This window comes from Pseudomonas sp. FYR_7 (assembly GCF_043106155.1).
Taxonomy (GTDB): Bacteria; Pseudomonadota; Gammaproteobacteria; order Pseudomonadales; family Pseudomonadaceae; genus Aquipseudomonas; species Aquipseudomonas parafulva_B.
Genome location: NZ_JBICMI010000069.1, coordinates 1 through 57671 on the forward strand (window position 1 = coordinate 1; position 57671 = coordinate 57671).

The 57671-nt window shown below is 60.5% G+C and carries 53 protein-coding genes and 2 pseudogenes (1 of these 55 running past the window's edge); 29 read left to right on the top strand and 26 right to left on the bottom strand.

Going from position 1 to position 57671, the window contains the following annotated elements:
* Positions 1–325, top strand: a pseudogene (locus ACF8R3_RS16645) (hypothetical protein); the annotation flags it as partial.
* 57 nt (positions 326–382) lie between these two features.
* Here ACF8R3_RS16645 and ACF8R3_RS16650 read toward each other — a convergent pair.
* The gene (locus tag ACF8R3_RS16650; RefSeq protein WP_392515923.1) at positions 383–1603 is read right to left on the bottom strand and encodes a CaiB/BaiF CoA transferase family protein; all 1221 of its coding nucleotides are present in this window, start codon (positions 1601–1603) and stop codon (positions 383–385) included.
* 13 nt (positions 1604–1616) lie between these two features.
* Entirely contained in the window at positions 1617–2798 is a 1182-nt protein-coding gene (locus ACF8R3_RS16655; RefSeq protein ID WP_058603709.1) for an acyl-CoA dehydrogenase, read from the bottom strand.
* A 157-nt stretch (positions 2799–2955) separates the two neighbouring features.
* Here ACF8R3_RS16655 and ACF8R3_RS16660 point away from each other — a divergent pair, with 157 nt between their 5' ends.
* From ACF8R3_RS16660 to ACF8R3_RS16730, 15 genes are all read left to right on the top strand, one after another.
* The gene (locus tag ACF8R3_RS16660) at positions 2956–3861 is read left to right on the top strand and encodes a LysR family transcriptional regulator (protein ID WP_392515909.1); all 906 of its coding nucleotides are present in this window, start codon (positions 2956–2958) and stop codon (positions 3859–3861) included.
* Positions 3862–4276: 415 nt separating this feature from the next.
* A complete protein-coding gene (locus tag ACF8R3_RS16665; protein WP_078477794.1) occupies positions 4277–5398 on the top strand; it encodes a Re/Si-specific NAD(P)(+) transhydrogenase subunit alpha in 1122 nt (373 codons plus the stop codon).
* A gap of 12 nt (positions 5399–5410) precedes the next feature.
* Positions 5411–5731 carry an NAD(P) transhydrogenase subunit alpha gene (locus ACF8R3_RS16670; protein WP_023532697.1) on the top strand — a complete coding sequence of 107 codons (321 nt, stop codon included), beginning with the start codon at positions 5411–5413 and terminating at the stop codon, positions 5729–5731.
* A complete protein-coding gene (locus ACF8R3_RS16675; protein ID WP_027913213.1) occupies positions 5728–7164 on the top strand; it encodes an NAD(P)(+) transhydrogenase (Re/Si-specific) subunit beta in 1437 nt (478 codons plus the stop codon). The genes ACF8R3_RS16670 and ACF8R3_RS16675 overlap by 4 nt, the downstream gene beginning before the upstream one ends.
* Positions 7165–7348: 184 nt before the next feature.
* On the top strand, positions 7349–8842 hold the full coding sequence (locus tag ACF8R3_RS16680) for an acetyl-CoA hydrolase/transferase family protein (RefSeq protein ID WP_058603706.1): 1494 nt from the start codon (positions 7349–7351) through the stop codon (positions 8840–8842).
* Between the two features lie 337 nt (positions 8843–9179).
* Positions 9180–9395 carry a DUF1127 domain-containing protein gene (locus ACF8R3_RS16685; RefSeq protein ID WP_027913215.1) on the top strand — a complete coding sequence of 72 codons (216 nt, stop codon included), beginning with the start codon at positions 9180–9182 and terminating at the stop codon, positions 9393–9395.
* 283 nt (positions 9396–9678) lie between these two features.
* A complete protein-coding gene (locus ACF8R3_RS16690; RefSeq protein ID WP_058638695.1) occupies positions 9679–9996 on the top strand; it encodes a DUF2388 domain-containing protein in 318 nt (105 codons plus the stop codon).
* A gap of 29 nt (positions 9997–10025) precedes the next feature.
* Positions 10026–10319, top strand: coding sequence for a DUF2388 domain-containing protein (locus ACF8R3_RS16695; protein ID WP_058638696.1), 294 nt, complete (start codon positions 10026–10028; stop codon positions 10317–10319).
* 36 nt (positions 10320–10355) lie between these two features.
* On the top strand, positions 10356–10676 hold the full coding sequence (locus ACF8R3_RS16700) for a DUF2388 domain-containing protein (RefSeq protein WP_058603703.1): 321 nt from the start codon (positions 10356–10358) through the stop codon (positions 10674–10676).
* Positions 10673–12628: a DUF4105 domain-containing protein gene (locus ACF8R3_RS16705; RefSeq protein WP_392515910.1), complete on the top strand. Its 1956-nt coding sequence runs from the start codon at positions 10673–10675 to the stop codon at positions 12626–12628. Before ACF8R3_RS16700 ends, ACF8R3_RS16705 begins: the two co-directional genes overlap by 4 nt.
* Positions 12629–12918: 290 nt before the next feature.
* Positions 12919–14226, top strand: a complete 1308-nt coding sequence (locus tag ACF8R3_RS16710; protein ID WP_392515911.1) for a CitMHS family transporter — start codon at positions 12919–12921, stop codon at positions 14224–14226.
* A 70-nt stretch (positions 14227–14296) separates the two neighbouring features.
* Positions 14297–15067: a TerC family protein gene (locus ACF8R3_RS16715; RefSeq protein ID WP_027913220.1), complete on the top strand. Its 771-nt coding sequence runs from the start codon at positions 14297–14299 to the stop codon at positions 15065–15067.
* Between the two features lie 207 nt (positions 15068–15274).
* Positions 15275–16933, top strand: a complete 1659-nt coding sequence (locus tag ACF8R3_RS16720; RefSeq protein WP_058638700.1) for a Na/Pi cotransporter family protein — start codon at positions 15275–15277, stop codon at positions 16931–16933.
* Between the two features lie 30 nt (positions 16934–16963).
* Positions 16964–18370 carry a pitrilysin family protein gene (locus ACF8R3_RS16725; RefSeq protein WP_326384173.1) on the top strand — a complete coding sequence of 469 codons (1407 nt, stop codon included), beginning with the start codon at positions 16964–16966 and terminating at the stop codon, positions 18368–18370.
* 76 nt (positions 18371–18446) lie between these two features.
* The gene (locus tag ACF8R3_RS16730; RefSeq protein WP_392475037.1) at positions 18447–19469 is read left to right on the top strand and encodes a DUF5924 family protein; all 1023 of its coding nucleotides are present in this window, start codon (positions 18447–18449) and stop codon (positions 19467–19469) included.
* 31 nt (positions 19470–19500) lie between these two features.
* Here ACF8R3_RS16730 and ACF8R3_RS16735 read toward each other — a convergent pair whose 3' ends face one another.
* From ACF8R3_RS16735 to ACF8R3_RS16760, 6 genes are all read right to left on the bottom strand, one after another.
* Positions 19501–20730: a nucleoside recognition domain-containing protein gene (locus ACF8R3_RS16735; RefSeq protein ID WP_023532681.1), complete on the bottom strand. Its 1230-nt coding sequence runs from the start codon at positions 20728–20730 to the stop codon at positions 19501–19503.
* 134 nt (positions 20731–20864) lie between these two features.
* Positions 20865–22193, bottom strand: coding sequence for a glutamate/aspartate:proton symporter GltP (gltP, locus tag ACF8R3_RS16740; RefSeq protein WP_058603696.1), 1329 nt, complete (start codon positions 22191–22193; stop codon positions 20865–20867).
* Between the two features lie 729 nt (positions 22194–22922).
* Entirely contained in the window at positions 22923–23393 is a 471-nt protein-coding gene (locus ACF8R3_RS16745; RefSeq protein ID WP_326384174.1) for an inhibitor of vertebrate lysozyme family protein, read from the bottom strand.
* Complete coding sequence (locus ACF8R3_RS16750) at positions 23390–23551, bottom strand: DUF1328 domain-containing protein (RefSeq protein ID WP_023532363.1); 162 nt, start codon at positions 23549–23551, stop codon at positions 23390–23392. Before ACF8R3_RS16750 ends, ACF8R3_RS16745 begins: the two co-directional genes overlap by 4 nt.
* A 33-nt stretch (positions 23552–23584) precedes the next feature.
* Entirely contained in the window at positions 23585–23875 is a 291-nt protein-coding gene (locus ACF8R3_RS16755; protein WP_058603694.1) for a hypothetical protein, read from the bottom strand.
* Positions 23876–24048: 173 nt separating this feature from the next.
* Positions 24049–24870, bottom strand: coding sequence for a BON domain-containing protein (locus tag ACF8R3_RS16760; RefSeq protein WP_196141329.1), 822 nt, complete (start codon positions 24868–24870; stop codon positions 24049–24051).
* Positions 24871–25082: 212 nt separating this feature from the next.
* Between ACF8R3_RS16760 and algB the strand changes: the two genes are divergently transcribed.
* Complete coding sequence (algB, locus tag ACF8R3_RS16765) at positions 25083–26429, top strand: sigma-54-dependent response regulator transcription factor AlgB (protein WP_023532715.1); 1347 nt, start codon at positions 25083–25085, stop codon at positions 26427–26429.
* Between the two features lie 11 nt (positions 26430–26440).
* Complete coding sequence (locus tag ACF8R3_RS16770) at positions 26441–28207, top strand: KinB sensor domain-containing domain (protein ID WP_058638795.1); 1767 nt, start codon at positions 26441–26443, stop codon at positions 28205–28207.
* Positions 28208–28222: 15 nt separating this feature from the next.
* Here the strand turns inward: ACF8R3_RS16770 and ACF8R3_RS16775 are convergent, their stop codons facing one another.
* The 7 genes from ACF8R3_RS16775 to ACF8R3_RS16805 form a co-directional block, all read right to left on the bottom strand.
* On the bottom strand, positions 28223–29827 hold the full coding sequence (locus ACF8R3_RS16775) for an EAL domain-containing protein (RefSeq protein ID WP_058603692.1): 1605 nt from the start codon (positions 29825–29827) through the stop codon (positions 28223–28225).
* A gap of 105 nt (positions 29828–29932) precedes the next feature.
* On the bottom strand, positions 29933–30721 hold the full coding sequence (locus tag ACF8R3_RS16780; protein ID WP_058638706.1) for an N-acetylmuramoyl-L-alanine amidase: 789 nt from the start codon (positions 30719–30721) through the stop codon (positions 29933–29935).
* A gap of 75 nt (positions 30722–30796) precedes the next feature.
* Complete coding sequence (locus tag ACF8R3_RS16785) at positions 30797–32671, bottom strand: GGDEF domain-containing protein (protein ID WP_058638707.1); 1875 nt, start codon at positions 32669–32671, stop codon at positions 30797–30799.
* A gap of 95 nt (positions 32672–32766) precedes the next feature.
* Entirely contained in the window at positions 32767–33621 is an 855-nt protein-coding gene (locus ACF8R3_RS16790) for an endonuclease/exonuclease/phosphatase family protein (RefSeq protein WP_023532864.1), read from the bottom strand.
* An 11-nt stretch (positions 33622–33632) separates the two neighbouring features.
* Entirely contained in the window at positions 33633–34265 is a 633-nt protein-coding gene (gene dsbA / locus ACF8R3_RS16795; RefSeq protein ID WP_058638708.1) for a thiol:disulfide interchange protein DsbA, read from the bottom strand.
* A 151-nt stretch (positions 34266–34416) separates the two neighbouring features.
* Complete coding sequence (locus ACF8R3_RS16800; RefSeq protein WP_023532830.1) at positions 34417–35034, bottom strand: cytochrome c; 618 nt, start codon at positions 35032–35034, stop codon at positions 34417–34419.
* A gap of 31 nt (positions 35035–35065) precedes the next feature.
* Positions 35066–35338: a cytochrome c5 family protein gene (locus ACF8R3_RS16805; protein ID WP_078477785.1), complete on the bottom strand. Its 273-nt coding sequence runs from the start codon at positions 35336–35338 to the stop codon at positions 35066–35068.
* A gap of 228 nt (positions 35339–35566) precedes the next feature.
* Here ACF8R3_RS16805 and yihA point away from each other — a divergent pair, with 228 nt between their 5' ends.
* The gene (gene yihA, locus ACF8R3_RS16810; protein WP_058638709.1) at positions 35567–36199 is read left to right on the top strand and encodes a ribosome biogenesis GTP-binding protein YihA/YsxC; all 633 of its coding nucleotides are present in this window, start codon (positions 35567–35569) and stop codon (positions 36197–36199) included.
* Positions 36200–36498: 299 nt separating this feature from the next.
* Here yihA and polA read toward each other — a convergent pair whose 3' ends face one another.
* On the bottom strand, positions 36499–39246 hold the full coding sequence (polA, locus tag ACF8R3_RS16815; RefSeq protein WP_058638710.1) for a DNA polymerase I: 2748 nt from the start codon (positions 39244–39246) through the stop codon (positions 36499–36501).
* 75 nt (positions 39247–39321) lie between these two features.
* Here polA and ACF8R3_RS16820 point away from each other — a divergent pair, with 75 nt between their 5' ends.
* Both ACF8R3_RS16820 and ACF8R3_RS16825 read left to right on the top strand, forming a co-directional pair.
* On the top strand, positions 39322–39609 hold the full coding sequence (locus tag ACF8R3_RS16820; protein ID WP_027913237.1) for a DUF2782 domain-containing protein: 288 nt from the start codon (positions 39322–39324) through the stop codon (positions 39607–39609).
* Between the two features lie 68 nt (positions 39610–39677).
* On the top strand, positions 39678–40628 hold the full coding sequence (locus ACF8R3_RS16825; protein WP_392515912.1) for a homoserine kinase: 951 nt from the start codon (positions 39678–39680) through the stop codon (positions 40626–40628).
* 92 nt (positions 40629–40720) lie between these two features.
* Here the strand turns inward: ACF8R3_RS16825 and ACF8R3_RS16830 are convergent, their stop codons facing one another.
* Complete coding sequence (locus ACF8R3_RS16830; RefSeq protein WP_230379073.1) at positions 40721–41674, bottom strand: zinc ABC transporter substrate-binding protein; 954 nt, start codon at positions 41672–41674, stop codon at positions 40721–40723.
* Between the two features lie 18 nt (positions 41675–41692).
* On the opposite strand from ACF8R3_RS16830, the gene zur reads away from it, so the two are divergent.
* From zur to ACF8R3_RS16850, 4 genes are all read left to right on the top strand, one after another.
* Complete coding sequence (gene zur, locus ACF8R3_RS16835) at positions 41693–42178, top strand: zinc uptake transcriptional repressor Zur (RefSeq protein WP_058603684.1); 486 nt, start codon at positions 41693–41695, stop codon at positions 42176–42178.
* Positions 42175–42948: a zinc ABC transporter ATP-binding protein ZnuC gene (znuC, locus tag ACF8R3_RS16840; protein ID WP_078477781.1), complete on the top strand. Its 774-nt coding sequence runs from the start codon at positions 42175–42177 to the stop codon at positions 42946–42948. The genes zur and znuC overlap by 4 nt, the downstream gene beginning before the upstream one ends.
* Positions 42941–43723, top strand: a complete 783-nt coding sequence (znuB, locus tag ACF8R3_RS16845; RefSeq protein ID WP_058638713.1) for a zinc ABC transporter permease subunit ZnuB — start codon at positions 42941–42943, stop codon at positions 43721–43723. Before znuC ends, znuB begins: the two co-directional genes overlap by 8 nt.
* A 125-nt stretch (positions 43724–43848) precedes the next feature.
* A complete protein-coding gene (locus ACF8R3_RS16850; RefSeq protein WP_392515913.1) occupies positions 43849–44556 on the top strand; it encodes a PA5502 family lipoprotein in 708 nt (235 codons plus the stop codon).
* A 45-nt stretch (positions 44557–44601) separates the two neighbouring features.
* On the opposite strand, the gene katE is transcribed toward ACF8R3_RS16850, so the two are convergent.
* Positions 44602–46737, bottom strand: a complete 2136-nt coding sequence (gene katE / locus ACF8R3_RS16855) for a catalase HPII (RefSeq protein WP_027913244.1) — start codon at positions 46735–46737, stop codon at positions 44602–44604.
* Positions 46738–46959: 222 nt separating this feature from the next.
* Here katE and ACF8R3_RS16860 point away from each other — a divergent pair, with 222 nt between their 5' ends.
* The 3 genes from ACF8R3_RS16860 to ACF8R3_RS16870 all read left to right on the top strand — a co-directional run bounded on the left by ACF8R3_RS16860 (position 46960) and on the right by ACF8R3_RS16870 (position 49474).
* The gene (locus ACF8R3_RS16860; protein ID WP_100850549.1) at positions 46960–47967 is read left to right on the top strand and encodes a methionine ABC transporter ATP-binding protein; all 1008 of its coding nucleotides are present in this window, start codon (positions 46960–46962) and stop codon (positions 47965–47967) included.
* Positions 47967–48638, top strand: coding sequence for a methionine ABC transporter permease (locus ACF8R3_RS16865; protein WP_058603678.1), 672 nt, complete (start codon positions 47967–47969; stop codon positions 48636–48638). The genes ACF8R3_RS16860 and ACF8R3_RS16865 overlap by 1 nt, the downstream gene beginning before the upstream one ends.
* A gap of 65 nt (positions 48639–48703) precedes the next feature.
* A complete protein-coding gene (locus ACF8R3_RS16870; RefSeq protein WP_058638717.1) occupies positions 48704–49474 on the top strand; it encodes a MetQ/NlpA family ABC transporter substrate-binding protein in 771 nt (256 codons plus the stop codon).
* A 127-nt stretch (positions 49475–49601) separates the two neighbouring features.
* On the opposite strand, the gene ACF8R3_RS16875 is transcribed toward ACF8R3_RS16870, so the two are convergent.
* Positions 49602–50234, bottom strand: a complete 633-nt coding sequence (locus tag ACF8R3_RS16875; protein WP_196141319.1) for an SCO family protein — start codon at positions 50232–50234, stop codon at positions 49602–49604.
* Positions 50235–50589: 355 nt separating this feature from the next.
* Between ACF8R3_RS16875 and ACF8R3_RS16880 the strand changes: the two genes are divergently transcribed.
* On the top strand, positions 50590–51231 hold the full coding sequence (locus ACF8R3_RS16880) for a hypothetical protein (protein ID WP_058638719.1): 642 nt from the start codon (positions 50590–50592) through the stop codon (positions 51229–51231).
* A 53-nt stretch (positions 51232–51284) separates the two neighbouring features.
* Here ACF8R3_RS16880 and ACF8R3_RS16885 read toward each other — a convergent pair whose 3' ends face one another.
* The 7 genes and pseudogenes from ACF8R3_RS16885 to ACF8R3_RS16915 form a co-directional block, all read right to left on the bottom strand.
* A complete protein-coding gene (locus ACF8R3_RS16885; RefSeq protein ID WP_182138456.1) occupies positions 51285–52817 on the bottom strand; it encodes a SulP family inorganic anion transporter in 1533 nt (510 codons plus the stop codon).
* A 190-nt stretch (positions 52818–53007) separates the two neighbouring features.
* A complete protein-coding gene (locus ACF8R3_RS16890; RefSeq protein ID WP_058603673.1) occupies positions 53008–53727 on the bottom strand; it encodes a carbonic anhydrase in 720 nt (239 codons plus the stop codon).
* Between the two features lie 392 nt (positions 53728–54119).
* Positions 54120–54578, bottom strand: a complete 459-nt coding sequence (locus ACF8R3_RS16895; RefSeq protein WP_182138457.1) for a hypothetical protein — start codon at positions 54576–54578, stop codon at positions 54120–54122.
* 203 nt (positions 54579–54781) lie between these two features.
* Positions 54782–55438: a hypothetical protein gene (locus ACF8R3_RS16900; protein WP_392515914.1), complete on the bottom strand. Its 657-nt coding sequence runs from the start codon at positions 55436–55438 to the stop codon at positions 54782–54784.
* Between the two features lie 474 nt (positions 55439–55912).
* Positions 55913–56749: pseudogene (locus ACF8R3_RS16905) on the bottom strand (PA0069 family radical SAM protein); the annotation flags it as partial.
* An 84-nt stretch (positions 56750–56833) separates the two neighbouring features.
* Positions 56834–57076 carry a hypothetical protein gene (locus tag ACF8R3_RS16910; protein WP_125854559.1) on the bottom strand — a complete coding sequence of 81 codons (243 nt, stop codon included), beginning with the start codon at positions 57074–57076 and terminating at the stop codon, positions 56834–56836.
* Between the two features lie 242 nt (positions 57077–57318).
* Positions 57319–57671: the 3' portion of a recombinase family protein gene (locus tag ACF8R3_RS16915; protein ID WP_177010147.1), read on the bottom strand. The gene runs 193 nt beyond the window's last position; the window shows 353 of its 546 coding nt (coding positions 194–546); the start codon falls outside the window, past its right edge; it ends in the stop codon at positions 57319–57321.

The window sequence follows — 57671 nt, forward strand, 5'->3', positions numbered from 1 at the left end:
GTGCTTCGTCTCAGCCGAGGCGCGCATTCTACGCTTTCCTCATTGCCTGTCAAGCGTTTATTTTGAAGTTTATTTCGAGAAACTCGTTCAACTTCAAACACTTGACTCGCTTCGATCTCTCGTAGCGGGAGGCGAATTCTACAGCGTTTCAACACGCTGTCAACCTTCTTCTCAACCGCTGCCGATCTGTTCGATCGCAACCCTTACAGCACCACCCGAACTAGCTAACTCATTGAATCTCAAGGGGTTTCGCGTTCCGATGTCGCTGGAAGTGGGGCGCATTATAAGGGGATTCGAAACCGCGTCAACCTTTAATTTGATATAAATCAAAAGCAAAGCGGGGGGCTGCCGCCCCCCGCTTATCTATAGATGCAATGACCCGCTAGATCACCCCAGCCACCCGCAGTCGCTCCACTTCGGAATCCGGCACGCTTAGCAGCGCCTTCAATACGCTCTCCGTGTGCTCACCTAATAAAGGTGGCGCATGCCTGTACTCAACAGGCGTCTGCGACAAGCGAATCGGCGAAGCGACCTGGGGCACTGTCCCCGCCAGCGGATGCGCCATGGTCACCGCCAGTTCTCGCGCCACTACCTGGGGATCACTAAACACCTGCGCCAGGTCGTTGACGGGCCCGCACGGCACACCTACTGCTTCCAGATCACTCACCCACTGCGCCGTCGTTCTGAACACCGTCACCTGGCGGATCAAAGGCACTAGTTCGCCTCTATTGGCCACGCGCGCCATATTGGTAGCGAACCGCGGATCATCCGCCCACTGAGCATTTCCAGCCACCTCTGCAAACTTGCGAAACTGGCCATCGTTGCCCACGGTGAGAATGAAATCGCCATCGGCCGTGGGAAAGTCCTGATAAGGCACGATATTCGGATGCGCATTGCCGAGTCGCCGCGGCGGCGCGCCCGTTGTCAGGTAATTCATCGCCTGATTGGCCAGGCACGCCACCTGGACATCCAGCAGGGCCATGTCGATGTGCTGACCTTCACCACGCTGCTCCCGATGAGACAGTGCCGCCAGAATCGCCACCGTCGAATACAGCCCGGTAAGAATGTCCGTCAGCGCCACCCCAACCTTCACAGGCCCCGCACCCACCTCACCCTCCGGCAGCCCTGTCAGGCTCATGAGCCCCCCAAGCCCCTGAATCATGAAGTCATAGCCCGCACGCTGCGCGTAGGGACCTGTCTGCCCGAACCCGGTGATCGAACAGTAGATGAGCTTCGGATTGACAGCCTTCAGGCTGGGATAATCCAACCCATAGCCCGCCAAGCCACCTACCTTGAAGTTTTCAATGACGATATCGCTCTTGGCAGCCAACTCGCGAATCAGTCGCTGGCCATCGGCCTGGGTAAAGTCGATCGTGATCGAACGCTTGTTGCGGTTGGCCGCCAAATAATAGGCCGCCTCGCCGGTACTGCCACCCTCGCTGTCCTTGAGATAAGGCGGCCCCCACGCCCGCGTGTCATCCCCCTTACCTGGGCGCTCGACCTTGATTACATCGGCACCCAGGTCCGCAAGGATCTGACCAGCCCATGGCCCCGCCAGTACCCGTGACAGATCCAGCACGCGTAGATGCGAAAGCGCTCCCATGACCGCCTCCTTATCAATAGAAAGCCTGGATACCCGTCTGCGCACGCCCCAGTATCAGAGCATGCACGTCATGGGTGCCTTCGTAGGTATTCACCACCTCAAGGTTCACCAGATGACGCGCCACGCCGAATTCGTCCGAGATGCCATTACCGCCCAACATGTCACGCGCCATGCGGGCGATGTCCAGCGCCTTGCCACATGAGTTGCGCTTCATGATCGACGTGATCTCGACAGCAGCCGTGCCCTCATCCTTCATGCGCCCCAAGCGCAAGCAGCCTTGCAGCGCCAAGGTGATCTCGGTCTGCATGTCGGCCAGCTTCTTCTGAATCAGCTGGTTGGCCGCCAGCGGCCGGCCAAACTGCTGCCGGTCCAGGGTGTACTGCCGCGCTGTGTGCCAGCAGGCCTCGGCAGCGCCTAGCGCTCCCCAGGAAATCCCGTAGCGCGCAGAGTTCAGGCAAGTAAAAGGCCCCTTGAGCCCGCGCACCTCAGGGAACATGTTCTCCTCGGGCACAAACACGTTGTCCATCACAATCTCACCCGTCACGGAGGCGCGCAGCCCGACCTTGCCATGAATGGCCGGTGCACTCAGGCCCTCCCAGCCCTTTTCCAAAACGAAACCGCGGATGTCACCTGCATCATCCTTGCCCCATACCACGAACACATCAGCGATAGGACTGTTGGTGATCCACATCTTGCTACCGGTCAAGCGATAGCCGCCCTCGACTTTCCGGGCACGCGTGACCATCGACCCCGGGTCCGACCCATGGTTGGGCTCAGTAAGGCCAAAGCAACCAATCCACTCGCCACTGGCCAGCTTGGGCAAGTACTTCTGCTTCTGTGCTTCGGAGCCAAATTCATTGATCGGCACCATCACCAGCGACGACTGCACGCTCATCATCGAGCGATACCCCGAGTCGATGCGCTCTACCTCGCGAGCAATGAGCCCGTAACACACGTAGTTCAGACCGCTCCCACCGTACTGCTCCGGAATCGTGGCGCCCAGCAGCCCCACTTCACCCATCTCACGAAAGATCGCTGTATCTGTCTTCTCATGACGGAACGCTTCAAGCACACGCGGAGCCAGCTTGTCCTGGGCGAACTGATAGGCACTGTCTCGAACCATGCGCTCCTCTTCAGTGAGCTGTTGATCCAGCAAGAGGGGGTCGATCCAGCTAAAGCTTGCTTTGGCGGCCATGAGTGCATTTCTCCCAGAACGGTGGATGACGTATGCCGTGATCCTAGGCCGGGCAAACGGCGAGGACAAACGACGTTTGTGCACCCAGGAGTGCTATTTTCTCACTCATAAATAAGTGAAAACCCAAAAATCGATCATCCACGAGTGAGGGATAGGCATGCGTCGGAAGATACCCAGCACTACCGCCCTGGTTTGCTTCGAGGCTGCCGCACGCCACGAAAGCTTCACCAAGGCTGCCCAGGAACTGTCGCTGACCCAAGGCGCTGTGTGCAGGCAGATCGGCAGCCTTGAGGGCTTTTTGAACGTCGAGTTGTTCCGCCGCTCACACCGGGGCGTGAAGCTAACCGAGGCAGGGCTGTCCTACAGCCGGCAAGTGGCGGCGCAACTCGATGCGGTAGAGCGCGATACGCTGTCGGTGATGCGTCAGCAGGGCGCCAGCGTGATCGAGCTTGCAGTGGTGCCCACGTTCGGCACTCAATGGTTGCTGCCGCGCTTGATGGATTTCCAGCAGCGCCAACCCGATGTCACGGTCAACCTGACCAATCGCACAAGGCCTTTCCTATTTGCCGATACCAGCTTCGATGCCGCCATCTACTTTGGTGACGGTGATTGGTCAGGCACTCGGTCGCACAGGCTGATGGGTGAAAATCCTGTCCCTGTCTGCAGCCCCGCATTGCTCGGTGGCAGGCAAACCCTCCAGGCTCACGACATTGCACAACTCCCCCTGCTGCAGCAAAGCACCCGGCCCTATGCGTGGCGCCAGTGGTTCAGTAGCGTCGGCATTTCTGTAGCAACCGACATGACCGGCCCCCGCCTTGAGCTTTTTTCAATGCTCGCACAAGCGGCCATGCACGCAATGGGGGTCGCGCTCATTCCACCCTTTCTGATTCAACGCGAGCTCGGCGAGGGTAGGTTGGTGGTCGCTAACAGGCATGTTCTACGTAGCGACAGGGCCTACTATCTGATGATTCCGGAGCGCAGGGTCGAATCGACCACGCTGGATGCATTTCGTGAATGGCTAGTGGCGCAGGCGACGAACTTCGCGGACACCAAAGAAAGCTGACCCCGTAGTCAATTATAATTTACACCTACAGATATAATTATCTGTCGCATTTAAATAACCATATTGCAATGCTTCTGACGGTGATAAAGTGCTCCCGCGTTCTTTAATCAGGACTCTGTTTGCGACATTCGCCTGCCTACACACGAAAAATTCAGATTTTCCGCTGAAAATCGTCATAACCTGGCGAATAAAGATGCTTGAGCGCTTGTGACAGATTAGCTGCGACATATGGTCACATGGTGACTTGTAGTTATTGTTTGGTTTCGCTCCAAATTCTATTGAAGCCCGTTCGGTTCGTCTGCAAAATGCTGTGCCCGCCCAGGATTGGGCGGTAAGGCCCTTAGCCGCTCCGGCGCACCCTACGAAGTGCGCTGGCCTCAAAAATATAAAAAAGGTCATCGCAGGAGAAATAGTCGTGCACATTGGTGTTCCGCTCGAGACGCAGGCCGGCGAGACAAGGGTCGCCGCGACGCCTGAAACCATCAAGAAACTGATAGGTCAGGGTCATCAGGTTACGGTCCAGCAAGGCGCTGGGGTCAATGCCAGCATTCCGGACAGCGCCTATGAAGCTGTCGGTGCCCGCCTGGGCTCGGCGGCTGAAGCCTATGGCGCGCAGTTGGTGCTCAAGGTAGTCGCGCCAACCGATGATGAGCTGGCGCTGATGAGCAGCGGCAGCCTTCTGGTCGGCATGCTCAACCCGTTCAACAACGACGTTATCGCCAAAATGGCCGCGCGCGGCCTCACGGCTTTTGCGCTGGAGGCCGCGCCCCGAACTTCCCGGGCACAAAGCCTGGACGTGCTTTCGTCCCAAGCCAACATCGCCGGCTACAAGGCTGTATTGCTGGCCGCGCATCATTATCCGCGCTTCATGCCGATGCTGATGACAGCCGCCGGCACGGTGAAGGCCGCGCGCGTCTTGATCCTGGGGGCAGGGGTGGCGGGGCTGCAAGCCATTGCGACGGCCAAGCGTCTTGGCGCCGTCATCGAGGCATCGGACGTGCGCCCTGCGGTGAAGGAGCAGATCGAATCGCTCGGTGCCAAGTTCATCGATGTACCGTACGAGACCGATGAGGAGCGCGACTGCGCCCAAGGCGTCGGCGGCTACGCAAGGCCCATGCCGGCAAGCTGGATGCAGCGCCAGGCTCAGGCCGTACACGAGCGCGCTCGGCAAGCAGACATCGTCATTACCACCGCACTGATCCCGGGCCGCAAGGCGCCTACCCTGTTGAGCGCCGACACGGTTGCCCAGATGAAATCAGGTTCGGTGGTCATCGACCTGGCAGCGGCCCAAGGCGGCAACTGTCCATTGACCGTGGCCGACGAGGTCGTGCATGCCCATGGTGTCACCATCGTAGGCCCAACGAACCTACCAGCCCTGGTCGCAGCGGACGCTTCGGCCCTTTACGCACGCAACCTGCTGGACTTCACGAAACTGCTGTTCGACAAGGACGGCGCCCTGACCATCAACCTCGAAGACGACATTGTCGCGGCCTGCCTGATGTGCCGCGACGGTCAAATCGTCCGCAAGAACGGCTGAGGAGCACGACAAATGGAAGACATGCTGATTTCCCATGGCATTTATAACCTCATCATTTTCGTGCTGGCCATTTATGTGGGTTATCACGTGGTCTGGAACGTTACACCGGCCTTGCACACCCCGCTGATGGCAGTCACCAACGCAATATCGGCCATCGTTATCGTGGGTGCCATGCTCGCCGCTGCGCTGACGGTCACACCTGCCGGAAAGGTGATGGGCACGCTCGCCGTGGCCCTGGCTGCAGTCAACGTATTTGGCGGGTTCCTGGTCACCCGCCGCATGCTTGAAATGTTCAAGAAAAAGGTCAAGAACGAGGGGCAGAAGTCAGCATGAGCATGAATCTGGTAACGCTTCTGTATCTGGTCGCCTCGGTGTGTTTCATCCAGGCGCTCAAGGGCCTGTCCCATCCCACTACATCCCGGCGTGGCAACCTGTTCGGCATGATCGGCATGGGTATCGCGATCCTCACCACGGTCGGCCTCATCTATAAGCTCGGCGCTGAGCTGGCCACGGCCGGTATCGGCTATGTGATCGTCGGGTTGTTGGTGGGCGGCACTGCGGGCTCAGTGATGGCCAAACGGGTCGAGATGACCAAGATGCCTGAGCTGGTCGCCTTCATGCACAGCATGATCGGCCTTGCTGCGGTATTCATCGCCATTGCCGCGGTGCTCGAGCCCCAGTCGATGGGCATCGTCGCCGCCATCAGCGATCCGATCCCTACGGGCAACCGCCTGGAGCTGTTCCTGGGGGCAGCCATTGGTGCCATTACTTTCTCGGGCTCGGTGATCGCCTTCGGCAAGCTGTCGGGCAAATACAAGTTCCGCCTGTTCCAGGGTGCGCCGGTACAGTTTGCCGGTCAGCACAAGCTCAACCTCATTCTCGGCCTGACCACCATCGCGCTGGGACTGCTGTTCACCTTCACCGGCCACTACAGCGCCTTCACCCTCATGCTGGTTCTGGCGTTCATCATGGGCGTGCTGATCATCATCCCGATCGGCGGGGCGGACATGCCGGTAGTGGTGTCGATGCTCAACAGCTACTCGGGCTGGGCGGCGGCAGGGATCGGCTTCTCGCTGAACAACTCCATGTTGATCATCGCCGGTTCGCTGGTAGGCTCGTCCGGGGCGATTCTGTCCTACATCATGTGCAAGGCCATGAACCGCTCGTTCTTCAATGTCATCCTGGGCGGCTTTGGTGGTGATGCCGAAGCTGGCGCTGCCCAAGGGTCCACGGAGCAGCGCCCGGTGAAATCCGGTTCGGCCGACGATGCGACCTTCCTGCTCAGCAACGCCGACAGCGTGATCATCGTTCCCGGCTATGGCCTGGCCGTAGCCCGCGCCCAGCACGCACTCAAGGAACTGACCGAGAAGCTCACGCACAACGGCGTTACCGTCAAATACGCCATTCACCCGGTGGCAGGACGCATGCCCGGGCACATGAACGTGCTGTTGGCAGAAGCCGAAGTACCCTACGATCAAGTGTTCGAGATGGAAGACATCAATGCCGAGTTCGGCCAGGCCGACGTAGTCCTGGTATTGGGCGCAAACGACGTGGTCAACCCGGCCGCCAAGAATGACCCCAAGTCACCCATTGCCGGCATGCCGATTCTCGAAGCCTTCAAAGCCAAGACCATCATCGTCAACAAGCGCTCCATGGCCAGCGGCTACGCCGGCCTGGACAACGAGCTGTTCTACCTCGACAAGACCATGATGGTATTCGGCGATGCCAAGAAGGTCATCGAAGACATGGTCAAGGCCGTGGAGTGAGGCAGGTTCGGTTCTGACCCTGTGAACAAGAAGCCCTGGTCGGTAACGGCCAGGGCTTTTTAAATTATTGATCCGGATCAACGGCCATGAAGCGGCGAGGGTAATACGACCATGGTCGCGGGACGGCACCGGTCTAAATCACTAGACTGCGCTGCAGTAGCTTAGTAGCCCGAGATAACAATCCATGTACCGTGATCGCATCCGCTTGTCCTCCCTGCATAGCAAGGTAATGAGTGCGGCCGACGCCGCTGGCCTGATCGAGGACGGCATGACCGTCGGCATGAGCGGCTTCACCCGCGCCGGTGAAGCCAAGGCCGTCCCCCACGCGCTGGCCGAACGCGCCAAACAGTCGCCACTGCAAATCAGCCTGATGACCGGCGCGAGCCTTGGCAACGACCTGGACAAACAGCTGACCGAAGCCGGTGTACTGGCCCGCCGCATGCCATTCCAGGTGGACAGTACGCTGCGCAAGGCCATCAACGATGGCAAGGTCATGTTCATCGACCAGCACCTGTCGGAGACCGTCGAGCAACTGCGCAACCAGCAACTGAAGCTGCCCGACATCGCCGTGATCGAAGCGGTGGCCATCACCGAGCAGGGGCATATTGTGCCGACCACCTCGGTTGGCAACTCGGCAAGCTTTGCGATCTTTGCCAAGAAAGTGATCGTCGAGATCAATTTGTCGCACAACCCGAATCTTGAAGGGCTGCACGACATCTATATACCTACGTACCGTCCTACTCGTACGCCCATCCCATTGGTTAAGGTCGACGACCGCATCGGCAGTACCGCCATTGCCATCGACCCTGCCAAGATCGTGGGCATCGTCATCAGTGACCAGCCCGATTCGCCCTCGACAGTGCTGCCACCCGATGACGAAACCCAAGGCATTGCCGACCACCTGATCAGCTTCCTGAAGAAAGAGGTGGAAGCAGGGCGCATGACCAACCGGTTGGGCCCCTTGCAGGCGGGGATCGGCAGCATTGCCAACGCCGTGATGTGCGGGCTCATCGACTCGCCGTTCGAAGACCTGACCATGTACTCCGAGGTGCTGCAGGACTCCACCTTCGACTTGATCGATGCGGGCAAGCTGCGCTTCGCCTCCGGCAGCTCCATCACCCTGTCCAGTCGCCGCAACGCCGACGTGTTCGGCAACCTGGAAAAGTACAAGGACAAGCTGGTGCTGCGCCCGCAGGAAATCTCCAACCACCCCGAAGTGGTTCGGCGCCTTGGCATCATCGGTATCAACACTGCCCTGGAATTCGACCTCTATGGCAACGTCAACTCCACGCATGTCTGCGGCACCCGAATGATGAACGGCATTGGGGGTTCCGGCGACTTCGCCCGTAATGCACACCTGGCCGTATTCGTGACCAAGTCGATTGCCAAGGGCGGCGCCATCTCGAGTGTGGTCCCTATGGTCAGCCATGTGGACCATACCGAGCATGACGTGGACATTCTGGTCACCGAGCAAGGTCTGGCCGACTTGCGCGGCCTGGCTCCTCGGGAACGCGCCAGGGCGATCATCGACAACTGCGTGCACCCGGACTATCGCGCGGCCTTGAACGACTACTTCGAGCGCGCTTGCCTGCGGGGCGGGCACACGCCGCACATCTTGCGTGAAGCGCTGGCATGGCATGAAAACCTCGAAGAAACAGGTCGCATGCTTGCCCTGTAACACGCTCTGAAGTACGCACAAACCTCAAAGGGTCGCTTAGCGACCCTTTTTTGCGTGCTCAACGAAACAGATACCAGCAAGACTCTATAAAACTGTACTACTGTACTGGTTTTTACACTCAAGCCTGTCAACGAGCCAAGCAAATTGTATAAACTTGCACCATATTTGTGCGCACCAGTACAGTTAAGTCACTTTCGAGTGCAACAGTAGCGTTACACAGTTAACTGGCTTGCCGTCTTTACCTGCAACTGTATCTACTGTTATGGACAAGAGGGGAGGATCATTGGCATCAGTTAAATCACTATCTAATGCCGCCATAAGCGGAAGGATGATCATCATGGAACGTACCCTCAGTTCCGGTCTGGTTTTTGAAAGCACCGCCAAGCAATCCAACGCTTCGTTCCCCCTGCGCGTAGCTTCCACTCTGCTGCTTTGGCAGCGTCGTATGGCCAGCCGTCGTCAACTGGCTCGCCTGGATGCACGCCTGCTGGCAGACGCCGGTATCAGCGAATCGCAGCGCTACGAAGAGTTGAGCAAGCCTTTCTGGCGCTAATCGCCTGGGCCAGCCTGACTGGCAGCGTTAATCTCAAAAACCCGTCGCAGGGCCCTGCGACGGGTTTTTTGCTTCTGCTTTAAAGAAAATTCGCACGAACGGTACAGTTCCTTCAATTTATTTATCAGGCATAACAGTTGAGCGGCGCTCTATCATTAACATCTTGATACAGCACAGCGTGATACGCTTCGCTTAACTGTCTGGTAGAACCGACTGTCATACCCAAGGCAAGGGCCTTGCCCACGTTCCCAGCTGGATTTCCTTACACCAGGAGCTAACGTTCATGACCCGTAATTACCTCATTGGCGCTGCGCTGATGCTTGGCCTGGCTGGTACAGCCAGTGCCAGCAGTTTCGTCGTCACCACCGACACCGTGGTACGAGGCGTCGCTGCCTCTACCAACGCCACCTCCGATGCGTCTTCATCTTTGCGCGACAACAAAATCGTGCAAGCAGCCCGCGACGACGCCGCCAGCTTCGTCGCCAGCCAGGGCAGCATCCGAGGCGCCAAACTCGAAAGCGCGCTGGTTCACATCCGTGCCCAGGCACCTGCCTTGCACGCCAGCGACGAGCAGCTGGCTCAAGCCATCCTGGCTCTCTGAGTCAGCAGGCCGCCCCCAGCTGATCGCTCATGCGTTTTCTGCTATTACCCCTGCTCTGGATCGCAGGCATAGCCACGGCTCACGCGCTGGACACCACTACCCAAGGCCTGGTGATCTCGGGTTACGTCACGACCCAGGTCACCACTGCACCTTTTGATCGCAAGCTCATAAGCGCAGCGCGCGACGATGCGGCAGTGTTCGTTGCCACCGACGGTCGTGTGCGCGGCGCACGGCTTGAGGCAGCCCTTGAAGCCATTCGCGTGCATAAACCCGCGCGCTCTGCCAGCGACCTGGAACTGGCGCGAGCAATCCTCGTCGAATGAGTATCCTTTTCCTCCCAGTATTTTCGGAGATGCTCCATGCGTAAACCGCTGATTGCCGCTACTCTCGGCATGTTTCTGCTGGCCGACCTGGCCCAGGCCCAGACCTTGGTGGCCACCAGCAACATCATCGTGCGCGCCTTTGGCCGTTCGATCGACTTCACGTCAGATACCACGACATCCATTCGCGATTCCAAAGTGGTACGTGAAGCTCACGACGATGCAGCCAGCTTCGTAGCCAGTAACGGCGATATCCGTGGCGCGCAACTGGAAGCGGCGTTCACGACGTTGCGCGAGCGTGTACCGCAGGCACGCGATGCCAGTGACCAGGTATTGGCCGAAGCTATTCTCGCGCTGTGAAGTTACTGCGTGCCGGGTGGTTCGGCGGCCTTCTGACACTGCTTGGCACGCCCGCGCTCGCAGACTTGCACCTTGACCTGCAAACCGCCGACCTGACCCCGCAGCAGGTCAGCGCCAGCCAGGCGCTGCTCAACCAAGCGATGGCTAGCCTGCCACCCTCGTTCAAACAGCGGCTTGATCGCACCGTCAGCGTCAGTTGGAGCGACCAGATGCCGCCTGACGCCTACGGCCAGGCATCACTGGTATCCAGCTTGATGCTCAATCGGCGCCTACTGCCAAGCCTTTCCGACGGCACCGCGACCACCGAGCTGACGCATCGGCCCCATGGCACTGTGCGCAACGAACTGTTGGCGACCGTGGTGCACGAGCTCACTCATATCTACGACCGCGCCCGGTTATGGCCGGGGCAACAGCATGCCGTGCTCACTCGATGCAACCGCCTGCAAGGCACTGTCGGGAACATCGGCCTGCCCGGAGAGTGTCGCGGCCAGGCGGGGCGACGGTTCACGCTCAGCGATGACCCACGTCTGTTGGACCTCGCCGGCTGGCCCCAGTACGTAGGCCGGCGCGGCGAACGCGAACAGCATAACGGCCAGTTCGTGCGCAGCCCCGACCGCTACGAGCTGAGCAGCCCGAAGGAATACGTCGCGGTCAATATGGAGTACTTCCTTCTCGACCCTAGCTATGGCTGTCGCCGCCCCGCGCTCAATCGGTACCTGACACAACATTTTGGCTGGAGCCCACCCCAAGACGCCTGCGCCAAAGGCCTGCCGTTCATCAATGCCGGTAGCGACTTCGCGCGCCAACCCCTGGGTGAAGTCGACCCCGAGCGGGTGTACGAGGTGGATTACCTGCTGGCCGAGGCCAACCAGAACCTGGTCAGCCGCTGGGGGCACAGCATGCTGCGCTTGGTCATCTGCAAACCCGGCCGGCCACGAGGCCCGGACTGCCGCCTGGATCTCGATCAAAGCCTAGTGCTCTCGTACCGCGCTTTCGTCAACGACGTCCAGTTGTCCAGTTGGGATGGGCTGGTCGGCGTCTACCCCTCGCGGTTGTTCGTGCTGCCGCTGGGGCAGGTGATCGATGAATACACCAAGACCGAACTGCGCAGCCTGGCCTCGGTGCCGCTCAAGCTCAATCGAGAGGAGATCGAGAACCTGGTCCGCCAGGCCGCCGAGATGCACTGGAGCTACGACGGCAACTACTGGTTCCTGTCCAATAACTGCGCGGTGGAATCGCTGAAGCTGCTGCGCAGCGGTACCGCCAACCCAAAACTCAACGACCTCGACAGCATCATGCCCAATGGCCTGCTGGCCGTGCTCGACGGGCGTGGGCTGGCTGACACCAGCGTGCTGGACGATCCGCGAGAGGCACTGCGCCTGGGCTACCGCTTCGACTCGTACCGCGACCGTTATCAGGCCATGTTCGACGTCCTGAAGAAGCAGCTGCCGGTGAAGCAGACCAAGGTGGAGGATTGGTTGGCCCTGGACGCCGAACAACGCAAGCCCTGGTTCGACCAGGCTGACCTGCGCACCAGTGCAGCCTTGCTGCTTCTGGAACAGGCGGGCCTGCGACGGCAACTGCTATTGGCCCAGGACGAGGTCAAGCAACGCTACCTCAATGCCGCAGCGCTCAAGGATGGCAGCGTCGACAAGGCCGATGCCACCCTCAAGCAGATGCTCGCCAACAGCGGTTTCCTGAGCCGCCCGGCTGAACTGCTCGATACCACCGGCTACGGGCTGCCGCAGCAAGCAGAGCGGGTTCACCTGGAAAAGGTCAGCAGCGAACGCCAGGCGCAGCTGCTGCGCTTGAGTACCAACCTGGACAAGGAGGTGAGGGCGCTACTGGAGCCTTCCCGTGCGAGCCAGATAGCGGCAGTCGAAGCCAACGTGAAGCACATTGGAGAGCATCTTCGCGCATTGCACAAGGCAGCGGGTGGGCTGCAGCTGTAGCGGCCACCACAGCCCACTCACGCGCCTTCCCTACCTTTTGTCACCCTTGTTCGAGCGAAAGCTGGCTGAAAGCTTGCGCGCATAGGATAGCCCCATTGCCGGCACAGACCGGTCAGCCAGGGCGAGGTACGTGCCCCGCCCGGCGCATCCAACAACAACAATGGTGATACCGATGCCTTTCCGTGCCCGACTTCTCTCAGTCTTGTTCGACCCACTCCACGCACAGCGTCCTGCACGCTGACCCGCCCGAACCGTCTTCTTTTTCGTCGCGCCTCGCCTGGAGTATTGCCATGCTGACCTTCCTCGGCTTCGCCATGGTCGTCACGTTCATGTACCTGATCATGACCAAGCGCCTGTCGGCCTTGATCGCGCTGATCCTTGTGCCCATTCTGTACGCCATCTTCGGCGGTTTCGCCAGCAAGATCGGCCCCATGATGCTCGAGGGCATCAGCAAGCTGGCGCCCACCGGCGTCATGCTGATGTTCGCCATTCTCTACTTTGCCCTGATGATCGACTCCGGCCTTTTCGACCCTGCGGTGCGAAAGATCCTCAAGCTGGTCAAGGGCGACCCGCTCAAAGTGTCGGTAGGTACCGCCGTGCTGGCCCTGGTGGTATCGCTGGACGGTGACGGCGCCACCACCTACATGATCTGCTGTGCGGCCATGCTGCCCATGTACAGCCGCCTGGGCATGAGCCCGCGCATCATGGCGGGGCTCATCATTCTTGCCGGCGGGGTCATGAACATGACGCCATGGGGCGGGCCCACAGCGCGGGCGGCCAGCGCCTTGCACGTGGACCCTTCCGATATCTTCGTGCCCATGATCCCAGCGATGCTGTTCGGCGTAGTGGCAATTCTGGCCATTGCCTACCTGTACGGCAAACGCGAACGTGCCCGCTTGGGCGAGCTGCACCTGCCAACCGACGATGTCGATCACAGCGACATCAGCGTCTCGCAATATCCAGAGGCACGCCGGCCTAAGCTGCTGTACTTCAATGGCGCACTGACCGCTGCATTGATGGCAGCCCTCATCGCCGGCCTGCTGCCGCTGCCAGTGCTGTTCATGATCGCCTTCAGCATCGCCATGATCGTCAACTACCCATGCCTGCAACAACAGAAAGACCGTATTGCAGCCCACGCCGGCAGCGTGCTGGCGGTCACCGGTCTGATCTTCGCCGCAGGCATCTTCACCGGCATCCTATCAGGCACCGGCATGGTCGATGCCATGTCCAAAAGCCTGCTGGCCGTCATTCCCGAAGCCCTGGGCCCGTACCTGGCGGTGATCACGGCGATCGTGAGCATGCCCTTTACCTTCTTCATGTCCAACGACGCCTTCTACTACGGTGTCCTGCCGGTGCTGGCCGAAGCGGCAAGCCACTATGGCATCAGCCCGGTCGAAATGGCCCGTGCATCCATCGTCGGGCAGCCGGTACACCTGCTGAGCCCGCTGGTACCCTCGACTTACCTGCTGGTCGCCCTGGCCGGCATCGAATTCGGGGATCACCAACGCTTCACGCTCAAGTGGGCAGTGCTGGTGTGCCTGTGCATAATGTTCGCCGCGCTGATGATGGGCATTTTCCCGCTGTTCAGCAGTCTCTGATAACAGACCTCTCTCCACCGCAATGCGCCTCGATGCAGGCGCATTGCCTATACCGCTCAAAGGAAAACACATGGAATGGCTGACCAGCCCGGAAATCTGGGTTGCCTTTTTCACCCTGACCGCGCTTGAAATCGTTCTGGGCATCGACAACATCATCATGATCTCGATCCTGGTCAGCCGCATGCCCAAGCACATGCAGCCGCGTACCCGGATCTTCGGCCTGGCCCTGGCCATGGTGACCCGCATCATGCTGCTGCTGTCCATCACCTGGGTAATGCGCCTGACGGACGATCTGTTCGTGGTCCTGGGGCAGGGCATATCCGGACGTGACCTGATCCTGTTCTTTGGCGGCCTGTTCCTGCTCTGGAAAAGCTCGCAGGAGATCTACCATGGCCTGGAAGGCGAAGAAGAAAACGCCGATGAACCCAAGGGCTCTGGCGGCAAGTTCCTTTACACCATCATCCAGATCGCGATCATCGACATTGTTTTCTCGCTCGATTCGGTGATTACCGCTGTCGGGATGGTGTCGCACGTGCCGGTGATGATCGCCGCAATCATCGTCGCCGTGCTGGTCATGATGGCGTGCGCCGGCACCATTGCCGACTTCATCGACAAGCACCCTTCGTTGAAGATGCTCGCGTTGTCGTTCCTGATCGTGGTAGGTACCGTGCTGATCGCCGAAGCATTCGATGTGCATGTCCCTAAAGGCTACGTTTACTTCGCCATGGCCTTCTCCCTGGCGGTCGAAGCCATCAATATCCGCATGCGTACGTCGTTGGCACGCAAAGCCGGCAAGGAACACGAGGCCGTGAAACTGCGCAAGGATGTGCCGGGTCAATAACCACGCGCGTCACGAAATATAGGGCCCTGCGGGGCCCTTTGCGCATCCCGCAGCCCTGGCCGCGGATGTTTCAAAATCATGACAGCCATGCGAAGCTGGCGGCAGCGGCATATTAGAACTAAAGCTTGAACAGGCCTGTGCAAATAGCACTGCGCCCACGTCTTTTCGACTGGCCAGCTTGGCCGGTGCAATCAGGGGGCTCTCGTCATGCTGACCCTACTCAACCTGCTTTCGGCAGTCACATTGCTGGTGTGGGGCACGCACATCGTGCGAACCGGCATTTTGCGGGTATTCGGTTCGGACCTGCGACGCATCATCGGCCAGAACATGGACAAACGTCCGCTGGCCTTCATCGCGGGCATTCTCGTCACTGCAATGGTGCAGAGCAGCAACGCAACCGCAATGCTGGTCACCTCATTCGTGGGCCAGGGCCTTATGGCCATGACCCCGGCGCTGGCCATCATGTTAGGGGCTGACGTGGGCACCGCGCTCATGGCCCGTGTACTGACCTTCGACTTGTCCTGGCTTTCGCCCCTGCTGATTTTCCTGGGGGTGATCTTCTTCCTTTCACGCAAGCAGACCCGTGCTGGCCAACTTGGCCGCGTCGGCATCGGCCTGGGCCTGATCATCCTGGCGCTGGAACTGATCGTCCAGGCAGCTGCCCCCATCACCCATGCCCAGGGCGTAAAGGTGCTTTTCGCCTCCCTGACCGGCGACATTCTGCTCGATGCCCTGGTCGGTGCATTGTTCGCCATGGTGTCGTATTCGAGCCTGGCCGCCGTCCTGCTCACCGCCACACTGGCAGGGGCCGAGGTGATCAGCCTGCCCGTGGCCATAGGCCTGGTGGTCGGCGCCAATATTGGTAGCGGCCTGCTGGCGTTCATCAGCACCAGCATGCAGAACGCTGCTGGCCGCCGCGTGGCGCTGGGCAGCCTGCTGTACAAGCTGATCGGCCTGCTGTTGATCATCCCTGTGCTCCACCCGCTGGTGGACTGGATGGACACACTGAGTTTCAGCCCGCAGGAGCTGGTCATCGGCTTCCACTTGCTCTACAACACTGCCCGTTGCCTGATCATGCTACCTACGGTCAAGCCCATGGGACGGCTGTGCAACAGCCTGTTGCCAGAGCGCGAGCGCGACAACGGGCAGATACGCCCGCGCCATCTCGACGCCTCGGCCTTGGAAACGCCCAGTCTGGCGCTGGCCAATGCTGCCCGGGAGACGTTGCGCCTGGGGGATATCGTCGACAACTTGCTCGAAGCCATGCTTGGCGCACTGCGCGGCACCCAGGCTGCACTGCCTCAGCAGGTGCGTGCACTTGGGGAGGATGCCGAGGGCCTGTACAGCGCCATCAAGTTATACCTGGCGCAGATGACCCGCGAGGATCTCAGCGAACACGACAACCGTCGCTGGGCTGAGATCATCGAGCTGGCGATCAACCTCAAGCTGGCCTGCGACCTGATCGAGCGCATGTTGCGCAAAGTCCAGCAGCAGAAGACCAGCCAACGACGCGCCTTTTCCCAAATGGGGCTGGAAGAACTGACCGGGTTGCAAGAGCAATTGCTGGCCAATCTGCGCCTTGGCCTCTCGGTATTCCTCAGCGCCGACCCGGAAAGCGCGCGTCTGCTGCTGCGCGAGAAGCGTCGTTTTCGCGCCCAGGAGCGGCGCCTGGCCCATGCCCATGTCAGCCGCCTGCAGCGGAAAGTGGTACAGAGCATCGAGACCAGCTCCATCCACCTGGAGCTCATCGCCGACATGAAGCGGTTGAACTCTTTGTTCTGCAGCAGTGCCTATGTGGTACTGGGCGGCTCGGACACGGGCGGGCTGATGCTCGACAGCGTGCCGGACGAAGCCCCTCTGCCGTGATGTCGCCGACCTGAGGACCCCCGCTCGCCCATGCGTTGCCTGATGTTCATCTGCCTGCTGATGTTTAGCCTCTGCTCCTTTGCCCTGGACCGCGCTCGCGTGGAGGGCTACCTGCTGCCCAACGGCCTGCAGGTCATCCTCAAGGACGGCTACGAACGCGACCATGTGTCTATTCGCCTGGTCGTGGGCGTGGGCCTGGACGACTTCGGCTGTGACCAGAAAGAACTGCCGCACCTGTTGGAGCACTTGCTGTTCAGTGGGGTGGACGACACGGGCGAAGGAGGCCTCGAAGAGCGCCTGCAGGCACTGGGTGGCGAATGGAATGCGTTCACGGGCAATGCCGACACCACGTTCGTGATCGAAGCGCCCGCACGCAATCAGCGCAAGGTACTCGACCTGTTGCTGTCGATCATTCGCGACACCCAGATCGACGCCAAGGCCCTGGCGACTGCCAAGCGCATCATTGAGCGTGAGGACGGTGGCCACTACGGGCATCTACAGCGCTGGCTGGACCGGCAAGACATCGGTCACCCCGCCGGGCAGCAATTGGCAACGGAATTGGGCTTGAAATGCCCCGAGCGTTCCAATCTCGACGACATGACCCTCGAACAGGTCCAGGGCCTGCGCGAGCGTTGGTACGCGGCCAACAACATGACACTGATCATGGTGGGTGGGCTGGACCGCCTGTTGCCCGCCTACCTGGAAAGAACCTTCGGCGAACTCCCGGCCACCGAGCCGGAAGACCGCCGCGACCTGGAATCGATCAGCCAAGAGGCCAAGCAACGGCGCGACCTGATGCACGGCTGGCTGGGCGACACGGCCAAACTCCACTGGCTGTTCATCGAGCCGGTGCTGGACAACGACCACCAGGCCACCCTGGATCTGCTCTCCCGTTACCTGGACTGGGCAGTATATGACCAGCTGCGCCTGCGCAATGGCCTGTCCTATGGGCCCTCGGTCCAGCGCGAGAGCTTCGGTGATACCGGCCTGCTCAGCCTCAACGCCGACCTTGAGCGCGATGATATAGGAAGGGCGATCGAGGTCATGCGGCGCTTGTTCGATCACTTGCGCGAGCAGGGTCTGGACCCGGACACCTTTGCCCGCATCAAGCAAGCGAGCATCGCCAAGGAAAGTTGGGCAACCCAGGGCAACAGTGCCCTTGCCGATTATTACTGGGGCGCACTGAACGACTACACCGACGGCCGCTTCGCCAGCCCTGTACGTCAGTTGCAGCGCGTGAGCCTGGAGCAAGCCAACCAGGCGCTCGAACAGTTGCTCGCCCATGAAGGCTACATTCGTATCGAAAAACCGCTGCTCGGGTACGATGAGCTCTACGGCCTGTCGTTCCTGCTGGCAGGGTTGCTGCTCGCCGCATGCCTTCTGCGCTGGCGTCGACAGGCCCCTGACAAGCCAGGCGGTGCTACTCGGCACGTGTGAAACGGCGGTATCCTTTCAATGCCCGCGTCGTGCATGCAAGGGCCGCCTCCTAGCCACTCCCAAGCATTGCAGCCCCATGCCCCCAATACCTAAGATCGCCCAGCGCATCATCGAACTGCTCAAACGCTATCCGGGCGTCATTGCCTTGGGTGGTTTTCTATCAGGTGTAGGCAGTTTCATCCTGGTCGACCGGCAGGCGGGCCTCGCCAGCTGGATCGCCGTCCTGCTGCTGGTCAGCTGGGTCTGGCTGATGCTCGAAAGCACGCTCACCCGCCTGTTCACGCGGACCTTCAAGCGTGAAATACCCCAGCCGCTGTTGCGCTATGCCACGCAGATGATCCATCAGGAATCCCTGTTCTTCGTACTGCCGTTTTTCTTCATCACCACCACCTGGAACAGCGGCCAGTCGATCTTTACAGGCTTGCTGGGCGGCGCCGGACTGGTCTCGATCATCGACCCGTTGTACTACCGCTGGCTCGCGCCGCGGCGCTGGCTGTTCATGGCGCTTCACACCCTGACCCTGTTCGCCGCCTTGCTGACCGCCCTGCCGATCATCCTTCACCTCACCACCGCGCAAAGCTTCAAGCTGGCCCTGATCATCGCCATGGCCTTGTCCTTCCCGAGCCTGGTCAGCAGTTTTCCGGTCAGCAACTGGCGACGCGGTGTCGCCCTGGTGGTAATCACGCTGGCCGTCGGTGGCGGGGGTTGGTTGTTGCGCTCCTGGGTGCCGCCGGCCACCTTGTGGATGACCGAAGTCGCCGTGAGCACCGAGGTCATTAACCGTGAGCCGGGAGATTCACTGGATAAAATCGCTGCCAGCCGTATTCGCAGCAGCGGCCTTTACGCCTACACCGCCATCAACGCGCCGCGCGGCCTGAATGAGCGGATCTACCATGTATGGCAGAAAGACGGGCAGGAAGTGGACCGTATCGCCCTAGACATTCACGGTGGGCGCAAGGAAGGCTATCGAGCCTGGACCCACAAGCAGAACTTCCCGCCCAACCCGGTAGGGCGTTGGCAGGTGAGGGTACTGACTGAGGATGGCCAGGTGATCGGTGTACTGCGCTTCAAGGTAGTCGAGGATGCCGCCGCTTCATGAGCGGCGCATCGTGTACCGCCAGAAACGCCGGTCAGCCGAAGAACCAGTAGCAAACGCAGATCGCTGCCACCACACCGGAAAACTCGGCCAACAGTGCACACCCCACGGCATGGCGCACCCGTTGAATGCCCACGGCGCCGAAGTACACGGCCAGGACGTAGAACGTGGTTTCGGTACTGCCCTGAATGGTCGCTGCGACCAAGGCAGGGAAGCTGTCAACACCCTGGGCCTGCATGGTCTCGATCAGCATTGCCCGTGCAGCACTGCCGGAAAACGGCTTGACCAGGGCAGTTGGCAGCCCTTCGACAAAGCGCGTATCCAGGCCCATCCAGTTCACCGCATGGCGGATACCGTCCAACGCCACCTCAAGCGCCCCGGATGCGCGCAGTACACCGACCGCCACCAGCATCGCCACCAAGTAGGGCAGCAGGCTTTTGGCAACGTCGAAGCCCTCCTTCGCCCCTTCGACGAATGCTTCGTAGACCTGGACCCGCTTGAGCGCGCCGATGATCAAAAAGACGATGATCACCCCGAACAGCGTGAGGTTGCCCAGGATCGAGGACAAGCTGGCCAGCGCGGCTGCCGACAGCGTGCCGAGAAAGGCCATGAAGCCCCCCAGCAGCAACGCGCCGGGTACCAGGTACGCCAGCACCACAGGGTCCCATAGCCGTAAACGCTGCATCACCGCGACCGACAGCAGCCCGACCAGCGTCGACACACTGGTGGCCAGCAGGATAGGCAGGAACACCATGGTTGGGTCGGGCGCGCCTTGCTGGGCGCGGTACATGAACACGGTTACAGGGAGCAGGGTCAAGGAAGACGCGTTGAGCACCAGGAACAGGATCTGCGCGTTGCTGGCCGTGGTGCTGCTGGGGTTGAGCGTCTGCAGGGCACGCATGGCCTTCAGGCCGATAGGGGTAGCAGCATTGTCCAGGCCCAGGCCATTGGCCGCAAAGTTCATGGTGATCAGCCCTAGCGCAGGGTGCCCAGGCGGCACTTCGGGCATCAGCCGTGCGAACAAGGGGCCCAGTACCTTGGCCAGCCACTCGACGATACCCGCCTGCTCGGCGATCTTCAGAAAGCCCAGCCATAGGGTCAGGGTGCCGAACAGCAATACCATGACCTCGACCGACAGCTTCGCCATGGCGAAGATGCTTTCGACCATGGCCGCGAAGATGCCGGCGTTGCCACCCACCAGCCATTGAGCCATGGCAGATATGGCCGCTACCAGGAAAAAGCCGAGCCATAAGCCGTTGAGCATCCACGTACCTCCCCGAAAATGCCCGAATCATAACGTATCGAACACTGCCCTGGCTGCGGCTCGCCGTGAGTATGGATGCCACAGACGACAAAAAGCCCCGACGGGTCGGGGCTTTGGGTCCAACAGGTTTGGCCTCAGCGTTTGGCTGCTTCACCCACCATGGCAGTTTCAGGCTTCTCGGCGATCAGCGAAGCGTAGTACAGCTCGCCCTTGGCCGCGTCGTACATGCCTTCCCAGCGGGAGATGACCAGCGCCGCCAGGGCATTGCCGATCACGTTGAGCGCCGTGCGCGCCATGTCCATGATGCGGTCGACACCGGCAATGAACGCCAGGCCTTCCAGTGGGATACCCACGCTACCCAGGGTGGCCAGCAGCACCACGAACGAAACGCCTGGTACCCCGGCGATGCCTTTGGAGGTCACCATCAAGGTCAGCACCAGCAGCAACTGCTGGCTCCACGACAGGTCGATACCGTAGAGCTGGGCGATGAAGATGGCCGCGATGCTCTGGTACAGGGTGGAGCCGTCGAGGTTGAACGAGTAGCCGGTGGGTACCACGAACGAGCAGATCGATTTGGGCGCGCCGTACTTCTCCATCTTTTCGATAACCCGTGGCAGGACGGTTTCCGAGCTTGAGGTGGAGTAGGCCAGGATCAGCTCATCTTTCATGATGCGCATGATCTTGATCACCGAGAAACCGAACAGGCGCGCTACCAGCCCTAACACCATGAAGGCGAAGAAGGCGATGGCGAAATACACCAGCAGCACCAGCTTGGCCAGTGGCAGCAACGAGCTGAAGCCAAAGTTGGCAACGGTCACCGCGATCAGCGCGAACACACCGATCGGCGCGTACTTCATGATCATGTGGGTGACTTTGAACATGGTCTCCGATACGGCCTGGAAGGTGCGTACCAGAGGATCGCGCAGCTCGGCTTGCAGGCTCGAAAGGCCAAGGCCGAACATGACCGAGAAGAAGATGATCGGCAACATTTCACCGCGCATCAGCGCCGCGAAGATATTCGACGGGATCAGATTGAGCAGGGTCTCGATGAAGGCATGCTCATGCTGCACCTCGGCGGCGGTCGCCTGGTACTTGGAGATGTCCACAGTACCAAGGGTGCTCATGTCGATACCCGCGCCCGGATGGAACAGGTTGGCAAGCACCAGGCCCACAACAATAGCGATGGTCGTGACGACCTCGAAGTAGAGAATGGTCTTCAGGCCAATACTGCCAAGCTTCTTGGCATCGCCAACCCCAGCGATACCCACGATCAGCGACGAGATCACGATCGGGACCACGATCATCTTGATCAGGCGAATGAAGATATCACCAGCAGGCTGAAGGACGTTGCTGATCCACCAGGCCTTTTCTGCACTGAAGTGGTTCAGGAGCGCGCCGATTGCAACGCCCAGTACCAGACCTATGACGATCTGCCAGGCGAGGCTCAGTTTTGCCTTCTTCATGTCTTTACCCTTTGTTGTAGTGGTCATGTCGACTAACGGCAACCGGACAGCAGATGGACACAAGCCCGGAGTGAATTCGCCGATTAGCGACGTGTTGTAAGGACAGCGCAGACGAGCGCAGGGCTCGGTCGGCGAAAAAGGCCGCAACTATTGCGATGGGAAGAAGGGAAATCTAATGCCGGAAACGCATACCCCATACCGATTGAGCATGGGAAAGTGGGGTATCTAGAAGGGAATAGGCGTCCTGCGAAGCGCTGTTCGGAATCCCGAACAAGACATAAACGCCATATGACGGCTGAAATAGTCGCAGGGGAAAGTAAAAGAAGCTTGGTTGTTCGACAATCCGAATGCTTCAAACGCAGCTGATATAGATAGCACAGCTCACGAAAAAAAAGACGCGCGGTTGAGACAAAATGTGTCCCCAGATGGATTTCGTGCATCGTGCACTGCCATCTGGATGGCTCCTCGGAAGCCAGGTCCACCCTGAAGATCGTTCAGGGCTCTACTGACCTGGAACTTCCGATTCTGCCTTGCCTGACCCGGCCCAACAGGTGGAGGCACTCCCTGTACCCCTAGGCCACTCCGATCCTGTAGCGATCAAAACAGCCCGGCCCCTTGGTCATGTGCTGCTCCTCCTCGGAGCGGCGCATCATAGAAGGCTGCAAGCCTACGGCCGTTCAGCTTCTATTTCATGACAGTGCCAAACCTGAACCACACCGGTCTTGCGACTCAGTACCAGTTCGGGTCCCGCTTGAGTTGCTCCTGAAGCATGGTTTTCATGCCCTCGTCAGGTTTGCCAAGCCACCGATACTGCGCATGGCGGGTAGGCGACTTGTCGCTGGGCAGGCCTTCCGGTACCTCCACCAGCATCCCGTAGGCGTCATCCTTGTCCCAGCTGAATGCGACGATCAAACGCTTGTAAGTGCATTTGTCCGCGGCTTCGCAGAGCGGGCCTACGAGGTATTTATCACCGTCTTCCGTGACCGCCGACATCTGCTGAGGCGAACTTCCCGTCAGGTTCAACACCCAATCGGGCAGGCGTTCCTCGCCTTTTACGGCGTCCTGCCAGGATTCCCGGTACTCGGCGTCGCTACCCAGCAATTGATCGACGCGTAGCTGGCCATCATTGGCCGCCAGCGCTGCTGCAGTGGCGCTCATCATCAGAACGCCAGCTACGGCATTGCGTAACAGCCTGCTCATCTGCGACCGCGTCCAAAGAAGAACGAAGCAACGAAAAGAACCAGGAAGACGATGAACAGGATCTTGGCGATACCCGTTGCAGCGCCAGCGATACCACCAAAGCCCAGAACTGCAGCGACGATGGCGATGATGAGGAAAGTGATAGCCCAGCTCAGCATGATGATTCTCCTTTGTTTTCGAAAGCAGGGTGATCAGAACACCCAACGGTCCTGTGGTACGACATGTTCAACGGTTGCAGGGGACTCGGCCTTGCCCTTCGATGGCAGCGGCTCGGCTGCTTGCACGAGGTTACTGGCGCGGGTGTTCTGGATCTGCGACAGCAGGGCGGTTTGCGCCGCCACTTGGTCGGCCAGGCGGGCGGTTTGCACACTGTAGTAGAACAGCCCTGCTGCCAAAGTCAGCATGACCGCGATGCCAAGCGACATGATCTGACGCAGTGGCAGGGCGGTAACGTGCAAACGGTTGACAGATGGGCGGTTCATACCGGCTTCTCCTGCTGTGATTTTTGTCCAGACTTGAACAAGTAATTGCAGCCTGCGTGCCAGCTTTCAAATTAGAAAATATCCTTATTTTTCAACGAGTTAAAAGATTGAACCATTAGGACCTACCACGTATCCTGCACGATGCCCCCTGGGGGGCCGTGCGAAATGCACGATCACCCTTCAACCTTGGTTGCCACCTTGAGCATGTCGGCATCGACCCCACGCACACCAATGATCTGTCTGGCGATGTCCGTCGCGATATTCTTCTGCTCCGGGCTGACGACTTCGCCGGAGAGTCTGACCAGGCCATCCTGGCTCACCACCTTCAGATTCAGCCCGTCAAGGTTGCGGCTGAAGCTGTAACTGCTCTGGACCTTATCGACGATCCAGGCATCGCTTGGCTGCGGTCCGGTCGGGGCATCCACAGGCTGGTCTTTAGCTTTGATCATGGCTGCGGTGTCCAGGCTGATCAGGTTGTTGACCAGGTACACCCCCTCGGTCGTACGCGCCACGACGCCCGCAAGCTCCTTTGCCTCGGGGTTGTCTACCCGCCCCCGGAGCGTGACGACACCGCTGTCACTTTGTACCTCTATGGGTGCCTTTTCAGTCAGGCGGCTCCACAACAGCCGTGACCGTATGACTGCCGTAAGCGTCACGTCTTTCGTGCGCTGGGCATAAGCGCGCAACGCCAGTGGACGCTCGACCAGCTCAGGATTGACCTGCACCTGATTGTCGACCTTCTCGATACCAGAAGTCGCCAAAGCCACTTCCTCGACCAAACGTCGCTCAACCTCATTCTCGACCTCCCCAGCCAAACGCGCCGACGCCCCATCGACCTTAACGGTGATTCGATAAGGATTGAGGAGCCGATTCAAGGACACCGCCGTCTGCAGCGAACCTTCCAGGCGAGCATCGTGGACAGGATCGTCACTGGCCACAGCGGCGAGGGGCAGCAAACTGACCGCTAGCGCAAGTGCGCGAAAGGGGAAAGGCATGTCGTAGTCTCCTTTTGTAGGCAAAATCTGAAACTCTTCGCAACCAATGTGCCAACCAACCTCTCTAAGCAAATCGCCGGCCCCACGGGTGTCTTCAAGCTTCCTGGTCAACCCGCTGGCGTGCAAAGGGCAGAATCCTTCAGAATTGACCATGCAACTTGCCCGATTTTTCCCACACTAAACAAAGATATTTCCCAAAGGAGCGCAGGTACATGGAATCAGCCCAGGACAAGCAAGGCCGCATTCTGCTGGTGGATGACGAGTCCGCGATCCTGCGCACCTTCCGCTACTGCCTGGAAGACGAGGGCTACAGCGTGGCGACCGCCAACAGCGCCACCCAGGCGGAGAGCCTGCTGCAGCGCCAGGTGTTCGACCTGTGCTTCCTCGACCTGCGTCTGGGCGAGGACAATGGCCTGGACGTGCTGGCCCAGATGCGTGTTCAGGCACCGTGGATGCGCGTGGTCATCGTGACCGCCCACTCCGCTATCGACACGGCGGTCGATGCCATTCAAGCCGGTGCCGCCGACTACCTGGTCAAGCCTTGCAGTCCTGACCAGTTGCGCCTGGCCACAGCCAAGCAACTGGAGGTACGCCAGCTTTCCGCCCGCCTGGAAGCCCTGGAAGGCGAAGTGCGCAAGCCCAAGGATGGCCTGGACTCCCACAGCCCGGCCATGATGGTCGTGCTGGAAACAGCCCGCCAGGTAGCAACCACAGATGCCAACATCCTGATCCTGGGCGAGTCCGGGACCGGTAAAGGTGAGCTGGCCCGCGCCATCCACGGCTGGAGCAAGCGTGCGCGCAAGGCCTGCGTGACCATCAACTGCCCGTCGCTCAATGCCGAGCTGATGGAAAGCGAACTGTTCGGCCACACGCGAGGGGCCTTTACCGGCGCCAGCGAGAGCACCCTTGGCCGCGTCAACCAGGCGGACGGCGGTACGTTGTTCCTCGATGAAATCGGTGACTTCCCCCTGACCCTGCAACCCAAGTTGCTGCGCTTCATCCAGGACAAGGAATATGAGCGTGTTGGCGACCCCGTCACCCGCCGGGCCGATGTGCGCATCCTCGCCGCCACCAACCTCAACCTTGAGGAAATGGTGCGCGAGGGCCGTTTCCGCGAAGACTTGCTCTACCGCCTGAACGTCATCACCTTGCACCTGCCGCCCCTGCGCGAGCGCAGTGAAGACATCCTCACGCTCGCCGACCGCTTCCTGGCCCGCTTCGTCAAGGAATACTCAAGGCCAGCACGCGGCTTCAGCGACGAGGCACGCGCAGCGCTGCTCAATTACCGCTGGCCGGGCAACATTCGCGAATTGCGTAACGTGATCGAGCGGGCCAGCATCATCTGTCCCCAGGAAAAGGTCGAGATCAGCCATCTGGGCATGGGCGAGCAACCGGCAAGCAACGCGCCGCGTGTAGGGGCCGCCTTGAGCCTGGATGAGCTTGAGCGCGCGCATATCGGCGCCGTGCTGGCTGCCAGCGACACGCTCGACCAAGCTGCCAAGACCCTCGGGATCGACGCGTCGACTCTGTATCGCAAGCGTAAGCAGTACAACCTGTGAAGTGGCCGACCATGAAGCTGCGCACGCGGCTCTTTCTCAGCATCTCGGCGCTGGTCACGGTCGCCCTTTTGGGGCTGCTGCTTGGCTTGGTAAGCGTCCTGCAAATGGCTTCGGCCCAACAGGCGCTGGTTCGCGACACCAATCACTCGCTGGACGTGGGGTTGAAGCTACGCCAGAACCTCGGTGAGCAGCTCATTCTGCTGCTGGATACGGACACGGCTCCAGATCAGTTGCAAGCACTGCAAGACAATTTCCAACACCTGCTCGACCAAAGCCTGGCCGACGGTGGCCAGCGGCCTGGGTTCAGCGAAGCCCGCGACCACTACCAGGCATTTCTGGAGGCTTACCACGCAACCCCGGCGCCTTCGCGCAGCCTCGCCGTGGACCAGCCACTGGGCGCCGCATTCAATCAAGTGCGCACCGACCTGATCGATTCCCACAAACAAGCGCTGGCCAACATCGCTCGCAGCGAAGAACAAAGCCGTGCCCGCGCCTTGCTGGTCGGCGGCGTGCTGGGCCTGATGGGCCTGGTGGTCCTGGTTCTGGGCTTTATCACTGCCCACAACATTGCCCGCCGATTCGGGCAGCCCATCGAGGCCCTGGCCAAGGCAGCCGATCAGCTCGGCAAGGGCAATTTCGATGTCACGCTCCCGATCACTCAAGCTAGCGAGCTGAACCAGCTCACGCGTCGCTTCGGGATCATGGCCGACGCCCTGCGCAAGCACCAGGCCACCAATGTCGACGAATTGCTCGCCGGGCAGCAGCGGCTGCAAGCCGTGCTCGACAGTATCGATGATGGCCTGCTGATCATCGATCGACAGGGCTTGCTTGAGCACTTGAACCCGGTTGCTCAACGCCAACTGGGCTGGAACGACAGCCGTGTTGGCAGCAGCCTGGCCGAAGCCCTGGAACGACCTGAGCTGGAACAGCAACTGTGCCAGGTGCTGCGCGGCGGCAGTCTGGACCGGCAACCGGACGACCTTCACATTGATGTTGACGAGGAAACGCGTCTGCTGACCTATAGCCTGACGCCCGTCAGCCATCCCCAGGGCCCGATCCTGGGCGCTGTGATGGTGCTTCACGACGTGACAGAACAGCGTGCCTTCGAGCGGGTGCGCAGCGAGTTCGTGCTCCGCGCCTCCCACGAGCTGCGCACGCCTGTCACCGGTATGCACATGGCGTTCGGCCTGCTGCGCGAACGGGTCAAGTTTCCCGAAGAAGCGCGTGAGTACGATCTGCTGGAAACCATCGGCGAAGAAATGCAGCGCCTGACCCAGTTGATCAATGACCTGCTCAACTTCAGCCGCTATCAAAGCGGCCTGCAAAAGCTCGACCTGGCGCCCTGCGCCGTCGATGAACTGCTGGAGCGGGCGCAATTACGCTTCGCCGACCAGGCGGGCCAGAAGCAGATCGAACTGGTCCTGGCCCTGGAACCGCCATTGCCACGCATTCAGGCTGACGTTGCCCAGCTCGACCGTGTGTTGGACAACCTGCTGCACAACGCGGTCAGGCATACCCCACAGGGCGGGCGCATCCGCCTGCATGCGCGGCGCCATGCCGAACGCGTGATCATCAGTGTCGAGGACACGGGCGAGGGTATCGCCTATGGCCAGCAGGCCCGTATCTTCGAGCCGTTCGTGCAAGTAGGGCGCAAGAAAGGTGGAGCCGGCCTGGGACTGGCCTTGTGCAAGGAAATCGTGCAGTTGCACGGTGGGCGCATGGGCGTCTTCTCGCGACCGGGTGAAGGTACCCAGTTCTACCTGGCCCTGCCGGTCTGATGCTCGCAAGGCGCGTCAGGCCTGTCTGCCCCGTGGCAATTTATCCCGCGTGACCAGCTCGGCGAACTGACGGGCCGTCAGGGCCTTGGCGAACAGCCAGCCCTGGCCGTACTTCACGCCCTCACCAAGCAGCAGCAGTGCCTGGTCTTCACGCTCGATACCTTCGGCGATCACCCGCAGATGCAGGTCGTGGGCCATGCGGATGATATGCGGTGCCACGCCGCTGCTGGCGGCATCGTGGCCCAGCGCATCGATGAATGCCTTGTCGATTTTCAGGCAATCCACGGGCAAGGTCTGGAGATAGGCCAGGCTGCAGTAGCCCGTACCGAAATCGTCGATCAGCACCTGATGGCCCTGGGCGCGCAGTGCTTGCAGGTTTTCGCGCGCCACCACCACATCGATCAGGCCGCGCTCGGTCACCTCGAAGGCGATCTGCCTAGGGGCCACCCGGTGCAGCGCCAGCAAGCGTGCCGCCACTTCCCCAACACGCGGAACCATCACGTCGCACGCCGCCAGGTTCACCGAGATGTACAGCATGGGCCGTGAGCGCAACAGCGGGCCGAGTTGTTCGAGGACGCGTCGCAGGACGAAGTCGGTGATCTCACGGATCTGCCCGGTATTTTCGGCCAGCGGGATGAACAGCTCAGGGCTGGTCAAGCTGCCATCGGGCCGACGCCAACGCACCAATGCCTCGGCACCCACACAGCGCCTGCTGTCGAGCTCGAAAATCGGCTGGTAAAGCACTTGCAACTGGCCACGACTCAGCGCCTGCTGTAGCTCCGAGCTCATGGAGCGTCGCTGTTGCGCCAACTGCAAGACCAGCCAGCCGATGCAACAAGCACCCAGTACGCTGCCTGGAAACAGCAGCCACAGGGCGCCATTCATGCGCAGGGGGAGACTTGCGCGTGGTGCGATCAGAACCAACTGGTAATCAGGAGACTTGGTGGGCATGCGATAGATCAGACGGTCGCTGAACTCCAGCAGCGTTTTGTGGCTGGTCGACCACACAGAAGGCGGTGGCCACACTTGGGGCGGGCCCAGTACCGGGATCGCCCGGGCACCGTTATCCAGCACGACCAACAAGCTGCCGCCCGGGGGCAAATCCACCACATCGGTCAGGTGCCCGCGGGAGGTTGACACCAGAAACCGGCCACGCCCCAGCATCAGCGCGGCAAGGTTTTCGTCGGGCTCGGTGGTGGTATTGAGCCAATAGCTGTAGACCGGCCCCTTGATATCTGGCGGGCGCAGCGGCACGAAAGCCCGCTCGTCACCTCGGTTCGAACACGCGACATCACCGTCGACATAGGCCGCCTCGTAGATGAACCGTGAACTCAACCCGATCTGCTGCAAGGCCGTCAGCATGGCGGGGCCGCAGCCACGCAAAGGCTGCGTCTCCAACAAGTCCACGCCTTCGCGCAACTGCCCGAACACCTGCTCGAGTCGCTCCAGAAAACGCTCGCCCTGAGCATTCATCTGTTCGCTTTCACTTTGTTTCATCTGCTGCAACGCAATGGCGATGCTGGCGGTCAGCAACAAGGCGGCACTGGCGATTGCCGCCAAAGCGGCAAGCATCCAGGGACGGTAGAAAAATTGGCGCAAGGCCGTCAGGCGATCAGGCATCGAAGGCATCCAGTTGATTACCAAGGTATAGCAACTCAATGGACAATTACCTTTGCCGTTTAGCGCTTCGCTTGGGCGAGGACCAAACTGCCAGCCGTCAACGCTTTACGGCATGCGGTTGAGCACCTCGAGCATGGCGGCCGTCTGCGCATCGGGCTGGCCGTCGAAGCGTTGAGGTCGAAAGCGCATCTGGAACGCCGCGATCACGTGCCGCGTCTGGACATCGGGCACGCCCGTCTGCTCGACGGCATAGCCAAACCGGGCGAGGGCCTGCTGGTACCACCCAATAGTAGGGGGATTGACCTCAAAATAGGCCTGCTGGCGAGCCACGGCAGAGGCGTCAGGCCAAACGCCCAGGCCGGCGTCGGCCAGGCGTTTCCACGGGAACAGCGGGCCGGGGTCCTGCTTGCGCAGTGGCGCGATGTCGCTGTGGCCAATAATGTGCCGTGGTTCGATGCCGTTACGCTTGACGATGTCCTTGAGCAGCGCGATCAGCGACTGGATCTGCGCTTCGCTGTAGGGGTGCCATACCCGCCCGGCAGGCGTATCGGTAAAGCCAGCATTGACGATCTCGATGCCGATGGACGATGAGTTCAACCAGGTTCTGCCCTGCCACTGGCTATCGCCAGCGTGCCAGGCTCGCCTGCTTTCATCCACCAACTGGTAGACAGTGGCGGGGCCATCACCGATCAGGTAGTGGCTGCTGACCTCGCCGTGGGTCAGCAACGCCAACGAGCGCTCCAGCGAAGCATTGGTATAGTGCAGCACCACGAACTGAATGCGGTTGTCGTGGTTGGCTGACGGGTGGCTGCGGTCAATGCGCAAGCCCGTCGAACAACCAGCGACAGTCAGCAGCAGTAAGGTGATCAGTGTTTTTTTCAGCGTGGAAAGCACGGCAGTGGCCTCAGCGAATGAGCGCTACAGTATAACGGTCTCCCCGCATCTGCGCTCGCCCTTGCCAGGCCCCGGTCAGTTCTGCTCCACGCAATTGCGCCCCCGTTGCTTGGCACGGTAAAGCGCTGCGTCGGCACGCTTGAGCACCTGATCGGCCACCTCGCCGGGCCTGAAGGCGCTCAGGCCGATGGACGTGGACACTACCACCCGCTCTCCCTTGAAGTGAAACGGGCAGGCCTCTACGGCAAGGCGCATTGTTTCGACGACCTGTAATGCGTCCGCCGGCGAGGTGTCGGGCAGCAGCAACACGAACTCCTCGCCCCCGAAGCGGGCAATGAAATCCTGGCCCCGCAGCCGTTTGCGCAACTGATCGGCCACGATCTTCAATACCTTGTCGCCGGCCAGATGCCCGTAGCCATCGTTGATCTGCTTGAAATGATCCAGGTCCAGAATCGCCATGGCCAGGTCGCCGCCGTTTTCCTGCCAGCGCTGCATTTCGCGCTCTACCTGCTCGCTCCAGGCCGCACGATTGGGCAGGCCGGTCAGTGGGTCGAGCAATGCCTTTTGCCGCTGCTCCTCCAGGTGCTCACGATAACCCAACGCTTCCTGCTCCATGCTGGCCACGCGCTCGGACAGGCCCTGCAGGCGCCCAGCCAGCGCCTGCTCGCGGCGGTCGCGCTCGTGCTGGTGCTGGTCCATTGTCATCAGCAAGCCCTCGAGTCGGCTTTCGAGCAGGTGCTTCAAGCTCGATACGTCTGCGGCGCCCTGCATGTCGGTTTGCAGCCCGTCCACCTGTTCACGCAATTGCGTGTCCAGCTGGCGTGCTGCACTGCTGTTGTCGGCGTGACCGGCACTGGCGGCCTGCAAGTGGCCGTGGAAACCTTCGAGCCGTTCATTGAGCAATTGCAGATAGGTTTCGAACTCATGCTGGCCACTGTCGGTGATCGCCAGCAGCAACACGGCAAGATCATCCAGTACAGGAATCAACTCGTACCAGTTCATACCGCGCGCCACCCGTTCGCGCATCGCCTGCGCCTGCGCCTTGTGGCGATCTGGCAGGCTCAGGTCATCCAATAGACCGAGCAGCGTCTGCTCGATATGGGCGGCAACCTGACTGTAGGGCGGCTCGACTGCGTAGGGCAGCGCATAGGCGTCTTGATCAGACAGCGGCACATCAGTCAGAGGGGGCGGGCCATCATCCGCTTCAGTTCGCAATGGCGTATCCATTGCCATGGGAGGTGCCGGGGGAATGGGTGGCGGCTCGACACCCGGCACGTGTTCAGACTCGATCAGCGACGGGGACGCATCGTTGCCTTCATGCCCATCGTGGTGAGACAGAAGAGATACTTCCTGTACCAGGGGTTGCGCGGCAACAGGGGCGGGGCCCGTCACCTGCTCGCTGGCGGCCTCGACAGGCGCCGGTTCATCGCGGCCTTTGAACAATCGCTGCAGAAAGCCGCCCCGCGATCCGCCTTCGGGCCTGTCCAGCGCGGCCAGCGCACGCCCTTGCAGACCACTGAGTTCCCCCAGCAGTGGCGGCAGATCACGAGACTGGGTAACGCCGGCCTCCAGCCGCTTGGCAAGCTTCTTCAAGGGCCTTGAGACATCGCTGCTCAACGGCAGGCCTTGCAACTGATCGACGAGCGCCGTCAGCGCATCGCCCACTTGGTGCATGCGGGTTTCGCGGCGCTGCTCAGACTCCAGTACGGCTTTTTCAAGACGGGGGATCAGGCCGGCAAGCCCGGCATCCATATTGTCACTGCGAATGACCTCGCGCATTTCCTTCATGCACTGGTCGACGACCTTGTCGCTGCCCTCGGCGGCCAACGTACTGCGAACCAGGCCTCGACGCAGCAAGTCCAGGCGCGCTTCCCAGCGACGTTCGAGCTTCTCCTGTTGCTCAATGCTTATCAGGTATTTTTCTTTCCAGCGCTCGGCTTCTTCGGTCATGCCTGTGTCCGCACGGGTGATACAACTGGGGCTGTCTGATACACACTGTCGGCGCGCGCCCGGGACACTTGAGGGCAAGCGAGGCGTCAGTTGATTCAGCTCAAGGCCGGCAGCGTATCCACAGTCAATGCATCAGGCAATCGGATCTCGACGGCCACGGGAAGATGATCGGAAATCGGCTGGGCCAGCACCTCGACCCTTTCCAGGGTAAGGCTCGGGCTGAGCAGGATGTGGTCCAGGCAGCGCTGTGGTCGCCAACTGGGGAAGGTGGCCTCCACCTGGGGCGCGATCAGGCCAAGGTCGCGCAAGGGTGAGTGCTCGAGCAGGTCGGTGGCATGGGTGTTCATGTCCCCCATCAACACCTGATGGCGGTACCCGCCGATCAGTTCGCGGATGTAGGCCAGCTGCAGTGCGCGGGTCTTGGCGCCCAATGCCAGGTGCATCATGACCACGATCAGCGCGTCCTCACCCTCGCCGAAGCGCACCAGGATAGCCCCGCGCCCTGCTGGGCCAGGCAGTGGGTGATCTTCGAGCTGATGAGGCTTCAGACGGCTCAGTACGCCATTGCTGTGCTGGGCGAAGCGCCCAAGGTTGCGATTGAGCTGTTGGTACCAGTAGGGGAAGGCACCCAGTTGGGCCAGATGCTCGACCTGGTTGACATAGCCCGAGCGCATGCTGCCCCCATCCGCCTCTTGCAGGGCCACTAGGTCGAAGTCCCCAAGCAACTTACCGATTTTCTGCAAGTTGCTGGCTCGGCCAGTGTGCGGCAACAGGTGCTGCCAGCTGCGCGTCAGGTAATGCCGATAACGCTCGGTACTGATGCCTACCTGGATATTGAAGCTAAGCAGCCGCAGACGACCATCTTCCGGCAAACCGGGGGCTTGCAGGTGATGCTCGTTGACCTGCGGCTGGGGCAGGGCAACGCCGCGCGTGGCCCGTAGGCGAGGCATGGGTGCGCTGCCTACTTGGCAGCGCGCTCCTTGTCGATCAACTGGTCGGCCACGTTGAGGACACCCTCTGGCCCACCAGCGGTGCCCAGGTCGAAGCGGTACTTACCGTTAACCACCATGCTGGGAACGCCAGTGATTTCATATTTCTTGGCCAGTTCTTTCGCCTGGTTGACCTGTCCCTTGATGGCGAAGGAGTTGTAGGTAGCCAGGAACTTGGCCTTGTCCACACCTTGCGTTGCCAGGAAATCGGCCATGTCTTTTGGGCTTGTCAGACGCTTGCGCTGGTTTTGAATGGCGTCGAATACCGCCGCGTGCACCTTGTGCTCGACGCCCATCGCTTCCAGGGTCAGGAACATCTGGCCATGGGCATCCCAAGGGCCACCGAACATGGCCGGCACACGCTTGAAGTTGACATCCTTGGGCAGCTTGTCGACCCAAGGGTTGATGACAGGCTCGAAGTGATAGCAATGCGGGCAGCCATACCAGAACAACTCGACCACTTCGATCTTGCCAGGCACGGAAACCGGAACCGGGTTGCTCAGCTCGACATATTCCTTGCCGGCTACAGGCTCTGCGGCCTGGACGGAAGTCATACCAAGTACGCTGGCAGCGACCAGCGCAGCGCTGAGAATCAGTTTACGCATGCTTTACTCCTGAGCAGTCATGGGTCGCCACGGCACGACCTGGATTGAGACAGGCCGGGGAGGGCTCTAGTTCTGTAGTGTAACGGCTGCGGGCAAAAAAAAGGGCAGCCGCGCCGCCCTTTCATCTTTGGCTTGCAACATTAACCCGGCATTAATGCAGGCCCTGGATGTAGCTGGCCAAGGCCTCGATGTCATGGTTACTGAGCTTCCCGGCGATGGTGCGCATGGTCATGGCATCCCCATCATTGGTGCGGTTGCCTTCACGGAAGTCGGTGAGCTGCTTGCTCACGTACTGGGCATGCTGCCCGCTCAGGTGAGGGAACCCGGCCAGTGCGATACCTGCCCCGTCAGGCGAGTGGCAGCCCGTGCAGGCCGGCATGCCCTTGTCCAGGTCGCCACCGTTGAACAGCGCACGCCCACGCTCGACCAGCGCAGGGTCGGCTGCACCCACGCTGCCTTTCTGGCTGGCGAAATACGCCGCGATGTCGGCCAGGTCCTGGTCGTTGAAGCCGGCCAGCATGCCGGTCATCTCCAGCACGACGCGTTTGCCGGACTTGATGTCGTGCATTTGTTTTTCGAGGTAGCGCTGGCCTTGACCTGCCAGTTTGGGGAAGTTCGGTGCCAGGCTATTGCCATCTGGGTTGTGGCAGGCCCCGCAGACGGCCGTCTTGGCCTGACCTGCGGCGGCATCGCCTTTGACGGGCTGCGCAGCAGTGGCCGCACCTGCGACACCCAGGCTCAACAGCAGACTCACGACTAGTTTGTTCATCAGCTAATCCAACACGGCTAGGGGTGAAATGTTATGTATCGGGACTGCCATTCATCCAAAGGATGACCAGACGGTAGTCCTCGGCACTGCAGTCCATGCACAATCCACGCGGCGGCATAGCCTTGAAACCCTGAGCATTGTGCCGTGCCGAGCTATTCATGCATTGCGCCAGATCAGGATTCGGGTTGCCCGATCGCCCGTCTGGGCTCATGGAGCAGGCGTTCGCTGTACCCCCCGCACACACGCGGTTGTACAACACCTCGGAATCCTGTGTAGCCTGTGCGCTGAAAACCGGCAGGAACAGACCGACAGCAAGCGGCCATTGCGTATTGCGCCATGACGTTCAGGGTTGGGGGCCGCGCTGCGTTCTAATGCGCAAGCTCATGTTCGACACCCCATGCTCGTCCCCCAAAGCCGGGAGAATGAGCACACAAAAACTGGGGCATTATATACTTCCGCCACCCAAACGGAAACGACACCGCTTGCCAGGCTCCGCTCGACAGGGGGCTGGCATCACCACATCGGATATCCCATGCAAGTCAAGAACCCCATCCTCGGCCTGTGCCAGAAAGCCAAATTCGCCCTCAGCGCTGCCAAGGTCGAACAATGCCCGGACGACCAGGGTTACGAGGTGGCCTTCGCCGGCCGCTCCAACGCCGGCAAATCCAGCGCACTGAACACGCTGACCCATGCCAGCCTGGCCCGTACCTCGAAAACACCCGGCCGTACCCAGTTGCTGAACTTCTTCAGCCTGGATGACGAACGCCGCCTGGTCGACCTGCCAGGCTACGGCTACGCCAAGGTGCCCATCCCCCTCAAGCAGCACTGGCAGCGCCACCTGGAAGCTTACCTGGGTAGCCGCGAATGCCTGCGTGGCGTGATCTTGATGATGGATGTCCGCCACCCGATGACGGACTTCGACAAAATGATGCTCGATTGGGCCAAGGCCAGCGGCATGCCCATGCACATCCTGCTGACCAAGGCCGACAAGCTCACCCACGGCGCCGCCAAGAACACCTTGCTCAAGGTGCAATCGGAGATCAGGAAAGGCTGGGGCGAAGGCGTGACCATCCAACTGTTCTCGGCCCCCAAGCGCCTGGGCCTTGAAGACGCCTACCGCGTGCTGGCCGACTGGATGGAGCTCGAAGACAAGCCTGCCGCCTGAGGGCGAAGGCCCGCATCAGGCAAATTTCAGGCAAAAAAAACCCCGGACTTCGTATGGGGAGGGGGAAGTTCGGGGTCCAAGCCCGGACCGCTAGGGCGGGGTCCGGATATCTGCCAACACTTAACACAACATAGGAGCATCGAACGGCTTCACCAGCCATTCAGGTACTCTGAGTTGCAGTTCACTGCTTTAGTTCCTGGGGCCTGGAACTATTTGCCGCAGTTTCATGAAACAGCTGGACACAGGCCGGGGCGCCTGTAACGACAAATCGCCACACAACGCCCCTTTGCCCCGTGCAATCAGTGGGCTTCGTCCCAGTTCGCGCCTACACCGGCCTCGACCAGCAGCGGCACATCCAGCTGCGCCGCCTGGCTCATATGCTTTCGAATTTCATCTTTCACCAGGTCCACGAGGTCTTCGCGCACCTCGAGAACAAGTTCGTCGTGCACCTGCAGGATCACCCGCGCATCCAGTGCGCTTTCGGTCAGCCAGTTGTCCACGTTGACCATGGCACGCTTGATGATATCGGCGGCCGTGCCTTGCATCGGCGCGTTGATCGCCGTGCGCTCGGCTCCTCGGCGCAAGGCTGGGTTCTTGGCGTTGATATCAGGCAGGTAGAGCCTGCGACCGAACAAGGTTTCCACGAACCCCTGCTCTGCGGCCTGGGCACGGGTACGTTCCATGTAGGCCAGCACCCCTGGATAGCGGGTGAAGTAACGATCGATGTAGTCCTGGGACTGCTTGCGGTCCACCCCGATCTGCTTGGCCAGGCCAAAAGCGCTCATGCCGTAGATCAGCCCGAAGTTGATCGCCTTGGCGCTGCGCCGCTGGTCATGGGTAACCTGTTCGAGCGCGACGCCGAATACTTCCGCTGCCGTCGCACGGTGCACGTCCAGATCGTTTTGGAAGGCGTGCAGCAAGCCTTCGTCCTTGGCCAGGTGCGCCATGATGCGCAGCTCGATCTGGGAGTAGTCGGCGGCCAGCAGCTTGTAGCCAGGGCTTGCGATGAAGGCCTGGCGGATTCGCCGGCCTTCGGCCGTACGGATCGGAATGTTCTGCAGGTTCGGGTCACTGGACGAAAGACGGCCAGTGGCCGCCACTGCCTGCTGGTACGACGTGTGGATGCGACCCGTGCGCGGGTTGATCTGCCCTGGCAGCTTGTCGGTGTAAGTGCTCTTGAGCTTGCTCAGGCTGCGGTACTGCATCAGCACTTCAGGCAGTGGATACCCTTGTTCGGCCAGCTCGTCCAGTACGGCTTCTGCCGTCGATGGCTGGCCCTTGGCCGTCTTGCTGATCACCGGCATGCCCAGCTTGTCGTACAGAATCGCGCCCAGCTGCTTGGGCGAACCCAGGTTGAATTCCTCCCCCGCCAGTTCGAAGGCCCGCTGCTCCAGCTCGGCCATCTTCACACCCAGCTCGCCGCTCTGGACGTGCAACAGCGCCGCATCGACCAACGCGCCCTGGCGCTCGATCTTGGCCAGCACCGGCACCAGCGGCATTTCGATGTCCATGAGCACCGGCTGCACACTGGGCGTCTTGGCCATGTGCGCCTGCAACGCCTGGTGCAGGCGCAGGGTGATGTCGGCATCTTCGGCCGCATAGGGGCCAGCCTTGTCCAGATGAATCTTATTGAAAGTCAGCTGCTTGGCACCTTTGCCCGCAATGTCCTCGAAAGCGATGGTGGTGTGCCCAAGGTACTTTTGCGCCAGGCTGTCCATGTCGTGCCGCGTGCCCGTCGAGTTGAACACGTACGATTCGAGCATGGTGTCATAGGCCACACCCCGCACCTGGATCGCGGGCGAACCGTTGGCAAGGATGTTGATGTCGTACTTGGCGTTCTGGCCCACCTTGGCTTTTGCCGGATCCTCCAGCAGGGGCTTGAGCGCAAGCAGGACGGCCTCACGATCCAACTGGACAGGGGCGCCTTCGTAGTCGTGCATCAAAGGGACGTAGGCCGCTTCATGGGGCTCGACGGCAAAGGAAATCCCTACCAGCTGGGCGCGCTGGGCATCAAGGCCGGTGGTTTCGGTATCGAACGCGAACAGCGGTGCCTGGCGCAGCTTCTCGAGCCAGGCGTCGAAGCGTTCTTGATCAAGGATGGTTTCATAGCGGGCTTCGACCATGGCCGCCGGGGCCTCCACCGGGGGCAGTTGGTCCCCCTCCCGAGCCGCATCGCGCTGCAGGTCGGCAATCCAGCTCTTGAACTCCATTTCGGTGTACAGCGCCAGCAGCGCCTCGCGGTCCGGTTCGCCGCACACCAGTGCATCGACTTCGATGTCCAGCGGCACGTCGATCTTGATGGTAGCCAGCTCGTAGGACATGAAAGCCGCATCCCGGTGCTCTTCAAGCTTGGCGGGCAGGCTCTTGGCGCCACGGATAGGCAGCGCAGGCACCTTGTCCAGGTTCGCGTACAGGTCGCTGAGCCCCCCGCCGATCCCGGTCAACAGCCCGACGGCAGTCTTTTCGCCCACGCCTGGCACACCTGGGATGTTATCGACCTTGTCGCCCATCAGCGCCAGGAAGTCGATGATGTGCTCGGGGCCGACCCCAAATTTCTCGTGCACGCCAGCCACGTCCAGCACGCTACCGGTCATGGTATTGACCAGGGTAATGTGCCCGTCGACCAGCTGCGCCATGTCCTTGTCGCCGGTAGAAATGATGACCGGGCGGTTCAGCGCCGCGCTGCTACGGGCCAAGGTACCGATGACATCGTCAGCCTCGACGCCTTCGACGCACAACAGTGGGTAGCCCATGGCCTTGACGCTGGCATGCAGCGGCTCGATCTGCACCCGCAGATCGTCCGGCATGCTGGGGCGGTTGGCCTTGTAGTCGGCAAACAGGGTGTCGCGGAACGTGCCGCCCTTGGCGTCGAACACCACGGCGAACAAGCTGTCCGGGTACTGCCTGCGCAGGCTCTTGAGCATGTTGAGCACACCCTTCACCGCACCGGTCGGCATACCCTTGGACGTGGTCAGCGGGGGCAGGGCATGGAAGGCGCGATAAAGGTAGGAGGAACCGTCCACGAGGACGAGGGGCGCTTGGCTCATGAGCAGAATCAACCTTTTCGACGGGTCCGGCGCTAGAATAGCCAGAATCATTGACGACAAAGGGACTAGGTTATCATGCGTACACTCAATCGCCTGTTACTGCTCTGCCTGATGGCAGGTCTGCCCGTCGTCACCTTGGCGGCGGATGACGCGCCCTCGGCCGATCCCGAGGTGACCATTCGCACGGAAGGCGACAAGACCATCCAGGAATATCGCCAAAACGGCTTCCTGTATGCGATCAAGATCACGCCCAAACATGGCAAGCCTTACTTTCTGGTACGCGCCGATGGCTCCGATGGCAATTTCATTCGTTCCGACCAGCCGGACATGCTGATTCCGTCCTGGAAGATCTTCGAGTGGTAATCTGACGCGCACCGTTCACATCAACCCGGCACTTCGGCCAGAAGTGCCTGCATGGGCAATCTTTCATCATGTCAGTCTTCACCCCCGTGACCCGGCCTGAGCTGGAAACCTTTCTGGCACCTTACGAGCTGGGTCGTCTGCTCGATTTCCAGGGTATCGCCGCCGGCACCGAGAACAGCAATTTCTTCGTCAGCCTCGAACAGGGGGAGTTCGTGCTGACGCTGATCGAGCGTGGGCCCAGCGAGGACATGCCGTTCTTCATCGAGTTGCTCGATACCCTGCACACGGCCCGGATGCCAGTGCCCTACGCCATTCGTGACCGTGACGGCCATGGCCTGCGCGAACTGTGCGGCAAGCCGGCGCTGCTGCAACCCAGGCTCTCGGGCAAACATATCAAGGCGCCCAATGCCCAGCATTGTGCCCAGGTCGGTGAACTGCTGGCACACATTCACCTGGCCACCCGCGAACACATCATCGAGCGCCGCACGGACCGAGGCCTTGAGTGGATGCTAGCCGCCGGGGCCGAACTGCTGCCGCGCCTGAACGCCGAGCAGGCCAGCCTGCTGCAACCGGCGCTGGATGAAATCGCCGCCTACCAGGCGCAGATCCTGGCATTGCCCCGGGCCAACCTGCATGCCGACCTGTTCCGCGACAACGTGATGTTCGAAGGCATCCACTTGTCTGGGGTCATCGACTTCTACAATGCCTGCTCGGGGCCGATGCTGTACGACATTGCCATTACCCTGAACGACTGGTGCCTGGATGCACAGGCCGGCATCGATGTACCCCGCGCCCAGGCTTTGCTTGCTGCCTACGCCGCATTGCGGCCATTCACGGCAGCCGAAGCTGAACTCTGGCCGCAGATGTTGCGCGTTGCCTGCGTGCGGTTCTGGCTGTCTCGCCTGATCGCGGCAGAGTCCTTCGCCGGCATGGACGTGATGATCCACGACCCAAGCGAATTCGAAGTGCGCCTGGCGCAGCGCCAGCAGGTGGCCGTGAAGCTGCCGTTCGCCCTCTGACCCGAATCCTGTCGGCAGGCCCTGCGTCTGCCCATGGGAATCAGGCGCTGCCCAGGCGGCGCTCAACCCAGGCATGCCGCCACCTCATACCATTACAACTGCTCCAGGCAGCTCGCCAGGTCGCTTCCTAGCTTGTCGAGCAAGCGCTCGTAGCCTTGCGCATTTACCGGATCGGTGCCGCCAAGCGCATCGAGCTCGGCCAGGCGCACCGGCAAACCGGCTGTCAGGGTTTCGGCCAGCCGAGGGCGCAAGGGCGGCTCGCTGAAGACACACGTCTTGCCCACTTCCTGCAGCCGCTTGCGCATGGCGGCCACGTGTTGAGCGCCGGGCTGCACTTCGGAGGCCACACTGAACACGCCAGTGTGCTTGAGGCCATATTCAGCTTCGAAATAATCGAAGGCCTCGTGGAACACGAAGTACGGCTTGCCGGCCACGCCTGCTACCCGTGCCTTGATACGGGCGTCGAGCGCGTCCAGGCGTTGGGTGAACGCCGCCAGGTTACGCTTGTAGCGGTCGGCATTGGCAGGGTCCGCGCTGGCGAGATCGGCGGCCATCTTTCCAGCGATCACCCGGGCGTTCACCGAAGACAACCACAAGTGCGCATCGAGGCTGCCCGGGCGGTGGTCATGGTCATGGTCGTCATGGTCTTCGTCATGGGAATGGCTGTCTTCACCGAAGTGACGCAGCTTCATGCCCGGCAGCGACTGTACCGCGACGGTCGGCTTGCTGCGGTTACCCAGCACCCTTGGCAGGAAGCCTTCCATGTCCGGGCCGATCCAGTACAGCAAATCCGCATCCGCGACCCTGCGCACGTCCGAGGGACGCAATGCGTAATGATGAGGCGAGGCGCCTGGCGGCAACAGCACTTCAGGGCTGCCGACACCGTCCTGCACAGCAGCGGCGATCTGTTGCAGTGGCTTGATGCTGGTCAGCACACGCACGTCGGCGTGGGCGGAAAATGCGATGAAAGCGACAAACAGGGTAAGGAATCGGGCCACGGTAGGTACTCGAATCGTCAGAAACAGGTAACATAATAACGTCTCCATCCAGAATCGTCGCTGCCCATGTCCATTACGCCGCTGGCCAACCGTCCCCATGACCATTCCCATTGCGTGCACAGCGCCCTGGCCGAAGCCGACGCCTTGTGCGCCCGTCAGGGTCTGCGCCTGACGGCGCTGCGTCGCCGGGTACTGGAACTGGTGTGGCAGAGCCACAAACCGCTGGGCGCCTACGACATCCTGGCGGTGCTCAGCGAACAGGATGGTCGTCGCGCGGCGCCGCCCACGGTGTACCGCGCGCTGGACTTCCTCCTGGAAAACGGCCTCGTGCACCGCATCGCCTCGCTGAACGCCTTCATCGGTTGTAGCCATCCCGAGCATTCGCACCAGGGGCAGTTTCTGATTTGCCGGCTGTGCCATATCGCCATTGAACTGGAGCAGGCAAGTATCAGCGATGCCATCGTCGGCAGCGCCAGGCACGTGGGTTTCACGGTCGAGAACCAGACCGTCGAAGTCGTGGGCGTGTGCAGCAACTGCAAGGACGCGGCATGAGCGACGCGCTGATCCGGCTGGAGCAGGTCGGCGTCACCTATGGCGGCGAGGCCGTGCTCGACAGCATTGACCTGGCAGTCGCGCCGGGCCAGATCGTCACCCTGATTGGGCCCAATGGGGCGGGCAAGACCACATTGGTCCGCGCCGTGCTGGGGCTGCTAAAGCCACACCGTGGCTCGGTATGGCGCAAACCCCGGCTGCGCATTGGCTACATGCCGCAAAAAATCCAGGTCGACGCCACGTTGCCGTTGTCGGTGCTGCGCTTTCTACGCCTGGTGCCCGGCGTAGATCGCGTGGCGGCCTTGTCAGCGCTTCAGCAGGTCGGCGCCGAGCACGTGATCGACAGCCCGATCCAGACTGTGTCCGGGGGTGAAATGCAACGCGTGCTGCTGGCCCGTGCACTGCTGCGAGAGCCGCAGTTGCTGGTGCTGGACGAGCCGGTCCAAGGCGTTGACGTGGTAGGGCAGACCGAGCTTTACAACCTCATCACCCGACTGCGTGACCGCCTGGGTTGCGGCGTGTTGATGGTTTCCCACGACCTGCACCTGGTCATGAGTGCGACAGACCAGGTGGTGTGCCTGAATCGCCATGTGTGCTGCTCCGGTCATCCCGAGCAGGTCAGCGGTGACCCGGCATTCGTCGAACTGTTCGGCCAGACCGCACCGAGCCTGGCCATTTATCACCATCATCATGACCACAGCCACGACCTGCACGGTTCGGTGGTCGCCCCATCCCCCCATGTCCACGGAGCGCACTGCAAGCATGGCTGATTTTCTTCTCTACGCCCTGCTCGCTGGTCTGTCCCTCGCGCTGGTAGCTGGCCCTCTTGGCTCGTTCGTCGTCTGGCGGCGCATGGCCTATTTTGGCGACACCCTGTCCCATGCCGCCTTGCTGGGCGTGGCCCTGGGCTTCGTGCTGGATGTCAGCCCCACGTTGGCCGTCACCGTGGGCTGCCTGTTGCTGGCGATTCTGCTGGTGACCTTGCAGCAACGCCAGCCTCTGGCATCCGACACGCTACTGGGCATCCTGGCGCCCAGTACCTTGTCCCTGGGCCTGGTGGTGCTGAGCTTCATGCACGACGTGCGCATCGACCTGATGGCTTACCTGTTCGGGGATCTGCTGGCCATCAGCCCGACCGATCTTGCCTGGATTCTGGGCGGTAGCGCCCTGGTACTCGTACTGATCGCCGTCTTGTGGCGCCCTTTGCTCGCCGTCACCGTCCACGAAGAACTGGCAACGGTCGAAGGGCTACCGGTTGCAACCTTGCGCATGGCGCTGATGCTGCTCATTGCCGTGGTCATTGCGGTGGCCATGAAGATCGTCGGCGTCTTGCTGATCACTTCTTTATTGATCATTCCGGCGGCAGCTGCACAACGGCATGCGCGCTCTCCGGAGCAGATGGCTGTAGGCGCCAGCGTCATCGGCGTAGTCGCGGTCTGCGGCGGGCTGGCCTTGTCATGGTTCAAGGACACCCCTGCCGGCCCATCCATTGTGGTGTGCGCTGCGGTGCTATTCTTGCTGAGTCTGGCCCTGCCCAAACGGTGAGCGAAAGGCTTACAAGGCCTGCCTTGCAACCTTCGGCGCAGTTAAGGGTCTGTAAGACCAGTTTTCGAGCGTGCGCACCTGGGTGTAGACTTGCTCGCTTTTTGCGCAAATAGAGAGCCGCAGGAATGAAGCCGTTTGCCTCCCGTTGTCTGCTTGTTGGCGTATTTTCTCTGTTCCTCGCCGCGTGCTCCCAAGCACCGGTCGAACAGGCCAGCACGCCTGCCCAGCCTGATGCATGGCAGCAATTGCAACAAAATATCGCCAGCAACGAGCTGGCCACCGCAGAAGACCAACTGGTCTCCCTGCAAGCGCAGTCGCCTGGCGACGGCCGCATTGAACAATACCAGCGCGAGCTGGCCGAAGCTTACCTGCAACGCAGTCAGATCATGCTGCAGAAGGGTGACGTGAACGCGGCGGTCACAGCCCTGGCGCGCGCGCGCGCACTCATGCCACAGGCTCCGGCGGTTACTGGCGGTGATGCCGTTTCACAAGCGCGCAAGGCCGAGCTGGCCAAGGCCGAAGCCGCACTCAAGGCTGCAGAAGCCAGGCCCAGGGCTCGAGTGATCGACCCCAGTGCGCCCAGTACGGTCATTGCGTTGGAAACCACCAACATCCAAGCCATGCGCCAGCAACTCGATGACATTGCCGCCGACGTGGTCAACTATGGTTGCGATGTGGTGTTCCAGGTGCCACGCAGCGCGGATGCGCCGTGGCTGAAGACATTATTGGCCAAGCGTGTTCGCAAGATCGACAGCACCTTCGAGCTGAAACAGAAGCACGATATCCAGCGCGCGCTGCCTGCTCAGGTGGTGCTGGTTCCCCACCAGCGCTAAGCCAGTGAACAGGGGCTGCGAGGCAGCCCCTGATACATCAGTGATTTAAGCAGGAACCGCTTCGGCAGCCGCTTCACGCTCCCACACGCGATGGCCTTCCACTGCCTTGACGAACGCGTCCATGGCCTTCTGGTCGTCGCCGGTCAGCAGACCTTTGTCCTCCTTCAGACCCAACGTTGCCAGCAGTTCCTGGGTCAGCACCATCGCCTTGAGGTGCTTGTAGCCCTCAAGCAGGAAGTGCTTGGCCAGGCCACTGGCCGCCATGGCATCGGTGGACGCCTTGCCAGCGGGTACGACGATGCCATCGAACATGATCGACGGCATGCCTTCCATCGATGCATCCACAGGCAGTTGCGTACCGTCGGCGGCCTTCACAGGCGCAGAGGTCGGGCCCAGCAGCATGGGGCGAGCACTCTGCGCTTCCAGAGCCTTGACCATCTTGTCGACACTGGCAGCATCTACGCCGTTGGCGATCAGTACAGCGATCTTGCGACCCTTGATCCCAACCTTGCCCGGGTGGTTCATCTGGCTTAAGGCTGGCGATTCGGCCAGCTGGCTGCCCTTGACCTTGACGGTACCGGCTTTAGGGGCTGGCAGGCCTAGGTTTTCGGCCACGGCGGCTGCCAGCTTCAGGTCGATGTTGGCGAGAATTTCATTCACCTGGCGGGCGCGGATGTGCTCACGCTCGACCTTGCCCAATTCGAAGCTGTAGGCCTTGATGATGTGCTGCTGTTCGGTCGGGCTCATGCTCTGGAAGAACAGGCGCGCCTGGGAGAAGTGGTCACCGAACGAATCGCTGCGCTGGCGAATCTTGTGCGCATCGACGCGTTCCTGATAGGTCTCGAAACCGCCATCGCGAGGGCCGGGCGGGGTTTCCTTCGGCCAGCCACCATCAATGGAGTTGGGCTCGTAGGCGGCGCGGCCCTTGTGCACGATATGCTGGTGCATCGCGTCGCGCTGGTTGTTGTGGTTCGGCGCGACCGGGCGATTGATCGGGATCTGGTGGAAGTTCGGGCCACCCAGGCGGCTGATCTGGGTATCGGTGTAGGAGAACAGGCGACCTTGCAGCAACGGGTCATTGGTAAAGTCGATGCCCGGCACGATGTGGCCTGGGCAGAATGCAATCTGCTCGACCTCGGAGAAGAAGTTGTCCGGGTTGCGGTTGAGCACCATCTTGCCCAGTGGCGTGACCGGTACCAGCTCTTCGGGGATGATCTTGGTCGGGTCCAGCAGGTCGAAGTCGAACTTGTGCTCGTCGGCCTCAGGCACGATCTGCACGCCCAGTTCCCATTCCGGGTAATCGCCGGTTTCGATGGCTTCCCACAGGTCACGACGGTGATAGTCGGTGTCCTTGCCCGCCAGCTTTTGCGCCTCGTCCCACAGTACGGAGTGCACGCCCTCGCTGGGCTTCCAGTGGAACTTGACGAAGTGGGCCACGCCTTCGGCGTTGACCAGGCGGAAGGTGTGCACGCCGAAGCCTTCCATCATGCGCAGGCTGCGCGGAATGGCACGGTCGGACATGGCCCAGACGACCATGTGCGCCGATTCAGGCACCAGCGAGACGAAGTCCCAGAAGGTGTCGTGAGCCGAACCGCCGGTAGGGATCTCATTGTGCGGCTCGGGCTTGACGGCGTGTACGAAGTCCGGGAACTTGATCGCGTCCTGGATGAAGAACACCGGCATGTTGTTGCCGACCAGGTCGAAGTTGCCTTCATCGGTGTAGAACTTCACGGCAAAGCCGCGCACGTCACGTACCGTGTCACCAGAGCCGCGCGGCCCCTGTACGGTGGAGAAGCGTACGAATACCGGGGTGATCTTTTCCGGGTCTTGCAGGAAGCCGGCCTTGGTCAGTTCGGCGTGGCAGCCATAGCTCTGGAAATAACCGTGGGCACCGGTGCCTCGTGCGTGGACGATACGCTCCGGGATGCGCTCATGGTCAAAATGGGTGATCTTCTCGCGCATGATGAAGTCTTCAAGCAGCGAGGGGCCGCGGTCGCCGGCCTTCAAGGTGTTCTGGTTGTCCGAGATGCGCACACCCTGGTTGGTGCGCAGCGCCTGCCCGGTGGCATCGCTGCGGTCTGCTTCCAGGCTCTGCAGCTTGGCATTGGTATTGGCCCGATCCGGGGTCTGGGTACCTGCGGCCTCGCTGTGCTTCGGCGCATCCTTGTTCTTGCTGGGCATGGTTGGCTTTCCTCATCAGTCTTCAGGCGCCCGATCGGGCTTGTCCAGCTAGTGACTCGGGCAGAGGCGCGAGCGTTCCATCGGGATGACCAGCTGTCGCCATATAGCGTTCAGATTGGTCAGAGGCAAAATAAATGCTAAGAACAGCGGTTATAAAAGGCTAAAATGCGGCCCCCAGCCCACCGCTGAATCAATTTCCATGCGCCCCACAAGGTTCGCTACGTGATCGAGTTCCAACAGGTACACAAGACTTACCGCGTTGCCGGTAGAGAAATTCCCGCACTGAATCCCACGACCCTGACGATCGAGGATGGCCAGGTGTTCGGCCTGATCGGCCATTCCGGGGCCGGCAAGAGCACCATGCTGCGCCTGATCAACCGCCTGGAAGAGCCTTCAGGCGGCAAGATCATCGTCGACGGTGAAGAAGTGACCGCATTCAATGCCACCCAATTGCGCGGCTTTCGCCAACAGGTCGGCATGATTTTCCAGCATTTCAACCTGCTGGCTTCCAAGACCGTTGCAGACAACGTCGCCCTGCCGCTCACCCTTGCTGGCCAACTGTCGCGTGCCGAGATCGACAAACGCGTGGTCGAGCTTCTGGCCCGGGTCGGTCTGTCGGACCATGCTCGCAAGTACCCTGCGCAGTTGTCGGGCGGTCAGAAGCAGCGCGTCGGCATTGCCCGTGCCTTGTCGACCAACCCGAAGATCCTGTTGTGTGATGAGGCGACCAGCGCGCTGGACCCGCAGACCACCGCCTCGGTACTGCAGCTACTGGCCGAGATCAACCGGGAGCTGAAACTCACCATCGTGCTGATTACCCACGAAATGGACGTGATCCGCCGCGTCTGCGACCGGGTAGCAGTGATGGACGCCGGTCAGATCGTCGAGCAAGGCTCGGTGGCGGATGTGTTCCTGCACCCGCAGCACCCCACCACCAAGCGCTTCGTGCAGGAAGACGATCACGTCGATGAAGGCGAACAGCGCGACGACTTCGCCCATGTGCCAGGCCGCATCGTACGCCTGACCTTCCAGGGCGAAGCCACCTACGCGCCGCTGCTGGGTACCGTTGCCCGTGAGACCGGCGTGGACTACAGCATCCTTGCCGGGCGTATCGATCGCATCAAGGACGTCCCCTACGGTCAGCTCACGCTTGCCCTGATCGGCGGCGACATGCAAGCGGCCTTTGCCCGCTTCAAGGCCGCGGATGTTCATATGGAGGTACTGCGTTGATGGACGCCTTGAGTTTCTTTGCCAATGTCGACTGGGCCGAAATCTGGTTGGCAACCGTCGATACCCTGATCATGCTGTTCGGCTCGCTGTTCTTCACCGTGCTGCTGGGCCTACCGCTGGGCGTGCTGCTGTTTCTGTGCGGTCCGCGCCAGATGTTCGAACAAAAGGGCGTGTACGCCTTGCTGTCGCTAGTGGTCAACGTGCTGCGTTCGCTGCCGTTCATCATCCTGTTGATCGTGATGATCCCCATCACCGTGCTGATCACCGGCACGTCGCTGGGCGTGGCGGGTGCGATTCCGCCCTTGGTAGTGGGTGCCACGCCATTCTTCGCCCGCCTGGTCGAAACCGCTCTGCGCGAAGTGGATCGCGGCATCATCGAAGCCACACAGTCCATGGGTGCCACCACGCGCCAGATCATCACCAGCGCCCTGTTGCCCGAGGCCCGGCCAGGGATCTTCGCCGCGATCACCGTCACGGCCATCACGCTGGTTTCCTATACCGCGATGGCCGGTGTCGTGGGTGCGGGTGGTCTGGGGGACCTGGCGATTCGTTTCGGCTACCAGCGTTTCCAGACTGACGTCATGGTCGTGACCGTGGTGCTGTTGCTGGTGCTGGTGCAGGTCCTGCAAAGTGTCGGCGACCGGCTGGTTGTGCATTTTTCCCGTAAGTAACCCCAATGGGGGTCGGCTCGGCCGACCCGTTCGGGGGCCGTCGCGGCCCTCACAAGGAGTGATCAATGAAGAAGCTGCTTGCTGTCGCTGCCGCCATTGCGGCCTTCTCGGCCCAGGCCGATACCCTGACCGTCGCTGCTACGCCGGTACCCCACGCCGAGATCCTCAACGTGGTCAAGCCGCTGCTGGCCAAGGAAGGGGTAGAGCTGAAGGTGAAGGAATTCACCGACTACATCCAGCCAAACGTGCAGGTGGCGGAAAAGCGCCTCGACGCCAACTTCTTCCAGCACCAGCCTTACCTCGATGAGTTCAACAAGGCCAAGGGTACCGATCTGGTGAACGTGACTGGCGTGCACATCGAACCGCTGGGCGTTTATTCCACCAAGATCAAGAAGCTCGACGAACTCCCATCCGGCGCTACCGTGGTCATCCCCAACGATGCCACCAACGGTGGCCGTGCCCTGCTGCTGCTGGACAAGGCCGGCGTCATCAAGCTCAAGGACAACAGCAACATCCTCTCCACCGTGAAAGACGTTGCCGAGAACCCGAAGAACATCAAGTTCCGCGAACTAGAAGCGGCCACCATCCCGCGCGTGCTGACCCAGGTCGATGCCGCCCTGATCAACACCAACTATGCGCTGGAAGCCAAGTTGAACCCGGAAAAGGATGCGCTGGCCATTGAGGGCAGCGATTCGCCTTACGTGAATATCCTCGTCGCGCGTCCGGACAACAAGGACAGTGAAGACATGAAGAAGCTGGCAGCCGCCCTGCATTCGCCCGAGGTGAAGCAGTTCATCACCGAGAAATACAAAGGCGCTGTAGTACCCGCGTTCTGAGCCTGCACCCTGGGTCGCCAAGCGGCCCAGGGTGAGGTTGCCATTTGGAGCGTGACGCAAGCACGGTGGTCATGCGCCTGTGCTGTCGCTCCAGAGGCCAGGTCCCGCGCAGGGCCCTGACAGATGCTCAGTCGCCCCGGACCAGACCGGGCAGGCGGGCCACCAACTTCTTGCTGTCGAACGGCGCACGAATGAAGCCACGCTGACGGCCGTCCGGGCCGACGATTGCCAGGTTGCCACTGTGGTCCACGGTGTAACCGGGCTTGCTGGTGTCGGCAGGGATGAAGGGGATGCTAAGCGCATTGGCCAGCTTCTGGGTATCTTCCACGGAACCGGCCAACCCCACGAAGTCCTTGTCGAAGTAACCCAGGTATTGCTTGAGCTGGCTCGGCGTGTCGCGGTTGGGGTCCACGCTCACCAACACCACCTGCAAGCGGTCCAGCGCCTGCTTGGGCAGTTCACTCTTTACCTGTCGCAGCTGCGCCAATGTGGTGGGGCAGATGTCCGGGCAGTAGGTATAGCCAAAGAACAGCAGCGACCACTTGCCTTTCAACTCATCCAGCTGCACCGGCTGGCCGTTCTGGTTGGTCATGGTCACGTCAGCCACCGTCCGGCTTTGCGGCAGCAGGATGATGCCGGCATCGATGAGCTCGGTAGCGCTCGGTGGGCGCTTGGCGTTGAGCACATTGTTGAGGATCAGGCCCATGATCACGACGATCAGGGCAGCGATGAGGAAGACGGCTTTCTGGGTTCGGGTCATGGGCTCGATAACAGGTTGAGGTCGACGATAACTGCAATAAACAGCGCACAAGGTAGGCGCTAGGGTACGCCATGCCGGCGTGCTACGCATGCGGCGCGGCGCCACGGTTTGCATTGGTCTTAATGGGCTGTGCGGGACGATTAGCACAGTGCACCCGGTTTTCATGAAATGAACTTCATCAACAGCCCAATGGCTCTAAATCGGTGTAATTGAAGGGGAACAGTCACGCAGGAAGCGCCATATATGCTGGATACGACAGGCATCGGATCCGTTTATAACAAATGGATCTTAACTTAATTGAATATCCAGCTAAGTTAGTGTCTTCCGTTTGAAACGATTTGTCCTTGGAGTTGTCATGAACATCGCTGCTGTACGCGAGCAGGTGAATCAAGCCCACCAACATGAAGGCCAGACCGGCCAGCTGAAAAAACGCCTCGCGCTGCAACTGCCGCACCTGCACCCTTCCATCCAATTGCCGGAGCAGGGTGCTCAGGACACGTTGGCGCGCTTTGTGGGTGCCTACATCGATCAAGTGCCGGAACTGCTTGAAGCGGCCCACGAGGTGGCGCGTGAAGCCGGTATCGAGTCGCAGATCAAGCCCGTACTGAAGATTGCCGAGGCCTACTTCCTGCAGCCGCCTAGCGTTATGCAAGGGCATGTCGGCCTGGACTGCCTGCTGGACGAGGCCTACCTGGCCCATCGCCTGGTGGAGGAGGTCAACGACCTGTATATCCGGCACTTCCAGCAGCCACTCATCCCCGTCGATACCACCGTTGCCAACCTGATCGCTCACCAGCTGATCGGCGAGGCGTTTGCCAATCAGCTCGATGAAGTGGTGCACCACTCGGTCGATGAAATGCTCGACGACGAGAGCTTCGCCGCAGAATCTGTGGAAGCCTACCGTGAAAAACTGAGCAGCCCCGAAACCGGCGCTGCCTGGAAGCGTTGGCCCTGCCTGTCACGTCAGCTGGGCGTGGAGCTCGGCCAGCCGGCTTGAGCATGGCTGGGCTGGCCGACGTTGCGATGGCCAGCCTGGGCCACAGCCCGAGGTCAGGCACCCACGCCGGACGTGGTGCGTAGCCGTCCTTCCACCCGTCGTTTCAAGCGCTTGTGCTCGACTCGAAGCTTCGAACCACTGGCCGCATTGCTGCGGCTCCAGTCTTCGAGCAATTCCAGGCAGGCGTGGTCGATGTAGCTGAGGTTGCCCAGCGGCACATGCAGCGTGGTGCCGGCGGGTACGCCGTCGAGCACCTTGGTCAGCGCCGGCACCTTGAGAAAGGTTGCCGCGCCGCTCAGGCGAAGTTCCATGTGCCCGGCCTTGGGCAGGTCCACTAGGTTGATCTTGAGGCGTGCGGCCTTGAAGGCGAGCTTGAGCAACGTCAGGGCAAAGCCCAACAAGACGCCCGTGAGCAGGTCGGTGAAGATGATCGCCAGGGCGGTAGCCGCATAGGTGAACATCGGCATCCGGCCATAGCGCCCAAGGCCCCGGAAGGCTTTGAGGTCGACCAGTTTTATCCCGGTAAACACCAGCACCCCGGCCAGGCTTGCAATCGGAATCTGCTGCAGAATGCTGCTGAGCACCACCACGAACGCCAGCAGCCACACGCCATGCAGAATCGCCGAAGCCCGGGTTTGTGCGCCGGCCTGGACGTTGGCCGAGCTACGCACGATCACGCCGGTCATGGGCAGCGCGCCCAGTATCCCGCACAGCATGTTGCCGATGCCTTGGGCCGACAGTTCCCGGTCCAAATCCGAACGCGGGCCACTGTGCATGCGGTCCACCGCTGCGGCAGACAACAAGGTTTCGGCGCTGGCGATGAATGCCAGTGCAAAGGCCGCCACCAGCAGGCCAGGGTCGGTCAGTTTCATCAGGTCATCGAAGCGAATCCAGTCGATGGCCTCGGACAAGTCCGCCGGTACCTGCACGCGGTTCACCGGCAGCGCCAGCCACAGGCTGATGGCAGTCATGGCTGTCACGCCCAGCAACGCTCCCGGAATGAAGCGCAAGCGTTGTGGCCGCAATCGCTCCCAGCCCCACATGATGAGCATGGTGCCCAACCCCAATGCACCGGCCTGCCAACCCATGCCTGCGCTTTCCAGCGGCAACGCCCCAGCGACGGTTGCCGGGAACGCCAGCAGGTTCTGCATGCCCGACGGTTGAGGCGCGGTGTCGAACATCACATGGACTTGCGACAGCACGATCAGTACCCCGATACCCGCCAGCATGCCGTACACCACCGCCGGCGCCGTCACTCGGAACCAGCAGCCCAGGCGCAGGCGCCCGGCCAGCAACTGCAGCAACCCTGCCAGAAGCAGAATCGGCCCGAGCATGGCCATGCCGTGCTGGCGCACCAGTTCGAAGACCAGCACCGCCAGCCCAGCTGCCGGTCCGCTGACCTGCAACGGGGAGCCGGCGAGAAAACCGACGACGATGCCGCCGATGATACCGGTGATCAACCCCTTGGCCGGCGGCATGCCGGAGGCGATCGCAATGCCCATGCACAAGGGCAGGGCCACCAGAAAGACCACTACCGAGGCCAGCAACTCACGCGGCAGGGCCGCTTTCAGCTGTGTAATGTTCACCGTATTACTCCTTTCTCTATCGCACGGCCATTCCTCTGGCCGTGGGCACGTTTAGCCCCGACAGGCGCGCAGCAGCAGGCCGCCAGCGCAGCAGCCGGCACACCAGTCAGGGAATTCAGGGCAGCAGACGGCCACGCCACACCCCAGCAGGGTGTAGCCGGCCATCAAGGTTCAGCGGTGGTCGGGTCGCTTAGTAGCGGCCTCTCGGCGTGGCACAGGGCACTGGCTGGTCTGCCGACAGCGGCAGGAAGCTGTCGCTCAAGGCGTCGTAGGCTTCGATCTTGCTGGTCTCGATGTCGTATACCCAGCCATGGATATACAGCTCGCCCGCGGCAAGACGCGAGGCGACGGAGGGGTGGGTACGCAAGTGATGCAACTGGGCGATGACGTTTTCCTTGGTCAGCACCTGCATGTTCTCATGCTCGGTTTCGCACGAGCAGTTGTTCTCTACCACGGTGCGGGCGACTTCGGCATGACGCAGCCATGCGCTGACGGTCGGCATCTTGGCCAGCGACTGCGGGTTGAGCACGGCGCGCATGGCGCCGCAGTCGGAGTGGCCGCAGACGATGATGTGATGCACTTTCAACGCCATGACGGCGTACTCGATGGCGCTGGAAACGCCGCCGTTCATCTGTCCATAAGGGGGGACCACGTTACCGACGTTGCGGGTGACGAACAGATCGCCCGGCGAGCTCTGCGTGATCAGCTCCGGCACGATGCGCGAGTCGGCGCAGGTAATGAACATGGCGCGCGGCGTTTGCGCCGTGGCGAGCTTCTTGAACAGCTCTTGCTGCTCAGGAAAAACGTCATGATGAAAGCGCAGGAAGCCGTCGACAATGTGCTTCAGGGCGGCGTCGGCGCTTTCCGCAGGGACCTGCGGCACGACCTTGGATGGGTCCTTTACGGGCATGATTCATCCTCTTGACGGTGAGTAGGCAAATCCATTTTACCGGTGAAAGATTCTGGCAATGCTGGGATTTAGATGACAGGCATTGAGCATAAATCACAGTCGGTGTGGACTGATTTCCTACGCTAGCCGGGAAAACTTAACTGAAACTTAATTCGGAGGCTCTAGAACGGGCGTTCCAGATGATCAGGAGGGTGCTTCAATAGTAGCAAAAAAGCATCAATTGCCAAGTACCATGACTGCAATTATTTGCTCGGATTAGTGAGGCTGGGGTAGTCCCCCAGCGCGTGGCAAAACGTAGGCTGTCGAGGCGGGAGGCAGTGCGCCTTCCGGGTTGCATTTCGCACAGCTGTAGTGCACTGGGTGCTCGAAGGGGACCACACCTCGATGCCCGATCAAGCCTTCCGGTCGTTCAATGTCAGAATCAAATCACGAACGGCCTCGCCCGCAGCTGCGATGTAGCCTTTGTAGAAATCCCTGCCTTGGTGCAGCAATGGGGAGCCTTCCAAGGACTCAGCAGCCGCTTCAACTGTTGCCGAGCCGTACTCTTCACTCATCGCTGCCACACTCCGGGCACGCGCCGCCGGATCGTCATACGACTTCTGATACCAACTGGATACTTGGTATTCAGCGCCCTCGCGCTCGAATTTTTCACGCATACTCGTTGCCAGCGCATCCAGTGACCTTTGAATCACGACGGGGTCGATGTTATGGGCTTTCAGGTAAGTCTCAACGCGCGCCTGAGCCGCCGTTATCAAGGCACCATGGGTGTATCCCTGCATGGGTGGAAAAACACCTTCGGGGAGCTTCATACCAGGCGTGTACGAGTGATAGGTGTAATTTTTGTCAGCCATGTTTGACTCCTTGGCGTAAACAGGGGAGTTGGCGAGTACCGCTAGTAGGCTGGCAGCCAAGGCTAGGCCCAAGCGCCCGGAATAAGCGTGCTTATGGTGTGTCCTTGATCGAAGACGAGGTCGTAGCATTCGCATCTTGGCCAGACTTTCATTATTCGCACGACATGCGGCAGAGATTATTTGAAGCACTAGTAGGCACTGGGTCATTTGTCCACTGAATCACTGCCCGACTTTTCCAATCCAGCTATCAGATCGTGCACACCATTTCCTGCGCTTTCAATGTAGTCGCCGAGTAGGTCACGGTCTTTGTCCAATAGCGGCGAGCCTCTAAGGGACTCGGTAGCAGCGCGAACAGCAAGCGCACCGAAGTGCTCGGCCATGTCGGCAACGCTCTTGCCACGGTCCGCGCTGTTCGCATAGGGCTTCTGGTACCACGTCGATATCTGATACTCGACATTTTGGGCTTCAAACACCCGGTTAAGCTGGTCGGCCAGACCAATCAACGATTCACGGACAAGCGCTGGCTCGATACCCCTGTTGCTCAACACTGCTTGGGCGCGCGTTGTAGCAGCGCCGATCAAGTCCTCGTGGGTGTAACCCGGCATGGGTGGGAACACACCCTCCGGAAGTTTCATACCTGGTTGATAGGATTGGCAGTGGTTTGGATTATCTTGCATGGCAAGCTCCGTAGCTTGAGCGGTTGATGACATGGCCGACACGACGGTAAATGCGCCATAGGCAAGCAGGGCCAGTAAGCAAGGCCGCCAATGAGATCGGCAGAGGTAGGGAGACTGAAACGCTGCAGGTCCGGTGGCTGCATCCAAATCGTCGGTATTATGCATATCTTCCCTGATGGTCATGTAAAGCCTGCTGGCTGGCCAAACCTTGTTATCTCCGTCGCCAATGTTGTGGCGGTCAGCAGAGCGTTGGAGGTCGGCTTATTTCTGAAGGGCTCTTTTGATGAGCTAGCTTTTCAACTTCAACCGTGTACTGAGCGCTGTTCAGAGTGAGGTCCGAGGTTAACTGAGCATTACATGACCGCGGAATTGCAATATGCTTACATACCTGTAAGCATTTTCTTACACAAGTGACACCCGCGTTATTCTGCCCAAAAAGATAATGCGGCCTCAAAGCCTCGCCAATCGTGGCTTTGTCGATTACCGGGTTACTTCGCTGAACGCGTTATCCTCTTCAATGACGTGCTCGCTCCAAACAATAAATCTACGTCCATTCACAATCACTGATGAGCGCCTTTTAGGGTTTCAATGCGGCAGCGCATTTTCTCCAAGCAGGCACAGCGCTACCGCAGGATCTGAGGAGCCATGCTCCATGGTTCAAAACAACTGAAGCTGGGCGCCAGGCGGATTAAACTGCGAACAGTCCAGTTGCAAGGCGTCACGTTCCTGGAATCCTAATTTGCGGACACTCTTGGCGAAGCGCTGGGCAAGCAGCTGGGCAAAAACACCTTCACCCCGCATACGAGCACCGAAGCGGCTGTCATAAAGCGCTCCGCCCCGGCTTTGCCGAATCAGGCTCATCACATGGGCTGCGCGCTGCGGATAGTGATCGTGCAACCACTGCTCGAACAGAGGGGCCACCTCCAGCGGTAAGCGAAGCATCATGTAGGCCGCGCTTTGCGCGCCGGCCTCTTGCGCCGACTCCAACAACTGCTCCAGTTCACAGTCGTTGATCATGGGAATGATCGGCGAACACAGCACGCCCACGGGTACGCCCGCATCGCGCAGCAGGCGTATGGCCCGCAAGCGCGCAGCAGGCGAAGCGGCACGGGGCTCCAGCACACGCTTAAGGCCAGCATCAAGGGTGGTATGGCTGATCATCACGCGCACAAGGCGCAAGCTGGCCATTTCGGTCAACAGGTCAAGGTCACGCAGAATCAAAGCGCCCTTGGTGACGATGGTCACTGGGTGTCGAAATTTCAGCAGCACCTCCAGCAAACGCCGAGTCAGCAAGTGTTCGCGTTCTATCGGCTGATAAGGGTCGGTGTTAGCCCCCAGGTTGATCGGCGCACACACGTACCCAGGTTTGCTCAGCTGCTGCGCCAGCACATCGGCCGCATTGGTCTTGGCGATCAGCTTGGTTTCGAAATCCAGACCCGGCGACAGGTCCCAATAGGCGTGGGAAGGGCGCGCATAGCAATAGATGCAGCTATGATATTCAATTCGAACCGATATGGCTCGTGGCTAGAACCCGCCAGTAGGTGACGAGTTCTAACGAGAAGGACAGTGCGCGTGGTGCTAGCTCGGGTATTTTTGGAAGTGAGCCTCGATTTCGGACTGATAGCGATTTTGGAAACGAATGCTCTCGTTCAATTTTGCTTTCCAATCACCACCTTCTCGGTAGGCCTTTAGTACAGCATTGGCATGTTCCAATTGTTTCCTAGCCCAAATCGGGACCGGTGTACCTTCAAGCTCAAGCTGTTCAATAACTCGTTCAGCACGGTGAAGACATTCCACTGAGGTACGTTCCACATCATCCATTGCATAACTCCTTCCTTTAGAAGCCACATGGCAAATCTAGGGTAGGCGAGGTTGGAGTATTGGCAAATATCGGCACGGGAGATGAACGGTTAAGATAGCGCATAAATAGTAATGATTATCATCCGCATAATAGGGAAATATCGTGCCGTGTTAACGTGCCTGAGCCTTAGATAGGAGTAAGGCCCTAGGACGCCTCAAGGAGGCCTAAACCGCCTGTAAAGACGGTTCCTGCTACGACTTTCTTACGCACTGGCCTTCATAGCACGTTGCACAGTGGACAAGCTCACTCCTAGCTCCTCAGCAGCCTTACGGAACGAAAGACCACCAGCGATAGCAGCACGGATTGCTTCATCATCCACCGTCTTAGACCGGCCCTTGTATACGCCCTTTGCCTTTGCCTTCTCGATACCTTCCCGCTGACGCTCACGAATCATCGCCCGTTCAAATTCTGCAAAGCTGCCCATCATCGAGAGCATGAGCTTCTGCATTGGGTTGTTCTCGCCAGTGAACTCAAGCTGTTCTTTGTGAAAGCGGATATGGATACCTTTGGTATTCAGTTCTTCCACCAGCCTCAGCAGGTCAGCCAAAGAGCGAG

Coding starts and splice junctions, on each gene's coding strand:
- znuB (WP_058638713.1), top strand. CDS start 42,941: ATGGCTGATTTTCTTCTCTACGCCCTGCTCGCTGGTCTGTCCCTCGCG.
- ACF8R3_RS16790 (WP_023532864.1), bottom strand. CDS start 33,621: ATGCCTCGCCTACGGGCCACGCGCGGCGTTGCCCTGCCCCAGCCGCAG.
- ACF8R3_RS16755 (WP_058603694.1), bottom strand. CDS start 23,875: ATGAACCGCCCATCTGTCAACCGTTTGCACGTTACCGCCCTGCCACTG.
- ACF8R3_RS16680 (WP_058603706.1), top strand. CDS start 7,349: ATGTACCGTGATCGCATCCGCTTGTCCTCCCTGCATAGCAAGGTAATG.
- ACF8R3_RS16910 (WP_125854559.1), bottom strand. CDS start 57,076: ATGGATGATGTGGAACGTACCTCAGTGGAATGTCTTCACCGTGCTGAA.
- ACF8R3_RS16720 (WP_058638700.1), top strand. CDS start 15,275: ATGCTGACCCTACTCAACCTGCTTTCGGCAGTCACATTGCTGGTGTGG.
- polA (WP_058638710.1), bottom strand. CDS start 39,246: ATGAGCCAAGCGCCCCTCGTCCTCGTGGACGGTTCCTCCTACCTTTAT.
- ACF8R3_RS16685 (WP_027913215.1), top strand. CDS start 9,180: ATGGAACGTACCCTCAGTTCCGGTCTGGTTTTTGAAAGCACCGCCAAG.
- ACF8R3_RS16890 (WP_058603673.1), bottom strand. CDS start 53,727: ATGCCCGTAAAGGACCCATCCAAGGTCGTGCCGCAGGTCCCTGCGGAA.
- ACF8R3_RS16745 (WP_326384174.1), bottom strand. CDS start 23,393: ATGAGCAGGCTGTTACGCAATGCCGTAGCTGGCGTTCTGATGATGAGC.
- ACF8R3_RS16775 (WP_058603692.1), bottom strand. CDS start 29,827: ATGCCTGATCGCCTGACGGCCTTGCGCCAATTTTTCTACCGTCCCTGG.
- ACF8R3_RS16865 (WP_058603678.1), top strand. CDS start 47,967: ATGGACGCCTTGAGTTTCTTTGCCAATGTCGACTGGGCCGAAATCTGG.
- katE (WP_027913244.1), bottom strand. CDS start 46,737: ATGCCCAGCAAGAACAAGGATGCGCCGAAGCACAGCGAGGCCGCAGGT.
- ACF8R3_RS16750 (WP_023532363.1), bottom strand. CDS start 23,551: ATGCTGAGCTGGGCTATCACTTTCCTCATCATCGCCATCGTCGCTGCA.
- ACF8R3_RS16875 (WP_196141319.1), bottom strand. CDS start 50,234: ATGACCCGAACCCAGAAAGCCGTCTTCCTCATCGCTGCCCTGATCGTC.
- dsbA (WP_058638708.1), bottom strand. CDS start 34,265: ATGCGTAAACTGATTCTCAGCGCTGCGCTGGTCGCTGCCAGCGTACTT.
- ACF8R3_RS16650 (WP_392515923.1), bottom strand. CDS start 1,603: ATGGGAGCGCTTTCGCATCTACGCGTGCTGGATCTGTCACGGGTACTG.
- ACF8R3_RS16770 (WP_058638795.1), top strand. CDS start 26,441: ATGAAGCTGCGCACGCGGCTCTTTCTCAGCATCTCGGCGCTGGTCACG.
- znuC (WP_078477781.1), top strand. CDS start 42,175: ATGAGCGACGCGCTGATCCGGCTGGAGCAGGTCGGCGTCACCTATGGC.
- ACF8R3_RS16730 (WP_392475037.1), top strand. CDS start 18,447: ATGCCCCCAATACCTAAGATCGCCCAGCGCATCATCGAACTGCTCAAA.
- ACF8R3_RS16825 (WP_392515912.1), top strand. CDS start 39,678: ATGTCAGTCTTCACCCCCGTGACCCGGCCTGAGCTGGAAACCTTTCTG.
- ACF8R3_RS16895 (WP_182138457.1), bottom strand. CDS start 54,578: ATGGCTGACAAAAATTACACCTATCACTCGTACACGCCTGGTATGAAG.
- ACF8R3_RS16695 (WP_058638696.1), top strand. CDS start 10,026: ATGCGTTTTCTGCTATTACCCCTGCTCTGGATCGCAGGCATAGCCACG.
- ACF8R3_RS16785 (WP_058638707.1), bottom strand. CDS start 32,671: ATGACCGAAGAAGCCGAGCGCTGGAAAGAAAAATACCTGATAAGCATT.
- ACF8R3_RS16880 (WP_058638719.1), top strand. CDS start 50,590: ATGAACATCGCTGCTGTACGCGAGCAGGTGAATCAAGCCCACCAACAT.
- ACF8R3_RS16830 (WP_230379073.1), bottom strand. CDS start 41,674: ATGGAGACGTTATTATGTTACCTGTTTCTGACGATTCGAGTACCTACC.
- ACF8R3_RS16850 (WP_392515913.1), top strand. CDS start 43,849: ATGAAGCCGTTTGCCTCCCGTTGTCTGCTTGTTGGCGTATTTTCTCTG.
- ACF8R3_RS16820 (WP_027913237.1), top strand. CDS start 39,322: ATGCGTACACTCAATCGCCTGTTACTGCTCTGCCTGATGGCAGGTCTG.
- ACF8R3_RS16655 (WP_058603709.1), bottom strand. CDS start 2,798: ATGGCCGCCAAAGCAAGCTTTAGCTGGATCGACCCCCTCTTGCTGGAT.
- ACF8R3_RS16700 (WP_058603703.1), top strand. CDS start 10,356: ATGCGTAAACCGCTGATTGCCGCTACTCTCGGCATGTTTCTGCTGGCC.
- algB (WP_023532715.1), top strand. CDS start 25,083: ATGGAATCAGCCCAGGACAAGCAAGGCCGCATTCTGCTGGTGGATGAC.
- ACF8R3_RS16725 (WP_326384173.1), top strand. CDS start 16,964: ATGCGTTGCCTGATGTTCATCTGCCTGCTGATGTTTAGCCTCTGCTCC.
- yihA (WP_058638709.1), top strand. CDS start 35,567: ATGCAAGTCAAGAACCCCATCCTCGGCCTGTGCCAGAAAGCCAAATTC.
- ACF8R3_RS16710 (WP_392515911.1), top strand. CDS start 12,919: ATGCTGACCTTCCTCGGCTTCGCCATGGTCGTCACGTTCATGTACCTG.
- ACF8R3_RS16870 (WP_058638717.1), top strand. CDS start 48,704: ATGAAGAAGCTGCTTGCTGTCGCTGCCGCCATTGCGGCCTTCTCGGCC.
- ACF8R3_RS16735 (WP_023532681.1), bottom strand. CDS start 20,730: ATGCTCAACGGCTTATGGCTCGGCTTTTTCCTGGTAGCGGCCATATCT.
- zur (WP_058603684.1), top strand. CDS start 41,693: ATGTCCATTACGCCGCTGGCCAACCGTCCCCATGACCATTCCCATTGC.
- gltP (WP_058603696.1), bottom strand. CDS start 22,193: ATGAAGAAGGCAAAACTGAGCCTCGCCTGGCAGATCGTCATAGGTCTG.
- ACF8R3_RS16900 (WP_392515914.1), bottom strand. CDS start 55,438: ATGACCATCAGGGAAGATATGCATAATACCGACGATTTGGATGCAGCC.
- ACF8R3_RS16800 (WP_023532830.1), bottom strand. CDS start 35,034: ATGAACAAACTAGTCGTGAGTCTGCTGTTGAGCCTGGGTGTCGCAGGT.
- ACF8R3_RS16670 (WP_023532697.1), top strand. CDS start 5,411: ATGGAAGACATGCTGATTTCCCATGGCATTTATAACCTCATCATTTTC.
- ACF8R3_RS16715 (WP_027913220.1), top strand. CDS start 14,297: ATGGAATGGCTGACCAGCCCGGAAATCTGGGTTGCCTTTTTCACCCTG.
- ACF8R3_RS16760 (WP_196141329.1), bottom strand. CDS start 24,870: ATGCCTTTCCCCTTTCGCGCACTTGCGCTAGCGGTCAGTTTGCTGCCC.
- ACF8R3_RS16660 (WP_392515909.1), top strand. CDS start 2,956: ATGCGTCGGAAGATACCCAGCACTACCGCCCTGGTTTGCTTCGAGGCT.
- ACF8R3_RS16675 (WP_027913213.1), top strand. CDS start 5,728: ATGAGCATGAATCTGGTAACGCTTCTGTATCTGGTCGCCTCGGTGTGT.
- ACF8R3_RS16690 (WP_058638695.1), top strand. CDS start 9,679: ATGACCCGTAATTACCTCATTGGCGCTGCGCTGATGCTTGGCCTGGCT.